Origin of the sequence: Micromonospora sp. LOL_024 (assembly GCF_048060415.1) — a bacterium.
Classification (GTDB): Bacteria; Actinomycetota; Actinomycetes; order Mycobacteriales; family Micromonosporaceae; genus Micromonospora.
Genome location: NZ_JBHMIS010000010.1, coordinates 114,678 through 158,193, shown reverse-complemented (window position 1 = coordinate 158,193; position 43,516 = coordinate 114,678). Strand labels below are relative to the sequence as shown.

Genomic DNA, 43,516 nt, shown 5'->3' with positions numbered 1-43,516 from the left:
TCCATCTCACCCATTACGAATACCGATACCTACCGGATTCTTGTTGAGATCACGTCAGTGGGTGCCAGACGCTCCGCCGCGGCGCGGAGGAGACGGATACTCGATTCGGGTGAGAGCACGGCGGCCTTGAGCCGGCTGTGCAGGCTCAAATAGGGACCCAGCTCGTCTGGATCGGTGTGGATCACGTCGTGGGTGAGGGTGTCGACCGCGACGGCCTGTGAGTTCTGCGGGTCGCGATAACGGTAGATCGAGTACGCGGACCGGGGAGCGCTGTGACCCCTGATCGACGCGTCGACCGGCAGCACCTGGACGGTCACGGATGGATGGTGCGCGCACACATCGACGACGTGCCGAAGCTGCTCGGCGACGACGACCGGGTCGGCGGCGCAACGTCGGATCGCGATCTCGTCGATGACGGCCTCGTACCGCGGCCCGCCAGCGGCGAGCACCAGGCTCTGGCGGCGAGCGCGGGCGGTGACTGCGGAGGCAGGATCGAATCTGTCACCGTGACGGGCGGGTTCGCTGCGCAGCCGGGCATCGGCGAACGCTGGCGTCTGAAGTAGGCCGGGGATCAGGGAAATGGCGTACTCGGCGATGGTCTTGGTGCCGCTTTCGAGGTCAGCGTAGATGGCCTGTCGGACGCCCATCCGTTCGGCCTCGGCGACCCACCATCCACGCGCCCAACCGTCAGCCGCCGCATCCATGATCGCGGTCCGTCGATTCACACCCACCGCAAGGTAGTCGCAGATCCCACTGACGAGATCGATATCAGGGCCGAGATGTCCGTTCTCCAATGCGCTTACTTGCTGTCGCGGAAATTGCAACGCACGGGCAATGGACTCTCCCGTCACACCATGCTCCTCCCGCAGGCGACGGATTTCGCGTCCGAGCCATCGTCGGCGGACGTACGGACTAGGACGATTCACCGGCAGCCTCCACGGACCACGCAAGCCCGGTCGACGGTACAGCCGGCCGGGTGATGTCACTGTAAACCCCCAATCGGTTGGGTGACTCCGATACGCCCGCCGGTCCGCCACTCGTTTTCCCAGGCCAAATGCTGGTCGGACCGCAAGTCGGTGCGCGAGGTCGGACCGAAGGTCGGTATTCCCAGCGGAACTCCCGGTCGGCATGATCTCCGTAAATGACTAATAGCTCAGCTTGAGCGCTCGATCCGATAGGAATTGACGGTCACTCAGACAGGCGGTGCCGCAGTGTTGCTACTAACGATTGCAGTTCTGGCCAGTCTGGCTATCGGCTGGTTGGCCGGAATGATCACCTACCGGTCGTCCCGAAGGTGGTGTGGCCGGTGCGGTGGCTCTCTTCGCTGCGCTGCCTGCGAACCGACTTTGGCGACGATCAGCTGATTCATGAGGTTCAGCAGCAACTTTGACCACCAGCAGAACCAGAGCAAAGGTGACGGGTTGAAAAGCGCTGCGAGACGAGGCATCGCCGCGAAGGTACGTCCGTTGGCGGACCTTCCCGTCCGGATCAAGGCGGCACTGATCGTAGTGCCGACCGTGCTGGCTGCGGTGCTCTCGACAGGATTCGGTCTCTTCGCCTCAGCTAGAGAGGCTGCAGCAGCCCAGCGAGCCGGCGACATGTTCATCGCGGGTGGGACCGCTGCGGAGGTGACGCAGCGGCTCCAGGTCGAGCGGAACGCTGCGGTGGGTCTGCTGCTGCCTGGCTCGACGGTCACTCCTGCGGATTTCGAGCGCGCGGTCCAGGACACGGATCGAGCAGCATCGCAGTTCCACGAGCGGCGTGACCGGCTCGAAGAGCCCCCGGAGTCCGTGCGGGTGGTGCTAACCAGGGTGGACGCCGGTTTGGCGGAGTTGGGAGCGCAACGGCAGCGGGTGCGTGGTGACGGTCCAGTGTCGCTGTCGGCGGTGGCCTTCGGTTACCGAGGGGTGATCGCTGATCTTGACGATCTGCTGCCCGCAGTGGCGCAGAGCGGGGTTACCCCTCAGCTCGCCGATGAGATGCGGGCGTCCGCGGCGTTGTCGCGTGCTCGGGAGTCGGTGGGTCAGCAGCAGGTGGCGGTGTTACAGGCGGTGGCGGCGCGGCGGTTGACTCCGGCGCTGCAAGCCGAGATTGTGGCCGCGCGCTCTGCGCAGGACGAGGCGTTGCGCGAGTTCGGCGCTCTAGCTCGGCCGTCGTGGCAGGCGATGTTGGGTCGGACGTTGACCGGCCCTGACGTGCTGGCCGCCGTGCGGTTGGACGGGGCGGTTTCAGGCACCGGCGTGTACGAGCCAGTACGGCTGCCGGGCGGTGCTGAGCAGTGGAGCCGGGTGATGACCACCCGGGCTGACCTGCTGGCCCAGGTGCAGGCGGCCGTGAACGGCGACATTGGGGCTGCCGCCGAGGACCTGTGGATGGAGCAGGTTCGCGCAGCGGTGGTGCAGGCCAGTGTGCTGACGGTGATGCTCGCCGTCGCCGTGCTGACCGCGTTGCGGGTGGCGCGGTCGTTGGTCGGCCAGCTGTCGATGTTGGAGCAGGGTGCGCGGCGGGTCGCGGATGTCGAGCTGCCGGGCTTGGTGGGACGGCTGCGGGCGACCTCGGACCCTGCGGAGGCGCAGCGGTTGGCCGAGGGTGCTGGCGGGGTGGCGGTGCCGGTGGTCGGCCGGGATGAGGTGGGCCGGGTCGGTATGGCCTTCAACCTGGTGCTGCGCTCTGCGGTGGACGCGACGGTGGATCAGGCGCGAGGCCGGGCCTTGGTGAGCGCGATGATCACGTCGATCGGGCGGCGGGTGCAGGCGCTGACGGAGCAGCTGCTGGGCAGTATCGACACGCTCGAACGCGACGAGGAGGACCCGGACCGGCTGGCCAGGGTGTTCGCCGCTGATCAGCAGGCGACTCGGCTGCGCCGCTACGGTGCGAACCTGCTGATCGTCGCTGGTGGCGGCCCGGGCCAATCGCAGCGGCAGCCGGTGGAGCTCGGCGACCTCGTCAATGCGGCGTTGTCGGAGACCGAGGGCTTCGCCCGGATCAGTGTAGAGCGGTTGGTCGAGGTCGAGGTCGACGCTCGCGCCGTTGACGCGGTCAAGTCGATCCTGGCGGAGCTGCTGGACAACGCGACCCGGTTCTCCGCCGACCAGGTTCGGGTGTTTGCGGTGTGGGCCGGGCGCGACGTGCAGATCCTCATCGTCGACTCGGGCCTCGGGTTGGCCCCCGAGCAGTTAGAACGCGCCAACGCCCTGCTGGGGAGTCCGGAGGTGGACGTCGCGGTCACCGACCAGATGGGCCTGGTTGTGATCTCCCGCCTCGCTGCCGAGTTCGGGGTGCGGGTGCGCCTGAACCAGACCCGGCCGACCGGTATCACGGCCGAGGTGACCGTGCCGGCCGAGTACGTGACCCGGGTGCACGTACGCGAGGTCGTCGTGCCCAGCCAGGTCCAGCGACAGGTCCGGCCGGCCCCTGCGCCGACGCCCGGACCGGCCCATCCGTCCCCTGCCGTGACGGCGGCGGCGGCGGACGCGACGATGGAGCTGCCGCTTGTGCGCCGCGAGCGACGGCCGCTGCCGTTGCCGGCGGGCAGCGCCCGGCCGGCGGACACGCCGGTGTTCCGAGAGATGGCGGCCCGGTCGCCGTGGCTGTGGCCGCAGAACGACGACCACCATCGCGGGTTCCGAACGGCGGCCGACGCGGGCTGGCAGGCCGCGGCGTCCACCGCTGAACCGGCCACTGACGGGCGTACCGCGTCCGGTCTGCCACGGCGCCGCCCGCAGGCGCACGTGGTGCCGGGTGGGCTGCCGACGCAGCGCCCCGGCCCCGAGCCGGCCGCGCCGATTGACGCTGCGGCGATCCGGGCCCAGGTCCACGGAACCTTGCGCGGTCTGCGGGCCGCGTCTGTCACCCCTCCCCTCTCGACAGGAGAACGCTGATGAGCGTCACCACTGCCACACCCCGCAATCCCCAGCTCTCGGCCGTGCTGAATGGCTTGGCACGGCACATTCCGGCCGTGGCGCACGTCGTCGCGGTGTCCGGTGACGGGCTGCTGCTGGCCAGCACCGCCGGTCTAGACGAGGACCGCGGTGACCAGCTCGCCGCGATCGTGTCCGGTCTGGTCAGTCTGGCCCGCGGCGCCACCGATCTGCTGGAGACCGGCGGCGTGCAGTTCCAGATGCTGATGATGAACGACGGCATCCTCGTGGTACAGCAGGTGCCCGACGGAACCTCCCTGGCGGCCCTAGCCCGCACCGAATGTGACCCGTCCCAGGTTGCCTACGAACTGGCGGCGCTCGCGGCGCGGATCGGTGAGCAGGTCAAGCCGGGACCGCGCACAGCCGGCTGACCTGTGTGCGGGCGGTGACGAGCGTGAACAGGGACACCGGCGCGACCGACGGCCGGGCCTCGGTGCTCAGGGTCCTGGTGACCGGCGGCCCGGGAGTGGGCAAGACCTGCTTTCTGCGGGCCGCCAGCCGAGGCCACGTGGTGCTGGCGGGGCGGCCGGGCAGCGTGTGGGAGATCGGCTACGCCACGCTGCCGGGCGGTGCCACCATCGCGCTGCGCACCACCCCCGATCAGCGGCGCTGGTGGTGGATGTGGGACCAACTCAGTGCTGGTGCCTTCGGCGCCGTGGTGTTGGTCGACACCACCCGGTTGCCCGCCTCGTATCCGGCGCTGGACTGGCTCGACGCCCGCGGGCTGCCGTACCTGGTCGCGATCAACCGGCCGCTCGGCGGTGCGCGCAATCGGCATGAGATCCGTGAGGCCCTGCGGGTCGCGTCGCACGTGCCGGTCTTGACCTGCGACGCCACCGAGCCCGCCTCCGTCCTGGCCGTCCTGGACCACCTCATCACCACTGAGCACTCCGGCCGCCATCCACAGGTGATGCCGCCGGTATCACCTGTGAGCGCGAGGAGCCACCTCATCGCCCCCGAACATGCCGGCCAGCTCCGGCGCACCCCCGAAGTGAACCCATCGACGAAAGGACTCCTGTGACCCCTCACCAGACCACCGGCCGGTCTCGATGGCGACTGGCGATCGCCACCGCCGTCGCCGCCCTGCTTCTCGCTGTTTCCGGATGCTCCGGGTCCAGCCTCGGCGGGTCGGACAGCGGCGGCGAGGAGATCCGTATCGGGTTGATCGTGCCGAAGTCCGGCCCCTACAAGGCGATCGGCGACGACCAGGCTGCCGGGTGGCGCCTGGCCCTGGACAAGCTCGGCGGGCGGCTGGGCGGCCGGCCTGTGCGGGTGATCGAGGCTGACGAGGGCGATGGCAAGGCCACCGCGCTCGCGGCGGCCCGCAAGCTGATCGAGCAAGACAAGGTCCTCGCCCTGGTCGGTGGGGCGACCGCGGACACGGTGCAGACCCTGTACCCGCTGTTGAACGAAGCGCAGGTGCCGCTGATCGGTATCGGCGGTCGCCCCTCTACCGTCGAGGATCCGACCTACCTGTGGTCGACGTCGTGGTTGAGCCAGGAGACCGGCGCGTCGATCGCCGGCTACCTGCGCGAGAAGGTGGGCGACGGCGGGGTGTGGGTGATCGGCCCGGACTACATCGGCGGCCACGACCAGATCAACGGGTTCGTCGACGCGTTCCGCAAGGCCGGCGGGAAGCTGGCAAACCCTGGCGGGGAGCCGACGTGGACGCCGTGGGCGCCGACCCCGACCACCGAGTTCTCCCCGTACCTGACCAAGATCAAGGATTCTGGTGCGGCGGCGGTCTACACCTTCTACGCCGGCACCAGCGCGGTCGAGTTCGTCAAGCAGTACCGGCAGTACGGCATCACCACGCCGCTGTACGCCTCGGGTTTCCTGACGGAGGGACCGGCGTTGACGGCGCTCGGGGAACAAGCCAAGGGCATCTACACCGCCCTGAACTACTCCACCACCCTGGACAACGCGGCCAACCGGGACTTCGTGCGCCGCTACACCTCGGCCAACGACGGCAAGCTGCCGAACCTCTACCACGTCTGCGCGTGGGACGCGGCGCTCGTGCTGGACAAAGCCATCGCCGAAGCGCTCGCCCACCCCCAAACCCCGGCGACCACACCAGCCACCACCGGGTCGCCGGAACCCAGCAGCTCCACGACGGCCAGCCCGGCCGCACCGACCACCGACACGGGCGGGTCGGGCGGTGACCTGACCTCGCGGTCGCTGACGGCGGCGCTGTCGCGGGTCGGAGCCATCGACTCGCCACGCGGGAGCTGGCAGTTCGGACCCAAGAACCACACCCCGGTGCAGGCGTACTACCTGCGCGAGGTCGCCCAGGACGGGCAGGTGTGGGTCAACCGCACCGTGCAGACCCTGACCACCCTCGGCTCCTGACCAACAGAGAGGCACCTGCGATGAGCACGACCACCGCTGGCGGGCAGACCGCCGGGTACATGTTCGACAACGCCACCGACGAGGCCGCGCACCAGCTTCGCCACCTGGGTGAGATCCTCGATCCGGGCACCCGACAGACCTTGCGGGAGATTGGTCTGGGACCGGGGTGCAGGGTCACCGACGTCGGCGCCGGGGCGGGCACCTTGACCGCCTGGCTGGCCGATCAGGTCGCCCCGGACGGGCGCGTCACCGCCGTGGACCTCGACCCCCGCCACATCACCGCCGGCCCCTCCGTCACCGTCCGGGCCGGTGATGTCCGGCGCATGGAGCTGGAGGGGTCGCAGCAGGTCATCGTGGCCCGGCTGGTCCTGATGCACCTGCCCGAACGCGAACAGGTCCTCGCCGAGCTGGTGCAGGCGTTGGCGCCGGGTGGGGTGCTGGTGGTGGCGGACTGGGACTGCACCTGGCGGGACATGATCCGCCGCAGCCCCAGTCCTCACGCCACCCAGTTGATCGAACGCTTCCAGGACGCCCTGCTGGCCTTCGGCGAGTCGCGGGGGGCGGACATGGGGTGGGCCAAGCGGGCACCGGAGGCGATGCTGCGCGCCGGCCTGGTCGACGTCAGCAGCCGCATCGAGTCCCGGTCCTGGCGCGGTGGCACCGGCATCTGCCTGCTGCACCGCTCCAACTCCATCCAGCGCGAGGCGCAGCTGCTCGACGCCGGGATGACCCGCGAGGACCTGACCGAACTGCGGCAGGTGCTGATGGACCCGGAGCTGATCCTGTCGGGCTACCTGATGCACACCACCACCGGACGCCGCCCCACCACGGCCTGACCGGGCAGACCCACAGCGAGGAAGGGAGGAGTGCCGTGGGCGGGTTCGTCAACCCCTACACGATCACCGCGTTAGATGGCGTCGCGTACGGGCTGCTGCTGTTCGTCATCGCCGCCGGGCTGACGTTGATCGTCGGCGTGGCCGGGGTGTTCTCCATGGCCCACGGCACCCTCTACCTCGCCGGCGCCTACCTCGCCTGGCACCTCGCCGACGGCGGGTGGACCGGCCTCGCCCTCGCCCTGGCCGCCGCCGTGGCGGTGGGCGGTCTCGGGGGTGCCGGGCTTGCCGCCGCCGTGCGCCCTCTCGCCGATCGGCCGCTGGATCAGGTGCTGGCCACCCTCGGCATCGCCTACATCGCCGCCGACCAGTTCAGCACCGTGTTCGGCGCCGAGCCGCGCTCGGTCGACCCACCCCAGGCCGTGGCCGGGTCGGTCAGCCTGGGCGACTACCAGTACCCGGTCTACCGGCTGGGGTTCATCGCCGTCGGCGTGCTGCTCGTGCTGGGGCTGTTCTGGTTCGTCGAGCGCTCCCGTACCGGGGCGGTCGTGCGCGCGGTGGTCGCCGATCCGGGCATGGCCGCCGCCACCGGCCTGCGCACCGGCATCGTCCGGGCCGGCGTGGTGGTCGGTGGGGCAGTCCTCGCCGTGACCGCCGGAGTGCTTGGGGCCCCGGTCATCGGCCCATCGCCGGGGGTCGACACCACGATACTGGTGTACTCGCTGATCGTCTGCGTCGTCGGCGGCCTCGGCAGCATCCGCGGCGCCCTGCTCGCCGCACTCGGCGTCGGGCAGACCCTCACCCTCGGCGTCGCCCTCGCCCCCGGCGCCGCCGCGTTCCTGCTCGCCGCCGCCATGCTCGCCGCGCTCACTATCCGCCAGCGCACCGCACTGCCGGGACGACCCGCATGACCACCGCCCTCACCCCAAGGCCCGACGCGACCGTCGCACACACGCCGACCCGCCGCTGCGGGTCCAGGTCGGCGTGGATGTTGCCCGCAGCGGGGGCCGGTGCTCTGGCCGTGGCCGTCGCGTTGCCGTGGCTGGTCAACGCCTACCTGGTTTCCCTCGCCGCCACCGCCCTGGTCATGGCCGTCCTCGCAATGAGCGCCCAACTCCTGGCCGGGTGGGCCGGGCTCGCGCCGCTGGGACAGGCCGCCTACCTGGTCGTCGGCGCGTACACCGCTGCGAGCATCGCCACGCTGACCAGCCTCGGCCCGATCCAGCTGCTCGCGGCTGCCGCCGCCGGGGCGCTCGCCGCTGCGGTCACCGGCCTGCTGGCGGTGCGCGCCCGGGGCACCACCTTCCTCATGGTCACCTTCGGCCTGGGCGAGCTTATCCACGTCGCCGCCAACCAGTGGGCACCGGGCGGCAGCGAAGGCGTCCACGCTCCGCCCGTCGTGGCGCTACCCGGCCTACCGGCGATGGTGCGGCCCGGCTGGGTGTACCTGTACGTGCTGGCCTGCACCCTGCTCATCGGCGCGGCCGTCGCCGTTGTCGTCCGGACCCGCGTCGCCGTGCTGTTACGCGGCATAGCCGCCTATGAACCTCGGGTGCAGGCGGCCGGGCAGCACACCGGTCGGCTGCTGCTCGCCGCGTACACGATCGCCGGGGGGATCGCCGGAGCGGCCGGAGCACTGGCCATCGCGGTCACCCGGTACGTATCGCCCGCCGACGCGGCGATGGGCGTCTCCGCCCTCGCCCTGGCCGCCGCGCTCATCGGCTCGGGCAGCATGAGCGGTGCCTGCGCCGGAGCCATCCTCCTGGTCGTGGCCCGGGACTGGGTCGGCGGCCTGCTCGGCGGTCACGGACCCACGCTGCTCGGACTGGCCTTCCTGCTGCTGGCCTACCTGCCCCGGCACCGCCTGGCCGGCCTCACCATCCAGGTCCCCGGGAGGCGGACATGAGCGCCCCGCTGCTGCGGCTGGAGGCTGTCACCCGCACCTATGGTGCCCGCCAGGCCGTCGACGAGGTCAGCCTCGACCTACACCCCGGTACCCGGCATGCGATCATCGGCCCCAACGGCGCCGGCAAGTCCACGCTGCTGCACCTCATCGCCGGCACCCTGCGCCCCACCTCCGGCCGCATCCACTACGCCGGACACGACATCGGCCGCTGGCCAGCCCACCGCCGGGCTCGCGCGGGAATCGCCCGCACCTGGCAACACCCGGCGCTGGCCCGCCCGCTCACCGCCGTGCAGAACGTGCTACTCGCCGCCCCCGGACAACGCCTCACCGCCCTGCGGCCCCAGTCGCGTGCCGTGGCCGCCGCCCACACCGCGCTGGCCCAAGTCGGACTCACCGAGCACGCCGAACGGACCGCCGGCCAGCTCGCCTACGGCGACCAACGTCGCCTGGAGATCGCCGTCGCGCTCGCCGCCCAGCCCCGGCTGCTCCTGCTCGACGAGCCCTCCGCCGGCCTCGCCGCCGACGAGATCACCCGCCTCACCGACCTGATCCGCGCGCTGCCGGCCGACATCAGCGTGCTGCTGGTCGACCACAACCTCGACTTCGTCGCCGCGGTCGCCGACACCGTCACCGTTCTGCACCACGGCCAGCACATCACTACCGGCACCCCCGCAGCAATCCGCGAACACCCCGACGTGCGGCGCGTCTACCTCGGCACCGATGCCCCCGCCAGCCCCGCACCCAACAGCCCGACCACCACGGCCGCCGTGGCCGGGACACCAGTCCTGCGCGTGCGCAACCTGAGCGCCGGCTACACCGGGGCGCCGGTACTCACCGACATCACCCTCGACGTGCGGGCCGGCCGGGTGACCGCGGTCGTCGGCCGCAACGGCGCCGGCAAAACCACTTTGATCAACACCATCGCCGGCCTACACCTCGCCGGACCCGGTACCGAAATCGTCCTGCACGGGCAGGCCCTGACGCGGTGCGACACCCGCCGTCGCGTCCGCGCCGGCCTCGGCATGGTCCCCCAAGGCCGTCGCTTGTTCGCTGGACTCACCGTCGACGAACACCTCGCCCTGCCTCGACCGCACCCCACCCGATCCAGGACCGTCGACGCCCGCCAGGCGCTCGACCTGTTCCCGGCCCTGGCCGAGCGGCGCCATCACCGACCCCACCAGCTCTCCGGCGGTGAGCAGCAGATGCTCGCCCTAGCCCGCGCGTTGATCGCCGCCCCGCATGTGCTCCTGCTCGATGAGCCATCCGAAGGACTTGCCCCCGCCGTTGTCGGGCAGCTCGCAGCGATCATCACCGGCCTCGCCGCCGCCGGCACCGCGATCCTGCTCGCCGAGCAGAACCTCGCCCTGGCCTGCCAGGTCGCGCACGACATCGCCGTCCTGGACCGGGCCCGCATCATCCGCCACGTCACTACATCCGACATGCGCGAGTACCCCACCGATCTGCACGACCTGCTCACCGTCCCGACCACCACACCGACACCGTCATGACTGCGACCCGCGATCATCACCGACCCGGCGAGGTCACCCCCGTGCCTCGCCACCGTCCATCCGGCGCGACGGCCCGGCCGCGCCCGGTGGACACCGTCACCCGCACCGCACACCCCGCTGCGGGTGGCGGCGGGTGGTTGGCGACGCTGACCCGGACACCGTCGCCAACCACCCCACCCACCACCATCCGGCCGGTGACGCCGTGACCGACGACGACACCAGCCTGTGGCTGCTCACCGACCTGGCCCGCTGCACCACCTGCTGGCAGACTCTCCAGCCCTACACCTGCGCACGCCGACGCTTCTACGCCTGCTTCTGCTTCACCCTCCACGACGCCGGGCATCTGGAGGCCCTTGTCGTGGGACACGCCGCAGCGCAGGACCGCCGCACCGCCGTCGAGCGGCCCCTCATCACCTACAGCCGGTGGCACCAGTCGACTCGGGCGGACCTGCGTCAGCACCTGCTGCGCATGGTCGACCAAGTCCTCGTCCACACACCACACACTGTCGAGCTGCGCTGGCACCCGCACGCTTCCCGCCGCCACCGCCGCCTACCAGCCATGACCGGGAAGACCATCACCACCACCGCCGCGCTGAAGCGACAAGCCGCAGCCCCGCAACCGCCACCCCAGCACCCGATGCCGCCGGCATCACCAACCACCGGAGGAACGCTATGACAGCCATGCTGCCGGCCCATTCCAGCCCGACACAACAACTGCTCAACCCGAGCATCCGCACGGTCCTTGGCCGACTCGACATCAGAACCAACCAGCGGGTGCTGGAGATCGGCGCCGGTGCCGGCGAGATCACCGCCCGCCTCGCCGAACTCGTCGGCCGTTACGGGTCCGTCACCGCCGTCGACGCCGACATCAGCCGTCTCACCGGCACCGCCGTCGTCGATGTCCAGCGGCGTGACCCGAACCGGGACCTCCTGCCCGGCCAGGCCGACAGGTACGACCACATCGTCGCCCGCTGGCCCCACGGCATCCTGCGCGACCCGGCAGACGTCATCGAGCAGATGATCGTCCGCCTACGCCCGGGCGGCTGGCTCGTCCTCGCCGACATCACACCCACCCCACCCCGCATTCTCCGGGCCCCCGACGAGGCCGGCACTCTGATCCACACCGTCATGCAGCAGGTCCACCACGCCCTCACCGGCCCGCACGGCGCGACCTGGACCGCCGCCCCCGAAACCCAGCTGATAAGCCACGGCCTGGCGGAGCACTGCATCCACCTCGGTACCGAGACCTGGACCGGCGGTCGCCCCGGCTGTCGGCTGCTGGCCGACATCGTCACCCACCTGCGTCCCAGCCTGGACATCACGGATGCGGACGCGGACCGATTCGCCCACCTCATGACCGACCCCGCCGTGCTGGTGGGCTCCTACGAATCCCGGGTCATCCACGCCCATCAGCGCACCTGAAGGCACGACAACCATGACTTACCTGACCCTCACGGCCCGCCGCCTGCTCACCGCGCTACTCGGCGGCATCCTCGTCCTGCTCACCGCATGCCAAACCGACGGCACTGCACCCTCAGGACCGGACACCACCCGGCCGGCGGCACAGCAGCCGGCCGCCACCGCCGCCGGGCTCACCGCCCAGCAGCGCTTGGACCTGCTCGCCAGCACCGTCACCGGGACACCCGCCGACACCACCGCCGGGCTGCCCTACACCTACCTGCACCTCCAGACGTGGGCACGAGCGAGCAACACAATCGTCCGCAGCGACGTTCGACGCTGGCGACATGAGGCGGACGGGTCCGGCCGAGAGGCTATCCGCCGGGCACCGAACCTGCGGGGCGTGAACCACCAGCCCACCTCCGAGGAACGTCACGATCTCCGCCGAGCCCCGCAGCAATCGCTCCAGTACCGGGCCGGTCAGCTGCACCCCTACCTCCCTGGGGGAATCCCGGCCGACTCGGGCGAGCTAGCCACACTGCTGGCGCCGCCCAAGCTGATCGACGAGCCCGCCTACCCGAGGCTCCTGGCCGGCGGCGTCGTCGCAGTCGCCACTAGCCATCACCTCGACCCGCAGCAGCGGGCGACGACCCTGCGCGTCCTGGCGACGGTCCCCCACATCACCTACCAGGGCACGACCACCGACCTCGCCGGCCGACCCGGACTCGCCTTCCAGATCACCGCCGACGGATCAACCTCGACGCTGCTCATCCACGCAGCCACCGGCGAACTACTTGCCGCGAAGGAGTGGATCGACGGCGGACGCCGGCCCGGCCTGTTCTCCTACACCCTCCTGCTGGATCGCGGCCGTACGAGCAGCACCGACAGCCCTCCATCACCCGCCACCGCCGCAGCCGCGACGCACCTGCGGTGACAAGCCGACCGGCCGCCGAACCTCAAGGGGAAAGGGCGGCGGCCGGTCCTCCCGGGCCGGCGGCAGCGGGCCCCCCGTCCCCTGCCGCCGGCCACCTATCCCCGGTGAGACGACAAGCAGCAAGAAAGGTAGAGCACAAGAGGTGACGCATCGAATCCGTGCCGCCCGATGGGTGGAGAGAGAGCATGTCGCCGCGGTGATCGCCGAGGCCCTTCAGCCCACTCCCATCGCCGCCTGGTTGGTACCCGACCAGGAGCAGCGCGGACCTGTCCTGACCGATGTCGCCGCCATCTGGGTCGAACACGCCATGTTCTACGGCGACGTCCACGTCACCAGCGACCTCACCGCCGCCACCGTCTGCTTCCGCCGATACCGGCCACTCCCGCCACCGGCCAGCTACACCACGCGCCTCGCCACCGCCGCAGGCCCGCACGCCGACAACTTCCTGGCCCTGGACGACATCATCGCCAACCGCCAGCCGACCAAGGCTCACTACCACCTCGCCTACCTTGCCGTGCGCCCCCCACACCAGCGGACCGGCCTCGGCCGGACGCTGATGCACCACCTACGCAGCCGGCTCGACCTCATCGACCTACCGTCCTGGACCCTCACCCTCCCCACCGGGGAACACCTCCTCGCTCAGACCGGCTACACAGCTGACCACCACGCGATCGTGCGCCCGGCCGACGGCGTGACCCTGCAACCGATGAGCCGTCGCTGCGGCCAGCGCGACGAACCCGCTACCACTGCCCTCCACCCGACCAGCGGCCGTCAAAACTCCCGGGCCTGACGACGGCGCACCGCGAACGGCGCCACTGCCGGCCCGGACCGGACGAAGAGACGATGAGGAACACGTGAGAACTCTCGGCCCCGCATCCCACTCAGGCCGGCCTGCCGCAGAGGCCCCTACCTCAGCGGACGTCGAGGCGCAGGGCTCCGTGACACCCGCAGGACTACCTCCCTTGCGGGACTATCAGCAGGAGGCGGTCGAGGCGATTGTCTCCGGCGCCGCTGACACCGGTCGAGGTCAGATGATCGCCGCGTGTGGGACCGGGAAGACGTTGATCGCAGTGCACGCCGCGGTGCGGCTGTCCCCCCGTGGTCTGGTGGTGATCGTCTGCCCCACTCTGACGCTGATCGCGCAGACCCTGCGGGTATGGCGGCCAGTCGACGCGGCCACGCTGGCGGTGTGCAGCGACGAGACCGTCGCAACGGTGGCCGGCTACACCGATGAGCTGAGCTGCCCGGTTACCGCAGAGGTGGGCGAACTCGTCGCGTGGCTGCGAGCCCCTCATTGCGGCCGGATGCGAGTGGTCGCGGTCACGGCCCTGTCCGCCGCCCGAGTCGGCGCGGCCCTGAAGGAGACTGGCATGGTTGCCGATTTCCTGATCATCGACGAAGCGCATCGCACCGCCGGCCGTCGGGACAAGACATTTGGGGCGGTCCACAGCGATGCGTGCCTGCCGGCCCGGGTACGGCTGAACATGACCGCCACACCACGAATCCTGATGGCTGGGCGCGGTGAGGCGAAGGCGTATGACGCGGTGCTGTCCATGGACGACCCTGCCGCGTTCGGGCCCGTGTGGTACCGCTACCCGTTCAGCCGCGCAATCGAGGAGGGCTGGCTCGACGACTACCGGGTGGTGGTTATCGGGGTTACCTCCCGCCAAGCGCTGGAAGTGCTCAACGCCGCCACGGACGACGACGTGTCCTCCGCGGATGGAGCCCCGCTACGCACCGCCGTGGTGCAGACGGCGCTGCTGCGCGCCGCCACCGAGTTCGGCCTACGTCGGGTACTGGTGTTCACCAGCCGGATCAGCGACAGCAGGGAGTTCGCCCGCACCCTGCCACGTACGGCCGCGCTACTGCCGGCCGAGCACAAGCCGAAAGGTCGCCTCACCACCGGCCACGTCGATGGCCGGCAGAGCATGGCCCAACGTCAGATCCACCTCGACCGGCTCGCCGACCCACCCGAGGACGGCTGGACGGTCATCTCCTCAGCGAAAGCCCTCACCGAGGGCGTCGACGTGCCCGCCGTCGACGCCGTCGTGCTCACCAGACCGACGGAATCAACCGTGCAGATGGTGCAGACTGTCGGCCGAGCGCTGCGCCGCAATCCCTTCGGCAGCGGCATCGCCACCATCCTGATTCCCGTCCTTCTGCCCGACGACCGTGAACAGTTGCCCGACACCGACGACGAATGGGCCACCGCCTGGCAGGTACTGCGGGCGATGCGCGCCCATGACGAGGACTTCGCCATCGACCTCGACACCCGTCGCCGCCACGCCACCACCGGTGACCAGGAACCCCGACTACCCGACCGGGTGCTCGTACGGCTACCTGACGGCTATCCCACCGAACGGCTGCTGCGGCACATCACCATCCGCATGCTCGACCACACGGCCACCGGACTCATCGTCAGACGCCCCTATATCAGCTGGGACGACGGAATCGCCGCCGCCCGGCTCTTCCGGCAACGGGAGGGTCACCTCAACGTCCCGCGCTACCACCAAGAAGGCGACGTCGACCTCGGCGGTTTCATCCACACCCAACGAGGCCGGCACCGCCGCCGCCAAGCCACCCCCGACCAGCTACGAACCTTGGAAGAACTCGGCATCACCTGGCAGGTTTACGAGGCCCGCTGGCAGCGGCACCTCGCCGCCTTCACCGCGTTCTACCGTCGCGAAGGACACCTGCAAGTACACCGCAACCACCGCGAAGACGGCATTAACCTCGGCACGGTCGCCCACAACCTCCGTAAGCAGCGCAAACTCGGCAAGGTCCCCGCCGACCGGATCGCCGCCATGGACGCCATGCGCTTCCCATGGTCACTCGCACCGACCCACCGTCGCGTCACCCGTCCCCGCAGCCGGGACACCACACCCGTAGATCCGTGACTTACCCGCGCTTTACGAAGCCGCCATTACGCAAACACCGGGATACGCGGCGCCTGCCGCACCAACCGCACTCCGTGCCAATCATGCCGCGACCGTACGCGCCACTCCCACCGCGATGCCCGCATGCCAAATAACCGCAGCAGACCGACAAAAGCGCACCTCTCGTCCCGACCTCAGCCTTCACCGCCCACCACTCCCGAAGGGGCCACCAATGACGCATCTGCTGATCGCGACCATCAACTACCAGGCCGGCGGCTACTACGGCGGCGGCTTCCACCTGCAACCCCTCCAACAGATATTCGCTGTCCTGGATGTTCCGCCCGCGATCATCCTGTTCTGTGAGGCCAAGCACTACCGGCGAAACCAGCACGAAGGGTTACGCCTGGCCGAGAAAGCCCTCACCGAAGTCCTCAACGCCCCCTACATCGGGCTGCTCGGCACCAGCCAGCACGGACCCATCCCGCCCGCCATCTTCTACGACGCCGACCAGGTAACCCACCAGCTCTGGCCCGGCGACGACCCGCACGACCCCGACATCTTCGCCGACAAACGCAATGTCGGACGGTTCCGCGTCAACGCCACCGGGACCGAGTTCGGCGCCTGGGTCGCCCACTTCAACGCCCGCAGCGGCACCGCCCGCCTGGAAGAGGCGAAACTGCTCGACCGCTACGGCAACGACCCGCTCCCATACATCGGGGGTGGCGACCTCAACTCCAGCGCAAGCGGCAGGCAGTTCCCGCAACGCGACTGGAGGGCCGCGAGCCACCGCATCCGCACCCACAAAGGCAAGTTGATCGACGACGGCACCCCCGACGGACGCTGGGAAGCCGACACCGACGCGCTCGACCACCTCATCGGCCGGTGGGACCCGATCAGCGGACGCCGGCTCACAGGCGCCGGCTACCACGCCATCGCCGAACTCTGCTGGCTCGACAACCCGGACTTTGTCATCCAGCCCACCGTCATCGACAAACCCGGTGAAGGCGGCCCCGACGTCATCGACTACCTGCTGGTCAACGCCGCCATGCGCCCGCACGTCATCGCCAACAGCTACCGGGTCCACGTCCCCGATGGGCCACCGTTCCCCTCCGACCACCACCTCGTCACCGCCGAGATCGATCTCTGATCCGCCGGCATCAATATTGGGGAAGACCTACCCCCGCACGGTTTCATTCGTGCGAGATCAGTCGCCCGCCGAGGGAGATTACGCATTGCTGCCCCGTCTATCGCGTCTGCCCGTACAAGCTAACCGCTCTGGATGCCTGCGCGTGGGCATGCTGTCTCGCGCGACCTACCGCCCACGCGCCAGCGGGATGGCCGCGCGTGCAGGGGACGGGGGTGGCCCGATACGCCCAGGCCGAACTCGGCCTGTCCCCACATCACGGTTGTCGGCGACAGGGATCTGACCGCAATGCGCATTGACTGCATATAACGACTCTTTGGCGTTGATTGATACCCATGCGCGGCGATACATTTCGCCTAGATGTAACTCGCGGAGGGAAGGGTGGCTATGCGTAAAGGCGTCGAGTGGGACTGAATACGTTGCGGGCTGCTACTGTGGACGGCTCTCTCGGGAGGGCTGGGGTTGATGATCACAGGGACTGATTGATGTCGCTCCGGTGCGGCCGGTGGGCGCTGGTTCTACTGACCGTGTCAGGTGTCGCGACGGCGCTGGCGTGCCTCACATGGGCGTTGCGCAATGTGGGGTCACCGACGCCCCACGATCATGTGTATCTGTGGATGGGTGTCGCGCTCATGGTTATGGGCGCGGCCTTTTCGGTGCCGTTGCGTCCGCGGATGTCGATGCGGGTCACATTAACGCCGACGGCGTGCCTGGTATGCGCGTCAGTGTTGCCGGTGCCGTGGGTGGTTGTCTGCGCGGCGGTCGGGGTCGGCTTGGCCCGGTTGTTGACGCAATATCGGCGCTCATCTGGCCTGTACAAGGCTGTGCACAACACCAGCATGGATGTCATCGCCGCAGCGCTGGCTGGTGCGGTGATGTTTGCCTTCGGCATCCGTCCGAGTCTTGGTGAGTCTGCGTCGGTGACTCCCCATTTCTCACGTCACCTGGTCGGGTTTCTCGTCGCGGCGGTCGCGGTGTTGGTGTTCGAGGAGCTGGTCACGGCGACGGCGGTGACGTTGGCGACTAGGCGTCCGTTCCTGGTCGTGCTGCGCAGCCTGTGGCTCACGCGGCTGGTCGTGGCTGTCGTGGAGATCAGCACGGCGGGCGTGGTCACGGTCGTTGCCGGACTGGACAAGCGAGCACTTGTAGCGCTGCCGGCGGTGATGCTCGTCCTGCACCTCGGGCTCACGTATCGGCTGCGGCTTCGCGAGGAGCGGCGGGCCTGGGAGCACCTGGCCGCGTTGAGCGACGCCCTGAGCGCGCGTGACCTCGATGTAGTGCTGCATACCGCAGCGGGCGGTGCGGTTGACCTCTTCGGCGCTCGGTCGGCGGACATCGAGATTACAGGCGGCCAGCGGTTGGTGCGCGCCAGCCAGCAGGACGGGGTCGCCCGTGTGGTCTACGACGGGCCCGCGGGTGAGGCCCCCGAACTCGGCGAGGTGCGGACGGCGGTGCGGCACGAGATCGGCGGCGATCCGAACGGAATGCACGGGGTGGTGCGGCTGCATCTCAGTGGACCGCGTGATGTGCTCTCGGTGCGGGAACGCGCGACCCTGCGGGCCTTCGCGGCAACCCTGTCATCGAGCCTGGACATCGCCCATGCCTACGGCTTGCTGGCGTTCAAGGCACGTCGACACGAGACAGCGGCGACCCATGACGAGGACACCGGCATGCCGAACCGCGCTGGTGTGCTGAACCACATCAGCAAGATGGCCGTCGGGCCCTGTCATGCCGTTGTCATCCGGCTGGAGAACTACCACTTCCTGGCCGACGCGGCCGGCGGAGACCGGGCCTTGGCGCTGCTGAACACTCTCGCCGGTCGGCTGCGCCGCCTGTCGGCGGGCACTACCTCGGTCGCAGGTCGTGTGGGTGACGTGACGTTCGCATTGATCATGTGGGACATCGAGGCGGACGTTGCCTATCAGCTAGCGTGCTCGGCGGTGGCGGCGCTGCGTCGCGAGGTCCGCATCGATGAAGGCCGGGTGATGGTGCGGGCCAGCGCGGGGATGGCATCCGGTGTGCCTGGACCCGAGTTGCTCGACGCGGCGGAGCGTGTGTTGTGGCGAGCTATGCGGCAGGGTCAGGACCGGCTGGTGTCGTATCAGCCAGGTCCGGTGCGCCAGTGGTCACTCGCCCGAGAGTTGTCGCGTGCGCGGACGTCGATCTCGTTCGAGCCGGTCGTGGACCTCGTCAGCGGGCGGATCGCCATGGTGCAGTCCGTGCCGCGCTGGCTGTATTCGCGGCATGACATGCTCACCGCCGACGAGTACGTCTACCAGCTCATCGGTGATCCCGACAGCCTGGAGAACCTGGCCGAGAAGGTGGTGGCGCGGTCGCTGTCGGCCGCGGCAACCTGGCGTGAGGCGCTGCCGGACACGGCGCTGGTCGTGCCGGTGCCGTCCGGCGCCCTCACGCCCGCCTTCGCCGACGCCATACGTGACCTTTTACGAGACCATGCCGTGGCGGGCTCGTCGCTGGTGCTGGCGCTCGGCCAGCCACTGGACGGGGACGCGCGGGGCGTGGCCGAGCGGATTAGGCAGTTCGGCGTGCGGCTGCTGCTGGACAACTATGGCAGTGGCCAGGTGGGGATCGAGTCGCTCAACGCCGCCACGTGGACCTACCTGCGCCTGCATCCGGCCTACGCCCTGGACGCGGGCTGGCGTCCGGCCCGGTCGGTCATCCGCGCGGCGGTGGACCTCGCCATCGACTTGGACCTCGCGGTCATCGCGCCAGGGATCACCACCGAGGAGGAAAGGCGCGAACTGGCCGGGCTCGGCTGTGTCCTGGGCAGCGGTCCACTGCTCGGCGGCGAGATGTTCCCCAGCCAGTTCCACGGCCATGCGCAGACATGGCAGCCCACCGCGCTGCACACGGGGGCGCAGGTGATACGGCTACACCGCGCTGGGCGAACGTCCCCGGCGCGTCGCGGCTAGTGAGATCACCGGAGCGCCGGCCACGACGGTCGTGGACGGTGCCGCGTCCGCGACGGGGGCGACCACCGGCACCCACCGGGCGATCTCCGCGGCGACCAGCGGGGACTCGTGCAACGCGCGGGCCATGCGGGCGAGGCGGCGGGCCTCGGCGCGCACGTCGTGCGGGTCATGGCGCTGGAGTGGCAGAGGCGAATCGTCGGCACCGGGAGGCAGCGAGGTGTGGCGGCGGCGCAGCGCGACAGCGACTGTGGCGGCCTCCGCGACGGCCGCCACGGCGGCGGCATCGAGCCGGTGACGTCGCGCGCGTCGAGTCGCACTGGCGTACACCTGTGGACTGCACCACGGGCGCAGCACGCGCAGCGCCTCGTGGATTTCGATGACCGTGCGGTAGCGCTGTCGCCTGCCACGGATCTCGACCGGAACCGGCGCGGACGTGCTGGTGCGGACGATCGCGACGTCGGGCATGCCGTCGCGCAGCGTCACCCACAGCTGCAGGAGATGCCAGTCGTGGCGCCGGTCGGCCCACCACGCCGGTGACCCGCCGGGCAGCCGTAGGCGGGACAAAGCCTCCGCACCATGCGCGCCAACCGTAGAGGACGCGGGGCGGATCAACCGCTGGTACAGCAGGTCAGCGGCCATCTCGGCTTCGGCCTCGACAGCGGGATCGACATCGCCGTGCAACACGTCACCGTCGTGTTCGAGGATGAGGTGCGCGAGTTCGTGCAACACGGTCTGCACCCGCGCGAGCGCGGGCAGCGCCGCGTCGACAAGGATGTAGTCGGCGTCGTCCCGCTTGACGAGCAACCCCGGCGGCAGGTCAGCGCCCAGCCGCACGTCACGGACCTGCAGGCGACGTCCGCGGGCTCGTCCGATCGCCTCGCACCAGGCGTCCACGGTGTACGGGGCGGGCGGCGGAGGCACGTTGGCCGCGCGCAGGCGCCGCGCGAGACGCGCCCGGGCCAAGAGCATCCAAACCTCCTGACACTACGATCAGTGCCGGACCAAAGATCAGAGTGTAGCCGCATTGGGGCCACCCGCGGGTATCTCGATGTTCGAGGGACCGACGTCGCCGGCGATCTCGACTAGGCTCCACAAGCGACAGCATCGGCGACAGGGGACACTGGTGACCGACCGGCAGAGCGCACAGAGCCCCGAGGGTGGCCAGGCCACCTACTCCCGCATCTATGACTACCTCCTCGGCGGGAAGCAGAACTTCGAGGCCGACCGCGAGGCCGCACGACAACTCCTGCGGGCCTTCCCGGAATCGGCGAACATGGCCCGATCGAACCGGTTGTTCATGGGGCGCGCGGTGCGCACGTTGGCCGAGGGTGGCATCCAGCAATTCCTCGATCTTGGCTCCGGCATCCCCACCCAGGGCAACGTGCACGAGATCGCCCAGGCCATCGACCCGGCCATCCGGGTGCTGTACGTCGACATCGACCCGGTGGCGGTCGTCGCCTCCAACCAGATCCTCATGGGCAACCCCACCTGCCGCGTGATCGAGGGCGACTTCACCCGTCCCGACCTGATTCTCGACGCGCTCGCTGGCGGTGACCTGGCCACCGTGATCGACCTCGACCAGCCGACCGCGCTGCTGTACTGCTCCGTCCTACAAGTGGTCTCTGACGACCGGATCCACGGCGTCGTCGCACCGATCCGCGACTGACTCGTCCCCGGCAGCGCCATGGTCATCTCGCACCCGAGCGCGACGCTGACCGAGCGGTACGACAAGTCGAACGTCTCCGAAGCGACAAGCGTGTACCGCACCCAGGCGGCCACCGACATCACCTTGCGCAACGACGCGCAGATCACCAAACTTTTCGGCGACCTCACCATGATCGAGCCAGGCCTGGTGCCGCTCGACGACTGGCGGCCCGAACTCGGCGAGCCCGACCCCTACGCCGCCCGGCCCGTGCCATCACCGATGAAGGGAGCAGTGGCCATCCGCCGCTGACCCGCCTCGACATCGGGCCGCGCCGCGCCGTAGCGGCCCGCAACAGCCATCGCGGCACGAAACGCGCACACCTGATTCCGAGGGGATGGGTGTGCCTGCCACCCCTGCGGTCCGCGTGCCCGAACCACAGCGACTTCCGGCCCAGGCAGCGCCAATACCCATCTCCCGGATACGAGCCCACCGACGCCGGTGGCTGACACACGCCCCGCACCGGTCACCGGGCAGCCTGGTGCGGATCGGAGAATTCGTCACCGCAGGCGATCATCCGCCGCGCGGAAACTGATTGTTCACCGACGTAGCGGGATCCTTACGCCCACACGCACATGCGTCGGTAACGCCGCCGTCGCCTCCGTTGCGCCGTCACCTGTGGCGGGTTTCCCAGGTTCCGCGACCGCCGTATCCGCAGGTCAGCCCGATGTGATCAGGTGGCCGGCGGCATGGCGATGCTGCTAGAGCTGGCAAGAAACATAGACACCGCACATGCTGGGGTGCTGAATTGAATCTGCTGCTGACACCCGCGACCGGCGGCATAGGGAAACAGTTCTGTAAGCCTGCCGCGCACTGCGGGCAGGATGACCGATCGCGTCCTGAGACAGGTTGACACAATGGTTGTTCTGCGCTTTTCATCGCGAATTCCGCCGCGTCTGCCCCGCCGGACGGCCGCAGTGAAGGCGGGCCGGTCGGCGGCGGCCATGGCTGTGCGGCCTCGGCGTCGAGGGACTGGCTGCGGCAGGATTCGCCGCGACCGCCGAAGCGTCCTCTCCCCTGCCGGTGCGGCTTCGCCCGTCGGGGCGGGCCACCCGACCGCGTCGGCCACCCGCCTGTCTCCCGCGGCCTCCTCCCGGCCAATCAGCGCGCTGTGCACCCGGCTCGATTTACGGGCGGTCGCCGACCTCGTCGGGCAGGTCAGCGCCCAGAAGGACATCTCCCGCACAGGCGGCAGCTTCGCCCGTCTGGCGTGTGCGGTCACCGTGGGGCGCCTGCCCCACGGGGTGACGGCCGGCGCCGACTTTGGCGCGCCCGACTCTGGCCGGCTGATGTACGAGGGGCTGCGGCAGGTACAGCAGGGCAGCGGCCGGGTCACGGATCCGACCGGTAGTGGGGCCGCAGCCTACGCCTACACCTACGCGGCGACCGGCCTCACGGTGGTGACCTATGAGGCGAACGCGTACCTGGCGGTCACCGCGGTGCCGCCGCGTCTCGGGGCTGACCTGCCCGAGGACCTGAACACGGGGCTGAGCGCCACCGCGTCCTCGGCGCTCGATGCGCACCGCACCTGAGGGATCCCCACCTCGCCGATCCACTCTTGTCTGGAGGTCTTACATGGTCGCGTCATCGCTACCCGCTGTGTTGCCCGGGGTCGGTGCCACCGACTACGCCCGCTACATGCGCACCAACGAGCTGCTGGCGCTACAGAAGGAGCCAACGCAGTGGGTGCACCCCGACGAACTGCTGTTTCAGATCGTGCACCAGAGCAGCGAACTGTGGCTCAAGCTCACCCGCTCCCTGCTGTCTCGCGCTCTGGCGCATGTGGGGGCGGGTCAGGTGGGCGCGGCGGAGCTGCTCGTCGACCGGGCGGCAGAGGCGCTGCGGCTGATCACCGAGCATCTGCGCATTCTGCGGTCCCTGCCCCCGGCGCACTTCGCGGTCATCCGCCGCGCGCTGGGCAACGGGTCCGGGTTCGAGTCCCCCGGGTGGCGGCTGCTGCGCTCAGCGACCACCGAGCTCGACATCGCGTTCAGCCGTCTGCTGTCCTCGTCTCGCCTCACCGCAGCGGACCTGTACCAGGGTCAGCCATCGGATCCGCTGTATCGGCTCGCTGAGGCGCTGGTGGAGTTCGATGAGCGGATCGCGCTGTGGCGCGCCGAGCACTACACCGTCGCCACGCGTGTCATCGGCCAGGGTGTTCTCGGCACCCGCCGCACACCGGTCGACAGCCTTTCCGCGCTCATCAACCACCGGCGATTCCCGACGCTGTGGGAAGCGCGCACCGCACTGACGCAAGCGTCCTCGCAATGCGTCTACCCGAGCAGGGGGCAGGCGTGAGCGCAACGACAGTTACCGAACCCGCGTCGCTGCGCCAGCGGTTGACCACACCCACGGTGGGCGCGCACCTGGCGGCGTGCAGCATCGCTCCGCGCACCCTCGACGTGGACCAAGCCCTTGCCCGGATGCTCGAAGACCTATCCCGGCCCGGCTTCTGGCAGGCGTGCGAGGAGCAAGTCACCAAAGCCCGCCGAGCGTTCGCGCGACTCGTCAGCGCCGACGTCGACCAGATCGCGATACTGCCCAACGCCAGCGTCGCCGCCCACCAGGCGGCCTCAGGCCGCCGCTGGCGGCGCGCACGCCACATCCTGACCACACCCGCGGAATTCCCCGGGATCGCGCACACCTGGTTGAGCCAGCCGGGAGCACGGGTCCGCTGGTGTGGCACGACCGGCGGTGAGCTGACCACCGGCGACTACCTGTCGCAGATCACACCCCGCACCGGGCTGGTGTCGGTGCCCGCCGTCACCTACCGCGACGCCATCGTCCTCGACGTGGCGCGCATCGCCGACGCCGCGCACGCCGCCGGCGCGGCGGTGTTCGTCGACGCCTACCAGGCCGCCGGCGTGATGCCCCTCGACGTCGACGCGCTGCGCTGCGACTACCTCGTGACCGGCACCGGCAAGTACCTGCTCGGACTGCCCGGCCTGGCCTTCCTCTACATCCGGCATCCGGACGGCCCGGCGCCGACGCTCACCGGCTGGCTCGGCCGCACCGATCCCCATGCCTTCCGCGCCACCGTCCTGGACTCCCCGCCCCACGCCCGCCGGTACGAGACCGGAACTCCCGCCGCCGCAGCCATCTACGCCGCCGTCGCCGGCCTGTCCCTGATCGGCGGCCTCGACCTGCGGCAGGTCCGCCACTGCACCCAGCGGCTGATCGCCGCAGCCACGCAGCGCCTTGCCGCCCAGGGAGAGATCGTGCGGCTGGCGAGCCACGCCGACGCCCAAGGCGCGCACCTGGCGCTCGTCGAGTCCCACGCGGACGCACTGGCGGCCTGGCTCGGGCAGCGCGGCATCATCGCCGCGCCTCGCAACGGGGTGCTGCGCCTGGCCATGCACGCCTACACCACCGCAGGCGACATCGACGCCGCGTGCGAGGCGATCGCCGCCTACCGGCACCGCAGCCGCACCCGCCCGGGAGGTGCCCGATGAACCCCGAACCGCTGCACCGGTGGCTGGCCCAGCGCCGGCCCACCACACATCGCTTCCCCTACGACCGCGTTGTCGACGCCTACCAGCACTACGGCAAGCACCTCATCCCCGAGGAATGGACCACGCTCCTGTGCACAACCCGCGACCGGCTGCGAGAGGTTTCCGGGCCACGGGGACAGTTGGCAGCGTTCCTGGACACCGCGCTCGACAAGGTCGATGACCGGTTCGGCTACCACACCTACCTCGCCCTGCCTCTGCTACCCATCCCCGATCCGGACCGCACCACCGAACCGGCGGACCGACTGCTGGCCGGACGGGACCGCTTCCATGTCCTGCTCTTGTCCGACCTCATCGCCTTCGAGCTGCGTGCACTCGACAGCACCAACAGGCCACTACCCCAGATGCGCCCTGACCCGGTGGTCGTACGCAAACGTCTGCGACACGCGGTACGGGCGACCGGCCCTGCACTGCGCCGGCTCAGCTTCGACGTCCGTGCCGTCGACGACCCGGTGGCACTGGCTCGCCGGATAGTCACGATGGTCTGCATAGACCGCACCTCAGCTGACCGGCTGACGCTGCGGACCACCGTGCTGCCGGTGTCGACCGTCCACGACGAGTATCTGTTCATCCGGGTCCTGCAGGCCTTCGAGCTGACCTTCGGGCTCCTCGCTGTCGACCTGACCGCCGTCGTCACCGCCGTCGGCGAGGACCGCCTGCCCGCGGCCGGCATCCGCCTGTGCCTCGCCGCCGCCCTCCTACGGGAGACCGCGCCACTGTGGTCGCTGCTGGCCACCATGCAACCCGAGGCGTTCCACCGCTTCCGGATTCACACCGACGGTGCCAGCGCCATCCAGTCCCGCGCCTACAAGCTGGTCGAGTCGCTGTGCCGCACACCAGACCCGCAGCGCCTGCACTCGGCGGCATACCAATCCGTGCCCGACGTGCACGCCCGCGTCCGAAACGGGCAGACCAGCATCAACGACGCCCTGACCGCCATCCGCGCCGACCACCTCGCCCTCGCCCAGGTCCCGATCCTCGCCGACGGGATGCGGCAGTTCACCGCCGCCGTACACCAGTGGCGACGCACCCACTACCGCCTCGCCGTGCGGATGCTCGGCACCGACCGTCCCGGCACCGGTGCCACACCCGGCACCCCCTACCTCCTGCACGGCCGCGACACCGCCGTCTTCAGCGACGGTGACCCCAGCGCATCCGGGGACGGCCGCCGATGACCGCCGCGACGATCCCACCGCGACCCGTCACCACCACCCACGACGTCGACACCACCAACGACGACCTGCTCATGCAGGCGTACGACTTTCTGCGCCAGTGGCACGACGAGACGGGCAAGCATGGGCTCGCCCAGCGGTGGCGGGACGTACGCGCCGACATCCGGTCGACCGGGACGTGGCGGCCAACCAATGACGAACTGGCCTACGGGGCGCGGGTAGCCTGGCGCAACGCCGCACGCTGCATCGGCCGGCTGCGCTGGCCCAGCCTCATCGTCCGCGACCGCCGCCACACCATCACGCTGGAAGCAGTACGGCGGGAGCTGACCGCTCACCTCGACGAAGCCACCAACGACGGACACATCCGCTCCGTGCTCACCGTCCTCGCCCCCGCCACCGGACCCACCCCGGCACCGGTGCGCGTCGTCAATCCCCAGCTGGCCCTCTACGCGGCCTGGCCCACCGACGGCGGCATCATCGGCGACCCCGCCAACCTGACCCTGACCGCGCTGGCCACCGACCTCGGCTGGCCCGGCCCCGCCCACCGCAGCGCGTTCGATCTCCTGCCCTGGATCGCCGCCACCGACGGGCGGCTCCACCTGCTCCCGACAGACCAGGCGCACATCCGCGAGGTGCCGATCCACCACCCCGACCATCCGTGGATCGCCGACCTCGGCTTGTGCTGGCCGGCCGTTCCCGTCATTAGCAACATGACGCTGCACGTCGGCGGACTGCGGTTCCCGGCACCGTTCAGCGGCACCTTCATGGCCAGCGAGATCGCCACCCGCAACCTCGCCGACCGTCACCGCTACCACCAGCTCCCCGCCGTCATCGCCGGCCTCGGCCTGCCCGACCGCGACCGGCTGCGCACCGACAAAGCCCTACTCGCCCTCCACGAAGCGGTATTGCACAGCTTCGAGACCGCAGGCGTGTCCATCACCGACCACCACCGGGAAAGCCGCGCCTTCGCCCGCTTCGTGCAGCACGAGGAGGCAGCCGGGCGCGTCGTGGCAGGCGACTGGAGCTGGCTCAACTGTTACCCCATGACGCCCCAGGATCCCTCCTGGGGCCGCTACTACGACAGCAGCCAATCCACTCCGGCCCTTCGTCCGGATCCGTACTGCCTCGCCCTCACCGCCGGTCACTCCAGGCCCGGCCACGAACCCTCAACGCGTCACCACGCCGACGTCCACCCGGCTGCTGGCGCCGCACCCAATCGAACCAGCAGGGAGGGCAGATGTCGGCACGCGCCTCAGCACGACTGCACCGGTGGCTGAACCGCCTGGCCGTGGGCGCTGTTATCGGCAGCAAGATGGTCGCGATCACCGGCAGCCCGTCCTGGCACCCCGGCGCGCTCGCGGCGGCCGGAACCGACGCCACGGTCGCCCCAGCCGCATCGCCGCCATCCCCGCCGGGGAGACCGAACCTCGCCGTACCCGGCGATGGCCTGTTTACGGCGCTACCCAACGGGCGGTACCCGATGAGGACCGGGAGCAGCGCCGCCACCGCGCTCGGCGCGGTTGCCCTGGTGAAGGTTGAGTACCCGAAGCTCAACTCGCATGGCCTGTCCAAGCGGATGCTGGAGACGACCCGGGACGGCGGCAAACCGGGCAAGGACCTCGACGACGGCTGGGGGCAGCTCGACCTGCGCCAGGCGTTGACCGGCGAGCCGGACGGACGAGCCCGCCGTACCCGGGCGGCTCAGAAGCCCGAGGTTGAACCCACCCTGGCCCGTGCGCGCGGAGAACTCAGGCTGCCTGGACAAGGTTCTCGAATGGGTGCTCGCGTTGGCGGTCGTACTCGTCCTCCTCGGACTCGTGGTAACGGCGGTGTTGCTTCTGCTGCGCCGCCGACGACGGACCGAAGCGCCGCAACCGGACCAGGGCAGCACCCACCGAACCGACCCCAACGAGCGGTGCCGGCTGGCGCCGCCCGGGAAACCTGACGACGAACGGAGGCAGTCCGTGACCTACTCGCCTGGCACCACTCCTCACACCGACACCGCTCCCTCGCCGCCTCCCGCGCCGGCTCGGCCGCCCGCGGCGGTGGTCACGGCGATCCTGTTAATGGCGCCCACGGCCCTCACCTGGCTCGTCGCGGGCGTCGCATTCTTCACAGCGATGGCCAGGTCTGACGGCGATGGCAAGATTTTCCTGATCATCATCGCCGTCCTGATCCTCGCGCTCTGTCTGCTGGCAACGGTTATAACGGTGGCTGGGATGGTCCTCGCCTGGCGTCGGGCCGGCGCCGAAGGGCTGCGGATACCGGCCGCCTTCACCTTCGGGCTCTTTGCCATCTCCCTGGTCTCCCTACTGGTGCAGGGCAAGCTCACCTTCCAACCGACGATGGTCACGCCGCTGGTCGTCGGCGGGCTTTCCGGGGTCGCACTTGCCCTGCTCAAGAGCCGACCGGCCAAGGACTGGTTCGCCGGCAACCGCCGCTGACCGGCGCTGCCGCCGCAACCCGGACACCGGGTTGCGGCGGCAGCTCTGCCCACTTACTCAACCGCAGTCCCGCCGCCATGCTGCGGTGATGCCGACAGCCGGCAGCACGGCGGTGACGGTGAGCGCGGTGATCGGCCCCCGGGTCTGCCACAGGGCTGCGCACAACGCGGCCACGCATCCGCCGCCGGCTGCCGTGGCGACGGCGGCGATCACAGGGGTCGAGGCGACGGCCTGCTGGGCGGCGGTCTGCACGGTGAGCAGCAGTCACGCCGCGACAGAACCGGCGGCCAGCCAGTCCACCCTCTTCCATAGAGGCGGGCGAGCGGTCAGCGGCCAGCGCATGCCGACAGCGGCGAGACAACACCGGCAACGCCAGCGCGGCCCGCCACGGCCCGTGCACCGCCACCACGCCGACCTGCGGGGCGATGGCAGAGAACCCGGTGAAGCAGGTGCCGAAGGCGGCCAGTTCCGCCGGGCGGCGGGCGGTCTGGCCGCACCGACAAGGGCGGTGCTGCGAGGCGCGTTAGCCGTGGTGGGCGGCAGTACCGCTTCTTCGGCCAAGTGGAGATGGTGCGGTGGTGGCCTATCGCGTCAGCTACATCGACGTGTCCCAGGTGCCGCATCTCATCGATGTCGCGCACAGCGTCGACGAGGCTCAGGCGGTCATAGACCATGTTGCGGCCTGCCTCGCCGAGCTGGAGGATCGTGCCGTGACCATTGAAGATCCAGTACTCGGGACAGCGTCGCGTTTGGTCCAGCCGCCCGAGAGCCTGAACTCGCCGGGCGGCCTGCCCGTGCTGCACCTCGGTGGATCAGGGTCCTCGCGTCGGAACTGGCAGGCGGAGGCAATCAGCGCCCGCCGCGCGGAACCGGCCGTGATCGCCAACCACTGTTCGTCGAGTGCGGCGACGAGGGCGCCGAGCCGGGCACCGAGTCCGAATCTATCCAGTGGCGCAGGCCGGTCGCCGGGCGGCAGCCGTCGTGCCGGCCCGCCTCCACAGGTTGGCCAGCCGGTCGTCGAAACCGGCCGGCGCCGTGCACGTCCAGCAGCGCCACGGCCCGGCCCAGCCAGCCGGCATCGCGAGGTCGGTCGCGGCCATCTGGTCGATCTGTAAGTCAGATACGCGGTGACGTGGCCAGTGGTGACGTGAACGTCGCCGTCGAATGCGCAGACTGGGCACAGCGGAAACTCATCGTCACCAGCGGCGGCGAGTAGGTGCGCTTGCGGGTAGACGTCCCCGCACACGGCACACTGTGCCTCGTTGGCGGCCTTCTCCACCGCGCGGGCACGTCCGCTTGCCAGCATCCGGTCCAGTTCCGCGATCATCTCGCCCATAGTGCGCTCGCCGCTGATCTTGAGTGTGCGCCTCGAATCCGGTCGGGGCCAGCGGAGCGGCCATCTCCACCGCCGGCGGCTGGGACAGGTCGAGCCTGCTGCCGTCGTCCGGGTCCGGGACGTCACCGCCGAACTCGGTGACCTGAGAAGCACGCCCCACCAACAACCGGGCCGGACCCGCAGAGCCCCGCTACTCCGCGTTCTCCGCGACAATCTCGTACTCTACGGGCCAACCCTTGGCGTGCAGGGCTCGCATCAGCTCGGTGCACGGCGGTGGCACTGACGCCTCCACGACGGGCGGCGAGTCGGGCGGGGGGCGGGGGCGTGCGACACCCCAGTCGCCGCCGCGCTGAAGGACCCCACTAGCGTCGGCGCACATCAACTAGATGAACGCCTATGTCGGCAGGTAGGCGGTCATTATTGTGGGCCGCCGGGGGCTCGAACCCCGAACCTACTGATTAAAAGTCAGCAGCTCTACCATTGAGCTAGCGGCCCGCCGAGCCATAAGGCTACCCGAGTCCTTGGCGGTGAGGCGCGCGGCTTTCCCAGCAGTCGGTCTCCCGGGGCCCATTCCTGCCGAGATTGGGGGCGCTGCCGCGGTTCGCGGCCTCGACCGGATACAGCCGGTGGCAGCGGCGCCGACTCGTCCTCGCACGGTGGTCGTGACAGCGGGCCGCGTGGTGCCGTTTACTGCCGCGGGCAATGAGTCAGAGACCGTGCCGGCCCTGGTCGCGACGGCCGACGCGAGCGGGCGGCCGACGCGTCCTCGCTGCGCTGGCCGTGGCATCGTCCCGACGGCACCGTTGCCATGGGCAGTGGCGAGCGGGGCGCGCGTCAGTGGCTGGCTGTCCGGTTCTGCGGGGCGCTGCTACCACACCACGCGCAGGAGCGGCGTGTGTGGCCCTAGCGTGGCGGCATCCCGCCCGCACCCTCGGGCGGCCCGACGCCGTCGGGCGTGGGGCCACACAGCCGCACGGTGGCGCGGTGCTAGCCCTAGGTGAATGCGGCGGTGACCGCGTCGCGGTGGGCGGTCCACCAGGTCAATAAGTCCGTCGCAGAGGCGAACAGTTGGTCGCAGGACGTGCCGGCGGTGTCGTAGGGCAACCACAGCCGCCACAGGTCGTTAGTGACGCGCTCCCGCCACAGACGGTGGACGGCATCGGCTAGTTCGACGCCGGCGTGGCCTCGGCCTTCTGTCCAGGTGGCGAGCCAGATGCGGTCGACCATGGGATGGGATCGCCCGCATCCGGCGCTTGCCACCGGACACACCCCGATGGCGCGGTGTGTCGGAGGGTCCCCGGGGCCAGCTGTGCGGGCATGCGCATCGGAGACCGGAAGGTTCGTCGGCGGATCGTGTCGGTCAGGCGGCCCGTGGGCGTCGGCGGCGGGGAATCAGCGCGGCGGCGGCCTCCGCCTTGTCCCGCTCGACCTGAAGTTCGACGATGACGGAGGTGTAGGTGTTGCTGGTGATGGTGATGGTGGAGTGGCCGAGTAGTTCCTTGACGTCGGTGAGATCGGCGCCGGAGGCTTTCAGGTACGTCGCGGCACAGTGCCGCAGGTCGTGCAGCCGGACCGGGGGCAGCCCAGCGTCGCGTACAAGGCTGTCGAAACGCTTGCTGACGGTGTCCGGGTGCCATTTCTCGCCGTTGGGCTGGACAAAAAAGAACCCGTGGTCCGGCCACTTGCTGCCGCAGGCCAGCTTCCAGCGGGCGCGGCGGGCGAGGTAGGTGCGCCACGCGGCGACGGTGAAGCTGTCCAGCGCGAAGGTCCGGTTACCGGACTCGGACTTGACCTTCTTGTCGACCGCCTCGTATCCGACCGTGGTGCGCTGCAGATCGACCGTCGCCAAGGCGTCGTCGAGGTCGACGGTGGTGTCACGCAGGCCGAGCGCTTCGCCGCGGCGCATTCCGCGGTGCATGATGCCCACGAACACCGGGTAGAGGGCGATGTCGTGATCCTGGGCGTAGTCCAGGAAGACTCCAGCTTGCTGCGGGGTCCACACCATGACTGGGCTGGGCTTCTGGCCGGTCTCGCGCCACCGGGCGACGGCTTTGTCCGTCCACACGCGCGGCTTGGGCTGCTTCGCCGAGGGCAGTTCGACGTGCTTGGCCGGGTTGAAGTCGATCAGCCGGTTGTTGGACCGGGCCATCGCGTCGTTGAGTGCCTTGCGCAGGGTGGCGCGGATACGTTGCATGGTAGCCGGGCCGGTGGTCCGGGTTCCCCGGACGGTGGCGCGGATCTGCGGGTCCTCGCTTTGCCGGGCGATCTCGATGGCGGTGTTTCGGTCGGTGATCGTGGTGAACATCGCCGAGATGTGCTCGACTCGCAGCTTGACCAGTGGGATGGCGCCGAGGTGCGGGATGAGGTGCATGCGGATGTGGCAGGCGTACTGGCGTTTGGTGCTCGGCTCGATGTTGCGTCGGGACTCGAGCCACTGCTGTAGGTATTCGCCGACGGTCATGTCGACGCTGGCCGGGAGGCCGGCGTTAACCCGCTTGGCGAGGGTGTCGCGGTCGGGTATCGGGGCGCCGGCCTTGACCTGTTGGAGCAGGTCGGCGATGTCGGTCGCGAGGGCGGTGTCGTCGCCGGCGAGCGCCAGCAGCGCGATGGCTTGGCCGCGGTCCTTGGCGGCGGCGTCACGGCTGTCGAAGGTGTAGCGGCGCAGCGGTGACCGGCGGGAGCCGTCGGCCCTTCTTGGTAGTTCGAGTTGGTATCCCCACTTGCCGTGGTGGGAGTTCCATGCCCCGCCGTTGCGGCGAAGCTGTGGGCATCTCTTGCCGAGTTTCTTACCGTCGGGGTCGCGGCAGGTGCAGATCTTGTGGATGGATCCTTCCGCCATGGTGCTGTGGCTCCTCGGGGTTGTGGGCAGCCGGTGGCTGCGGATTTCATACGGGGTGATCGACGCGTGCCTTCGGCGACCAGATCAAGTCGCCGGTGGTGGCGCCTCGGGTGGTTGCTCGTCGGCGGGCAGGTGCAGGGCGTGCAGGATCGCCGCGACCGGTACGCGGTAGCGGCTGCCGAAACGCAGCACGGCGACCGGGAACTGGTCGCGTTTGGCGAGTTCGTAGGCGGCGGCGCGGGACAGGCCGAAGATTTGCGCCGCGGTGGCGATGTCGGTGATCAGGCCGAGTGCGCGGATCCGGTCGACGGTCCAGGCGGTGTCGTCGGGTTGCCCGTTTTCTGGGCTGGTGTGGTTGGCGAAGTGGTGCTCGGGCGTGGTCATGGCAAGGCAGTCCTTTCGAGGACGTGAGGTGAGAGGAACCTGCCGGCCGCGCGGGGAGAGAGGCTGACGGCTTGGCACGGCGCGCTGCCGAGCGGCCGCGGCGCAGGCCCGCGTGGGGTCAGGGCCTGCCCGTGGGCGGTCGGGTGCCGCCGGGCTGGTTGACCTGGTCGAGCCAGGACAGCAGTCGCGGCAGGTTGTGGCGGGGCGCGTAGATGAGGCAGGTGCCGTCGGCCGAGTGGCAGCCGATCGCGGCGGCGTGCCGCAGCCGCCGCAGCGAGTTGACTCGCCCCATGTGGACGGTCAGGCCGCGTGCGCGGGCCTCGGCGGTCAGGTCGGCGGCGGCCGAGCCCAGTTTCCATCTGGTGGTGCCGCCCAGAAATAATCCGTCGGTCAGCTCCCATGGCACCGGAAGGCGTTCGAGGCCGTCCTGCGCGACGAGTGCGGCACGGAATCCGGCCGCGCGGATTCGGGGCAGCATCGGCACCGAGCGGGCCAGCGTGGCGGCGGCGTCGCCGACCACGTCGGGGGCGGTGGCGAACGCGCACCGCGCCGCGTGCGCGGCGTGGCGGGCCAGCCACGCGAGATACTTCTCGTCGCCGGGGTAGCGGCCCGGGTTGAAGCAGCTGTTGTCGGCGCACCAGTCCACGCCCTCGTGCACGGTGTTGCCTGCCGCGGGGGTGGCGATCATGCCGAGTCGGCCGGCGCGCATCGCGTCACGGACGATCGGACCGGAGGCGGTGGCGTAGTAGCGCACGGGCGGCCAGCACGGCGGCGACAGGGATGAGGGTGGCCCAGGCCTTGACCCACAGCTGGCCGGGCACCGCCGACCAGACCGGGAAGCCGGCCAAGGTGAGGAACACGATCGTGTCCAGCGGGGCGCCGACGGCGTTGGAGGCCAGCACCGCCCGCAGGAGTCCACGGCGGCGCAGCGGCTGGTACACCAGCAGGTCGGCCAGTTCCGACACCGCGAACGCGGCTGTGGAGGCGAGGGCGAGCGTGGGCGCGGCTAGGACGGCGCTGAGCACCGCCCCAGCGGCGATACAGGCCAGCACGGCGCGGCGGCCGGCGACCTCATGGACCCAGTCCCGGGCCAGCAGGGTGTACCCGGCGGCGACGGTGCCGGCGGTGGCGGTCATGCCGAAGCCGACCGGGACGAGCCCGTAGGTGGAGGTGAGCCAGTTCGCGGCGACGACGCCACCGGCGAAGGCCAGCATCGCCGCCACCGCCGCACCACAGTGCCGGTGTCGGCCCGGCCAGGTCGGCCGGCGGTGGCGGGCGCGGTGGGCCGGCACGCGCCGGGGTAGGGCGGATGAGGTGCGGTTGTGGGTTCCTGCCGGGTGGTGTGTGGCCGGCGTGGCGGGTTGCGTCAGTGGTGGGGTGGTGCGGGTCATGAGGGTGTCTCGTCTCGTGAAAGGGACGGACCCGCCGCAGGTGCGGCGGGTCCGTGTAGGGGTGTGGATGGCGGCTCAGGAGGGTTGTGCTCGCTGCCGCCCGTTCGTCGCCGCGCCCTTCTCCGGCTGCCTGGCGGGCCGCGGCGTGGACGCGCGCTGAGGTTGGGCGCGGCAGTGGTCGGGTGGGCGGGGCAGGCGTACGCGCGTGGTGCGTTGTCGGCGGCCCGCGCCACGTGGTTGGGCGTAGTCTGGCCCTTCGTCGGGCCTGGCCGGCCGCAAGATGTCAAAGGGGGGCCGCGCTGGGCCGACATCGATCGTTCGATGACGTCCTGGTGGATCTCGGTAGTGGGCTGCCGAGTCGCGCGGCAGGCTGTGTCGGCCTCATTGGTCGGGGTCGTACCAGCGGCCGGTTGCCACGTCGTATGTCCACAGTCGTCTGATGGCCGTGGTGTCGACGTTGATAAGGCGCAGCCGCGCCAGGTCGGCAAGCAGCCTCGGCCGCGCGGCCGGCCACGCTGAGGTGACCCGACTGTGGGTGACCTCGACGGCCACTTGAAGGATCGCCTTGACGCGGAACTGCGGGCGGCGGCTCGTGCCGTCCGACGCGACTGATTCGATCTTTGCGATGTCGATCGCGTTGCTTGCCGGGCCAAGGACGGCGCGCCCGGTTCGGGCGCGCAGCCGAGCGTCGCGCAGGCGGCGCATGTCGTCGAATATCAGCCGCCGCGCCCCTCGCTGGGCGTAATCACCGTCGGGGGAGCAGAGAACCAGGGAGACGGGAACGTCAGCGCCGACAATGAAGCGTCGGGGCAGCTTCTCGATGCGGAACATGGTAAGGATCTTGTCGGCGTCGGCGGGCCGAACCCAGTTGAGGCAGACGAGTTGGTGCAACTCACGGCGGATACCGTCGCGCAATGCGTCGTGCGCGGCGGTCAGCTCGCGCAGCTGTCGGTCGAGGTGGCTGATCTGTTCGTGCGCCTCGATCAGGCTGGCGGGAAGCCCCGCCTCGACGGCGGGGCTTCCAACGGCAGGCATGGAAACAGCCATGATTCACTCCAAGGTGAGAAGGGATTGATGTCGTGGCGCGGGTGCCCGCCGGCATGCGGTCGGGGATTACGTGGCTGGCTCCCACCGCAGCCGCGCGGTGTGCGCGTTACCGCGGTCGTGTCGGGGTCGGCTGGGCCGGGACCAGCCGGGTGCGGGTGGGCGGGCGGCGACGATGCGCCACCCGGCCGCGCGGAGACTGGCTCCGGACTCTCCGTGAACCAGGCTTGTCGTCAGTTCATGAGAGACCTCCTGTTCGTTCTTGACCTGCGGTCCTGGTGGGACGCCGTGCTAAGCGGCTGGCTGCGGGGTTGACGTTTGGTCGAGAATCCCGAACGATCTACGGGAATCGTTGGAAGATCGCTCCTGGGATGAACGCGGGGTATGGCGTGGCGCTGGCAGTGGTGCGCTCGATCCGTTCACCGCGTGAACTGGTGACCGTCCAAGAGGCGGAAGACTTCGAGCAGGAACTGCTTGATCAGTACGCGTTGGCGATGTCGGCCAGCGGCGTCGGTGATGAGCAGGTGGCGAGCCACCGGGCCACGCTGTTCGAGTTCATCCGGTTCCTGCAGCGACCGGTATGGACGGCGGAAGCATCGGACGCTGACCGGTATCTAGCGTGGCTGCGTTCGTCGAAAGACCAGGCAACCAGCACCCGATACGCCAAGTCGATCGCGCTGCGGCAGTTCTACGGCTTCCTAGTGATGCGGTACCAGGGTGACATCCGCGCACTGACCGGGCATGTCGTTGACCAGCCGATCGACGAGTTCAACCGGCCGACGAAGCCGTACCACGACGTGCCACGTGTGCCTCCGTCAGAACCGGAGGTGGAGGAGCTGTTCGCCCGGTGGCGGAACTGGCTGCCCGAGGCACGCAAGTTCCTGCCCGCCGCGCGCGACTACCTGGCAGCGTCGCTATGGCGTCGTGCCGGGCTGCGGATCAGCGAGTCCGTCATGCTGGACATCAGAGACTGGCGGCCGGACCTCGGCGAGCTCGGCAAGCTGCACGTGCGCTACGGCAAGGGCAGCCGCGGCCGCGGTCCCAAGACGCGACTGGTGCCCGGGATCAACGCGGTCGACGACCTGCTGACCTGGTGGCTACGCGATGTGCGGCACCAGTTCGGCGACGACTGGGACGACCCGGACGCGCCGCTACTGCCCAGCGAGCGCCGTGACCGGCTGACGGGCAGGTGCTTGCGGGCAGGGGCGAACGCGTTGCGGACCGGGCTGGCCGACGCGGTACGTCGATGGCTCCCGGCGTGGGACGGCCAGTTGACCCCGCATGGCCTGCGGCATTTCTGCGCGTCGTCTTTGTACGCCCGCGGCGTGGATCTCAAGGCCATCCAGGAACTGCTGGGTCACTCGTGGTTGTCGACGACGACCCGGTATATCCATGTGCACGAGTCACACATCGAGGGCGCTTGGGCGCAGGCGAACGAGCGGGTCGCCGCTCGGCTCGCCGGCGGGAGGGGGTGAGCCGATGCGGTGGAACCTGCGGCTGAAGGCGGCTGAACGCGGGATCTGGAAGTCCACGGAGATGCGCCGGTTGCTGGCCGAGCACGGGCTGGAGATCAGCGCGGGCAAGATGTCGGCCCTGTGGACGACGACGCCGACGTCGATCCGTCTGGACGACCTCGACGTTTTCTGCGCCGTGCTCGACTGCACCCCGGCGGAGCTGCTGTTGCATGACCCTGTGCAGGTGAAGGCACGCCGCGACAAGCTCAAACGCGCCGCCAGCGCCGACGTGGCGCCGACGGCCAGCCCGGTCGTACCGCGGCTGGGCCGTAACCGATCCCTGCCGCCGGCATGACGACAGCGCCGCCCAGCGTCCACGCGGCGCGTCTGACCCGTTGCACCGTCTGCCGGCAGCAGCCGGTGGCCATGCGCGGCGTGAAATTCTGCTTCACCTGCTGGCCCGGCGGGCCCGTGACACCGCCCCCGTGCGTGCGGTGCGGTGCCAAGACCGGCTACTTCACGTCTGGCCTGTGCCGGCGTTGCCATCGCTACGCGCCACCCGAGGTCGACGCCTGCCGGGATTGCTACGCGTGGGGCACCGTCCGCAACCAGAGCTGGCTTTGCTTCGGCTGTCAGCAGTGGCGCCGCGCCAGCGCGGGTATCGGTGCCTGCGTCTGCTGCGCACGCGTGGTGCACCTGGCGCCTACAGGGACCGGGGTATGCCGGCTCTGTTACCGGCAAGCGGTGCTGCACCGCAAGCCCAACGGCGACCTAGACTTCGCGGAGGCCAACCGGTACGAACAGCAGTTGTTCCTGGCCAACATGTTCCACCGCAACACGACCGGCACCCCGAGCGACGCGCCACAGCATCGGGCCGGGCTGCCCGACGACGCCCTCGTCTGGCCCGCCTGGCAACAGCTCGCCCTGTTGCCGGCCATGCCGAGAATCCTGACCGGCCGCGACCTGCAACACCGCGCCGACCCGCAGCAGGCTGCTGAACTCGACGAACATGCCGCGGTGATCGCGGCGCGACTCGGCTGGGCCGACCGGCTGCGGCGAGAGGTATGCATCGGCCTGCGCATCGTGATCGGGCTTAGGGACCACCGCGACGATCCGGTCCGGGCCAGCGACGTGACACTGCTCAGCACGATCAGACTGCCCGTCGACGCGGTGACCAGAGTCCTCGCCGACGCCGGCATGCTGGCCGATGACCGCGTGCGCGCCCTCGACGCATGGGCGGCAGCTCAGATCAGCCGTCTCCCGGACACGATGGCCGCAGAGCTGACCCTGTGGTTCGAGGTCATGAAGCACGGGAGCCTCACCCCGCCGCGGCGACGGCCACGCAGCGAGACCACCATCCAGCTGCACCTGCGCTGGGCACTGCCCACGCTGCTGCGGTGGGCGGCGGCGGGGCACTACAGCCTGCGCGAGATCACCCGCGACGACGTGGTCCGTGCGCTGCCGCCATCGGGCAACCCGCGGGCGCAGGTCGGGCAGGGGCTCAAGTCGATCTTTCGGCTGCTAAAGGCCCGGAAGATGGTCTTCACCGACCCGACCACCCGGATCGCCACCGGCCGACACGAGACTCGGCAGCCGCTCCCGGTCGACCTCCCCGCGCTCCGGCAGGCCCTGACCTCGAACAACCCCGCGCACGCCGCGGTCGCCGCGCTCATCGCTTTCCACGGCCTGCGCACCAGCCAGGTGCAGCTACTGCGGCTCATCGACGTCCGCGACCGAGTGCTGCACGTCGACGACCGGGCGATACCCCTGGCCGAGCCCGTCCAGCAGGCGCTGGCCGCCTGGCTCGACTACCGCCGAAGCCGGTGGCCACGCACCAACAACGCCTACCTGTTCGTGACCACCCGGACCGCCAACACCGACGCTCCCGTCAGCCGCACCTGGGTCTGGCAGGCCACCGGACCCCGGTTGTCCGCCACCGACATCCGACAAGACCGCATCCTCGACGAAGCCCAGGCCACCAACGGAGACGTCCGCCGACTGGCCGACCTGTTCGGCCTCAGCATCGCCGCTGGCAACCGCTACGCCGCCACCGTCGAACACCCCGACCTCACCGCACTTACCTAGCCGTGCAGAAGATCTAGGACCGCCAGACGCAGCGGTCCTTCCCATTCGGTGAATGGGTTGTCCACGACGATGTCCGGCGAGACGGACGTCAGAGTTTGCACCACGGCAGCGGCTTCGTGGTGCGGCAGCGCTCCTGCTTGCCGTAGGGCCAGGGCGAAGAGATAGGCCCGTTGCGCCGGCACCATATCTGGCCATTGCTGGGCGATGGGATCCGCCTCGATCTTGAACAGAGGAGTTTGCTGCGCGATACCCATCGGTTCGCGGACGGCGTTCTTGAAGGCGTCGAGCGCGATTGCGTCCCGGCGTAGGCGCCGCATCAGGGGGTTGAGCAGGGTGGGGAGGAGATGCGTCAGCCTGGAGTGGCGGAAGCGTTCATGAACACGGAGGAAGATCACAGGAAGGTCCTGCGAGGGAGCGAGCGCGAGCGCCAACGCCAACGTATCGTCCCATTCTCGAGGCGCGCGGCGGGCCTCGTCGTCACGGAACCAGGCTTCCAGGTTTCGGAATGCGGTGACGGATACGGCGTCGTTGGGGAAGAGTTCCACGTAGGCGGCGAGCTTGGCCCCGTTGTACCACCGATGGCCGGATGGGCTGGTGTGCGCGTCGTCGGTGAGCACCGCTTTGAAGGTGTCGTCGGGCACGGCCCAGCTTTCTCTGTCGAGCACCGCTTCAAGCACCTGGCTCGCCCAGCTCTGCCTGGTGGCACCGAGCTTGCCGGCCAGGGCGCGCAGAACGGTTTCGTCGCCGCGATTCTCCTGCTTGGCCCAGAGCAGGAAGTTCGGGTCTTCACGAAGTTTCGGATCGGTGTCGGCTTCGTGGCGCAGCATCTCGGCGATGGCCGGGAACCGGGCAGCCGTCGTCGCCAAGGCCGCCATGACGTCGTGCCTGTGGTCGTCGACGCTTTTGGCCCGGTCGCTGGCGGTTCGGTCAAGGCGCTGGTACAGGTCATCGCCGAAGTGTTCGCGTAGACGGTCCCAATGCTCGGCGATGAGGTCGATCAGGATTTGGTCGACGGCGCCTTCGGGTAGTTTGGTGAGCTTGACGGCGACAGGGCGGGATTTGCCGATCCACTCGGTGATGCCGTCGATGACTGTGATGTCGCCGAGCATCAGCATGCCGATCCATGCCAGCTGCCGCAGGTCTTCGAGGTCGGGGCCGTAGGCGCAGAGGTTGGCTTTAATCTTCTCTACCAGCCACTGCATGTGGCCGGTGATCACTTCGGAGCCGGCCGTCTGGTTGTGGGCCTTTTGGTGGCGCTTTATCGCTTGCACCAGCCCGATGAAGGCGATGCGGCGGACTTCGGAGTCGGGCTCCTTCTCCCACTCGGATAGCACCTCGACCAGCTGGTCAAGGGTGAGCGCGCTGCGGTTCAGCTCGAACGTCAGCACTTCGCGCAGTTCCGGTTCCAGGTTTCCGAGCTGGGCCCACACTTTGGCGCAGAGTTCTCGTGAACGTGCGTCGTCTCGGGTGCAGTAGCTGCGGAGGATGGCGACCGGGATGGTGTCCGGGAGGCCGGAGGTGAGCGTTCGGACGTCGTCGATGAGCTGTTCGGCAAAGTCCTGTACGGCGGGCTGGGACGGCCACGCGTTGATGACAGCGTCAACATGCCAGGTCAGCGAGTGGGCTTCGCCAGCTGTGCACAAGGCGGCCAGTTCGGCCGGGTCGTATTCGGCGAGAACAGACGGTGCTGCTCCGGCGCCCGGCTCGTCCGCGGCCGCCGTCAGAAGGATCCATGCCTCGGCGACCGCTTCGGCGACCACGACGCGTTCCTCGCTGCGTCCCTCCTCGGCCGACTGGCGCAGCAGCGAGACGAGGACAGCGAATCCTTCTTCGGGGCCGAGCACATCAAGGGCTACGCCGGCCAGGGGCGCCGCCTGCTGGTAGGGGCCGCGCAGCCGACCGGTCAGCGCCTCGCGGACGGTCTCGTCGTCGCCGTACTTGTCGGCCAGGACACGGGCCGCCCCGTACGGGCGCCAGGCGTCCAGGCCGCGCAGCAGCACCGTTATGGCCTGGTCGGGCGGAAGCGTGGTGGCCAGGCCAGCGCCGCCGGAGGAGGCAAGTTTCGCCAGGTCGTCTTGGATGCGCGGACGAAGGGCTTGGGCGAAAACCGGGTCGTCACGCCACTGCTGGGGGATCGCGCCGAGGTTGTAGAGGATGAGGCTGTGCTCGTCCTTGCTGGCCAGTTGCTCGGCGACCCAGTCTTTGAAACGGGCATCATCAGCGAAGGCCGTGCAGGCCAGATGCCACGCCAGGCCACGATCACCCCCGGTCGTCTGCCCATTAAACTTGAGGGTTTCTAGCGCGAAGTCGGCGGCCTCGGTGTTCGCAGCGGCGCATGCGGCGACCAGATCCGCGGCTGGCCAAGGCCCTGAACGGTAGTCCTCGTGGTACAGCATAGAGAGCAGCCAGGCACGCTCCTCCGTCCGGAACGCGGAGCTGGCACGTGGTTCAGCGGCCTTGAATACCGAGTTCAGCGCCACCAGCCGCAGCGCAGTGGACGGTTGGTGGCGGCCCCACTCGATCAGGCGCTTGGTGTCCGGCGCATCCGGCCATCCCTCACCCAGCGCGAATATCGCGGCGGCCTGGGTGGCCGAGCTGGGCCCGGTCTCAGTAAGTGCTACCAGAGGCGCGACAAGGTGCGGCTGTCCGCCAAGTCGCCGGGCGAGGGCACCGGCCGCGTTGGCCTTCACCTCGTCGCGGGGATGCCTTAAGCCCCAGAGGAGATGCTTGGCGGCTTCTTCGTCGGCGATGGGCAGTTCGCGTAGCGCCCACATGGTCGCGGATGGCTCGGGACGCGGCGCGGTGAGCCACCGCTTCATGATGGGCAACAGCTGGCTGCTGGCGGCGGGGCTCGCGAGTGTTGCGACCAGCGCGGTAATCAGGTTGGCTCGGTGCCGGGCGTACGGGTGATTCTCCACCCGATCCACCAGGTCCATGGTGTGGAGGACTTGAACGCGGGGGGTGAGTCGGACGCCGGCGGCCAGCGCGTCGGCCAGCAGCTCGTATCCATCGAGGTCTGCCCAGACGTAATCGCCCGCGTTCAGGGCCGCCGCGAGCAGGAGTTCGGTGGTGTGCGGGCTGACCTGGGCGCTGAGCAGGGCGAGTAACACGTCGCGCCAGGCAGGATCGTGAACGAACCGCCGGACGGCGCCGAGCTGTTCGTCGGGCGCCAGCATCGCCAGGTGCTGGCCGGCCAGGTGGTCGAGCACGACGCGATGCAGGAATCCGTAGGAGCCGGCGCCGTGCGAGACGATCAGACCGAACTCGTCTTCGGCCATCGCAAGGACCGCGTCGGCCAGGCGCCGGGCTTCGGGCTGCTGGTATCCGAGGACTTCGTCGTCGGTCATCGACTCGACGATGATCTTCCGCATGTCTTGCTTGGTGGCGACGCCGGCTGCGTCCTTGAGGCGCAGCCGATAGGCGACCGCAGCGAACAGCGTGCTGGCGTCAGCGGCGGGGAGCGGGCCGCCGCGAGCGTGCGAGGCCCGCTGCCGCATCTGTGGATGCTTCTCGATCAGCAGCTCGACGAGACGGGTGTAGATCTTGAATCGTTGGCGGGGTAACGGCTCGCCCTGCCAGGTCGTCGCGAGGAGCGTGAGGAACAGCGGCGACCGTGACAGCTGAGCGAGGTCGGCGGAAATCTCGAGCTGGGCTAGAAAGGCGTCCACGCCGGCGCCCCAGTGCAGCCGTGGTCCAGGGTCAACCCCCGCAGCCGTGCCTGGCTGCAGGATCCCCGCAGCGATGCTGCGGCGTTGCCCGTCGGTGAGCGGCGTGATCTGGGCGTGTGCCCACGGGCGCTGCCAGTTGAGCCGGTCGACGGCGTAAGGGCGGGTGGAGAGGACCGCGGCGGCGTTCGAGCGGCCCAGGAACGCCTCGAGGACGCCAAGGGCGAGTTCGGCTGAGCTGATGTCGCTCCACTCGTCGATGCCGTCGACGAACAGCATCAGCCGGTCGTCGCGCAGCGCCCGCTGGGCCAGCGGCCAGAGATCGGCGGCGCTTTGCGACAACAGCCAGGCTTCGACGGCGGAAACCAGCGAATTCTCCGTCGAGGCGTCGAGGTGCCGGCACAGGAACCCGAAGGGAAGCCAAACGGGAAGGTCACCGCCGTACTCGCGCTGCAGTGCGATCGACTGCGGCCGTTCGGCGAGTAGGTCGGCCGCCGCGAACCGCAGCAGGCTCGATTTGCCCACGCCGGGGCCGCCGATGACGAGCCGGTACTTGCCTGCGGCCAGCCATTCGTCGGCCGACACGGCACCTTGGGCACTCGGCCCGTCCGCCGTGGCGGCGGCGATGAGCTGCTGGGCGGATCTAAACGACTGGCGGCGAGCGCCCAGCCGCGAGGCGACGTAAGTGAA

Annotated in this window: 36 protein-coding genes, 1 tRNA gene and 2 pseudogenes (1 of these 39 running past the window's edge); 26 read left to right on the top strand and 13 right to left on the bottom strand. The window is 69.7% G+C overall.

All coding sequences use genetic code 11. From position 1 onward, the window contains the following. Positions 1-29: 29 nt before the first annotated feature. On the bottom strand, positions 30-926 hold the full coding sequence (locus ACFHWY_RS14085) for a helix-turn-helix domain-containing protein (protein ID WP_416580635.1): 897 nt from the start codon (positions 924-926) through the stop codon (positions 30-32). A gap of 441 nt (positions 927-1,367) precedes the next feature. Between ACFHWY_RS14085 and ACFHWY_RS14080 the strand changes: the two genes are divergently transcribed. The 14 genes from ACFHWY_RS14080 (at position 1,368) to ACFHWY_RS14015 (ending at position 16,871) form a co-directional block, all read left to right on the top strand. Further along, positions 1,368-3,881, top strand: coding sequence for a nitrate- and nitrite sensing domain-containing protein (locus tag ACFHWY_RS14080; protein WP_416580629.1), 2,514 nt, complete (start codon positions 1,368-1,370; stop codon positions 3,879-3,881). After that, positions 3,881-4,291 (top strand): roadblock/LC7 domain-containing protein, encoded by a 411-nt coding sequence (locus ACFHWY_RS14075; RefSeq protein WP_416580628.1) that lies wholly within the window; start codon positions 3,881-3,883, stop codon positions 4,289-4,291. Before ACFHWY_RS14080 ends, ACFHWY_RS14075 begins: the two co-directional genes overlap by 1 nt. Positions 4,292-4,314: 23 nt before the next feature. Then, positions 4,315-4,941, top strand: a complete 627-nt coding sequence (locus tag ACFHWY_RS14070; protein ID WP_416580627.1) for a hypothetical protein — start codon at positions 4,315-4,317, stop codon at positions 4,939-4,941. Beyond that, the gene (locus tag ACFHWY_RS14065) at positions 4,938-6,269 is read left to right on the top strand and encodes an ABC transporter substrate-binding protein (RefSeq protein WP_416580626.1); all 1,332 of its coding nucleotides are present in this window, start codon (positions 4,938-4,940) and stop codon (positions 6,267-6,269) included. Before ACFHWY_RS14070 ends, ACFHWY_RS14065 begins: the two co-directional genes overlap by 4 nt. A gap of 20 nt (positions 6,270-6,289) precedes the next feature. Further along, positions 6,290-7,105 carry a class I SAM-dependent methyltransferase gene (locus tag ACFHWY_RS14060; RefSeq protein WP_416580625.1) on the top strand — a complete coding sequence of 272 codons (816 nt, stop codon included), beginning with the start codon at positions 6,290-6,292 and terminating at the stop codon, positions 7,103-7,105. A 35-nt stretch (positions 7,106-7,140) separates the two neighbouring features. Then, on the top strand, positions 7,141-8,013 hold the full coding sequence (locus ACFHWY_RS14055; protein ID WP_416580624.1) for a branched-chain amino acid ABC transporter permease: 873 nt from the start codon (positions 7,141-7,143) through the stop codon (positions 8,011-8,013). 77 nt (positions 8,014-8,090) lie between these two features. Further along, positions 8,091-9,008: an ABC transporter permease subunit gene (locus tag ACFHWY_RS14050; protein ID WP_416580623.1), complete on the top strand. Its 918-nt coding sequence runs from the start codon at positions 8,091-8,093 to the stop codon at positions 9,006-9,008. Next, positions 9,005-10,516 (top strand): ATP-binding cassette domain-containing protein, encoded by a 1,512-nt coding sequence (locus ACFHWY_RS14045; RefSeq protein WP_416580622.1) that lies wholly within the window; start codon positions 9,005-9,007, stop codon positions 10,514-10,516. The genes ACFHWY_RS14050 and ACFHWY_RS14045 overlap by 4 nt, the downstream gene beginning before the upstream one ends. A gap of 133 nt (positions 10,517-10,649) precedes the next feature. Beyond that, positions 10,650-11,192 carry a hypothetical protein gene (locus ACFHWY_RS14040; RefSeq protein WP_416580621.1) on the top strand — a complete coding sequence of 181 codons (543 nt, stop codon included), beginning with the start codon at positions 10,650-10,652 and terminating at the stop codon, positions 11,190-11,192. Beyond that, a complete protein-coding gene (locus tag ACFHWY_RS14035; RefSeq protein WP_416580620.1) occupies positions 11,189-11,938 on the top strand; it encodes a class I SAM-dependent methyltransferase in 750 nt (249 codons plus the stop codon). The genes ACFHWY_RS14040 and ACFHWY_RS14035 overlap by 4 nt, the downstream gene beginning before the upstream one ends. Positions 11,939-11,951: 13 nt before the next feature. Beyond that, positions 11,952-12,848, top strand: coding sequence for a hypothetical protein (locus tag ACFHWY_RS14030; RefSeq protein WP_416580619.1), 897 nt, complete (start codon positions 11,952-11,954; stop codon positions 12,846-12,848). 142 nt (positions 12,849-12,990) lie between these two features. Beyond that, a complete protein-coding gene (locus ACFHWY_RS14025; RefSeq protein ID WP_416580618.1) occupies positions 12,991-13,638 on the top strand; it encodes a GNAT family N-acetyltransferase in 648 nt (215 codons plus the stop codon). A 172-nt stretch (positions 13,639-13,810) separates the two neighbouring features. After that, positions 13,811-15,745 (top strand): Helicase associated domain protein, encoded by a 1,935-nt coding sequence (locus ACFHWY_RS14020; protein ID WP_416580617.1) that lies wholly within the window; start codon positions 13,811-13,813, stop codon positions 15,743-15,745. Between the two features lie 211 nt (positions 15,746-15,956). Then, positions 15,957-16,871, top strand: coding sequence for a hypothetical protein (locus ACFHWY_RS14015; protein WP_416580616.1), 915 nt, complete (start codon positions 15,957-15,959; stop codon positions 16,869-16,871). Positions 16,872-17,469: 598 nt separating this feature from the next. Here the strand turns inward: ACFHWY_RS14015 and ACFHWY_RS14010 are convergent. Continuing rightward, complete coding sequence (locus tag ACFHWY_RS14010) at positions 17,470-17,760, bottom strand: hypothetical protein (protein ID WP_416580615.1); 291 nt, start codon at positions 17,758-17,760, stop codon at positions 17,470-17,472. A 28-nt stretch (positions 17,761-17,788) separates the two neighbouring features. Here ACFHWY_RS14010 and ACFHWY_RS14005 point away from each other — a divergent pair, with 28 nt between their 5' ends. Beyond that, complete coding sequence (locus ACFHWY_RS14005) at positions 17,789-19,801, top strand: EAL domain-containing protein (RefSeq protein WP_416580614.1); 2,013 nt, start codon at positions 17,789-17,791, stop codon at positions 19,799-19,801. On the opposite strand, the gene ACFHWY_RS14000 is transcribed toward ACFHWY_RS14005, so the two are convergent. Further along, positions 19,760-20,770, bottom strand: coding sequence for a DUF6545 domain-containing protein (locus ACFHWY_RS14000; RefSeq protein ID WP_416580613.1), 1,011 nt, complete (start codon positions 20,768-20,770; stop codon positions 19,760-19,762). The two genes, ACFHWY_RS14005 and ACFHWY_RS14000, sit on opposite strands and share 42 nt — an antisense overlap. A 79-nt stretch (positions 20,771-20,849) precedes the next feature. On the opposite strand from ACFHWY_RS14000, the pseudogene ACFHWY_RS13995 reads away from it, so the two are divergent. From ACFHWY_RS13995 to ACFHWY_RS13965, 7 genes and pseudogenes are all read left to right on the top strand, one after another. Further along, positions 20,850-21,755 (top strand): annotated as a pseudogene (locus ACFHWY_RS13995) (SAM-dependent methyltransferase). Between the two features lie 971 nt (positions 21,756-22,726). Then, positions 22,727-23,035: a hypothetical protein gene (locus ACFHWY_RS13990; protein WP_416580612.1), complete on the top strand. Its 309-nt coding sequence runs from the start codon at positions 22,727-22,729 to the stop codon at positions 23,033-23,035. Between the two features lie 43 nt (positions 23,036-23,078). Then, the gene (locus ACFHWY_RS13985; RefSeq protein ID WP_416580611.1) at positions 23,079-23,801 is read left to right on the top strand and encodes a tryptophan 2,3-dioxygenase family protein; all 723 of its coding nucleotides are present in this window, start codon (positions 23,079-23,081) and stop codon (positions 23,799-23,801) included. Beyond that, a complete protein-coding gene (locus ACFHWY_RS13980; RefSeq protein ID WP_416580610.1) occupies positions 23,798-24,955 on the top strand; it encodes an aminotransferase class V-fold PLP-dependent enzyme in 1,158 nt (385 codons plus the stop codon). The genes ACFHWY_RS13985 and ACFHWY_RS13980 overlap by 4 nt, the downstream gene beginning before the upstream one ends. Further along, the gene (locus ACFHWY_RS13975) at positions 24,952-26,187 is read left to right on the top strand and encodes a tryptophan 2,3-dioxygenase family protein (RefSeq protein ID WP_416580609.1); all 1,236 of its coding nucleotides are present in this window, start codon (positions 24,952-24,954) and stop codon (positions 26,185-26,187) included. Before ACFHWY_RS13980 ends, ACFHWY_RS13975 begins: the two co-directional genes overlap by 4 nt. Next, positions 26,184-27,461, top strand: a complete 1,278-nt coding sequence (locus ACFHWY_RS13970) for a nitric oxide synthase oxygenase (protein WP_416580608.1) — start codon at positions 26,184-26,186, stop codon at positions 27,459-27,461. The genes ACFHWY_RS13975 and ACFHWY_RS13970 overlap by 4 nt, the downstream gene beginning before the upstream one ends. After that, a pseudogene (locus ACFHWY_RS13965) lies at positions 27,422-27,808 on the top strand (S8/S53 family peptidase); the annotation flags it as partial. The gene ACFHWY_RS13970 and the pseudogene ACFHWY_RS13965, both read left to right, overlap by 40 nt. A 124-nt stretch (positions 27,809-27,932) precedes the next feature. On the opposite strand, the gene ACFHWY_RS13960 reads toward ACFHWY_RS13965, so the two are convergent. After that, a complete protein-coding gene (locus ACFHWY_RS13960; protein WP_416580636.1) occupies positions 27,933-28,079 on the bottom strand; it encodes a hypothetical protein in 147 nt (48 codons plus the stop codon). Between the two features lie 225 nt (positions 28,080-28,304). On the opposite strand from ACFHWY_RS13960, the gene ACFHWY_RS13955 reads away from it, so the two are divergent. Continuing rightward, complete coding sequence (locus ACFHWY_RS13955) at positions 28,305-28,628, top strand: hypothetical protein (protein WP_416580607.1); 324 nt, start codon at positions 28,305-28,307, stop codon at positions 28,626-28,628. A 57-nt stretch (positions 28,629-28,685) separates the two neighbouring features. Here the strand turns inward: ACFHWY_RS13955 and ACFHWY_RS13950 are convergent, their stop codons facing one another. The 8 genes from ACFHWY_RS13950 to ACFHWY_RS13915 form a co-directional block, all read right to left on the bottom strand. Beyond that, positions 28,686-28,880, bottom strand: a complete 195-nt coding sequence (locus ACFHWY_RS13950) for a hypothetical protein (RefSeq protein WP_416580606.1) — start codon at positions 28,878-28,880, stop codon at positions 28,686-28,688. A 1,507-nt stretch (positions 28,881-30,387) separates the two neighbouring features. Next, a tRNA-Lys gene (locus ACFHWY_RS13945) sits at positions 30,388-30,459 on the bottom strand. A gap of 498 nt (positions 30,460-30,957) precedes the next feature. Next, the gene (locus ACFHWY_RS13940; RefSeq protein ID WP_416580605.1) at positions 30,958-31,191 is read right to left on the bottom strand and encodes a hypothetical protein; all 234 of its coding nucleotides are present in this window, start codon (positions 31,189-31,191) and stop codon (positions 30,958-30,960) included. Positions 31,192-31,324: 133 nt separating this feature from the next. Beyond that, the gene (locus tag ACFHWY_RS13935; RefSeq protein WP_416580604.1) at positions 31,325-32,803 is read right to left on the bottom strand and encodes a site-specific integrase; all 1,479 of its coding nucleotides are present in this window, start codon (positions 32,801-32,803) and stop codon (positions 31,325-31,327) included. A gap of 84 nt (positions 32,804-32,887) precedes the next feature. Further along, positions 32,888-33,187, bottom strand: a complete 300-nt coding sequence (locus tag ACFHWY_RS13930) for a helix-turn-helix domain-containing protein (RefSeq protein WP_416580603.1) — start codon at positions 33,185-33,187, stop codon at positions 32,888-32,890. A 118-nt stretch (positions 33,188-33,305) separates the two neighbouring features. Next, positions 33,306-33,941: a hypothetical protein gene (locus ACFHWY_RS13925; RefSeq protein ID WP_416580602.1), complete on the bottom strand. Its 636-nt coding sequence runs from the start codon at positions 33,939-33,941 to the stop codon at positions 33,306-33,308. Next, positions 33,901-34,578 carry a VUT family protein gene (locus ACFHWY_RS13920; RefSeq protein ID WP_416580601.1) on the bottom strand — a complete coding sequence of 226 codons (678 nt, stop codon included), beginning with the start codon at positions 34,576-34,578 and terminating at the stop codon, positions 33,901-33,903. Before ACFHWY_RS13920 ends, ACFHWY_RS13925 begins: the two co-directional genes overlap by 41 nt. 381 nt (positions 34,579-34,959) lie before the next feature. Further along, on the bottom strand, positions 34,960-35,625 hold the full coding sequence (locus ACFHWY_RS13915) for a hypothetical protein (protein WP_416580600.1): 666 nt from the start codon (positions 35,623-35,625) through the stop codon (positions 34,960-34,962). A 386-nt stretch (positions 35,626-36,011) separates the two neighbouring features. Between ACFHWY_RS13915 and ACFHWY_RS13910 the strand changes: the two genes are divergently transcribed. The 3 genes from ACFHWY_RS13910 to ACFHWY_RS13900 all read left to right on the top strand — a co-directional run bounded on the left by ACFHWY_RS13910 (position 36,012) and on the right by ACFHWY_RS13900 (position 39,161). Beyond that, positions 36,012-37,097, top strand: coding sequence for a tyrosine-type recombinase/integrase (locus ACFHWY_RS13910; RefSeq protein WP_416580634.1), 1,086 nt, complete (start codon positions 36,012-36,014; stop codon positions 37,095-37,097). 4 nt (positions 37,098-37,101) lie between these two features. Beyond that, positions 37,102-37,431: a helix-turn-helix domain-containing protein gene (locus ACFHWY_RS13905; RefSeq protein WP_416580599.1), complete on the top strand. Its 330-nt coding sequence runs from the start codon at positions 37,102-37,104 to the stop codon at positions 37,429-37,431. A 389-nt stretch (positions 37,432-37,820) separates the two neighbouring features. Continuing rightward, positions 37,821-39,161: a hypothetical protein gene (locus ACFHWY_RS13900; protein ID WP_416580598.1), complete on the top strand. Its 1,341-nt coding sequence runs from the start codon at positions 37,821-37,823 to the stop codon at positions 39,159-39,161. Here the strand turns inward: ACFHWY_RS13900 and ACFHWY_RS13895 are convergent. After that, a protein-coding gene (locus ACFHWY_RS13895) for an NACHT domain-containing protein (protein WP_416580597.1) crosses the window boundary here: on the bottom strand, positions 39,158-43,516 show its 3' portion. 837 nt of this gene lie beyond the right edge of the window; only the last 4,359 of its 5,196 coding nucleotides appear in the window; its start codon lies off the right edge, out of view; its stop codon occupies positions 39,158-39,160. The genes ACFHWY_RS13900 and ACFHWY_RS13895 overlap by 4 nt on opposite strands.

What these genes read in the sequence shown, in the direction of transcription:
- ACFHWY_RS14080 (WP_416580629.1), top strand. Translation starts at nt 1,368, where the DNA reads ATGAGGTTCAGCAGCAACTTTGACCACCAGCAGAACCAGAGCAAAGGT.
- ACFHWY_RS14075 (WP_416580628.1), top strand. Translation starts at nt 3,881, where the DNA reads ATGAGCGTCACCACTGCCACACCCCGCAATCCCCAGCTCTCGGCCGTG.
- ACFHWY_RS14060 (WP_416580625.1), top strand. Translation starts at nt 6,290, where the DNA reads ATGAGCACGACCACCGCTGGCGGGCAGACCGCCGGGTACATGTTCGAC.
- ACFHWY_RS14050 (WP_416580623.1), top strand. Translation starts at nt 8,091, where the DNA reads ATGTTGCCCGCAGCGGGGGCCGGTGCTCTGGCCGTGGCCGTCGCGTTG.
- ACFHWY_RS14045 (WP_416580622.1), top strand. Translation starts at nt 9,005, where the DNA reads ATGAGCGCCCCGCTGCTGCGGCTGGAGGCTGTCACCCGCACCTATGGT.
- ACFHWY_RS14035 (WP_416580620.1), top strand. Translation starts at nt 11,189, where the DNA reads ATGACAGCCATGCTGCCGGCCCATTCCAGCCCGACACAACAACTGCTC.
- ACFHWY_RS14030 (WP_416580619.1), top strand. Translation starts at nt 11,952, where the DNA reads ATGACTTACCTGACCCTCACGGCCCGCCGCCTGCTCACCGCGCTACTC.
- ACFHWY_RS14015 (WP_416580616.1), top strand. Translation starts at nt 15,957, where the DNA reads ATGACGCATCTGCTGATCGCGACCATCAACTACCAGGCCGGCGGCTAC.
- ACFHWY_RS14010 (WP_416580615.1), bottom strand. Translation starts at nt 17,760, where the DNA reads ATGCCGAAGGCAAACATCACCGCACCAGCCAGCGCTGCGGCGATGACA.
- ACFHWY_RS14000 (WP_416580613.1), bottom strand. Translation starts at nt 20,770, where the DNA reads ATGCTCTTGGCCCGGGCGCGTCTCGCGCGGCGCCTGCGCGCGGCCAAC.
- ACFHWY_RS13985 (WP_416580611.1), top strand. Translation starts at nt 23,079, where the DNA reads ATGGTCGCGTCATCGCTACCCGCTGTGTTGCCCGGGGTCGGTGCCACC.
- ACFHWY_RS13975 (WP_416580609.1), top strand. Translation starts at nt 24,952, where the DNA reads ATGAACCCCGAACCGCTGCACCGGTGGCTGGCCCAGCGCCGGCCCACC.
- ACFHWY_RS13970 (WP_416580608.1), top strand. Translation starts at nt 26,184, where the DNA reads ATGACCGCCGCGACGATCCCACCGCGACCCGTCACCACCACCCACGAC.
- ACFHWY_RS13955 (WP_416580607.1), top strand. Translation starts at nt 28,305, where the DNA reads ATGGCCAGGTCTGACGGCGATGGCAAGATTTTCCTGATCATCATCGCC.
- ACFHWY_RS13940 (WP_416580605.1), bottom strand. Translation starts at nt 31,191, where the DNA reads ATGGTCGACCGCATCTGGCTCGCCACCTGGACAGAAGGCCGAGGCCAC.
- ACFHWY_RS13935 (WP_416580604.1), bottom strand. Translation starts at nt 32,803, where the DNA reads ATGGCGGAAGGATCCATCCACAAGATCTGCACCTGCCGCGACCCCGAC.
- ACFHWY_RS13930 (WP_416580603.1), bottom strand. Translation starts at nt 33,187, where the DNA reads ATGACCACGCCCGAGCACCACTTCGCCAACCACACCAGCCCAGAAAAC.
- ACFHWY_RS13920 (WP_416580601.1), bottom strand. Translation starts at nt 34,578, where the DNA reads ATGACCCGCACCACCCCACCACTGACGCAACCCGCCACGCCGGCCACA.
- ACFHWY_RS13915 (WP_416580600.1), bottom strand. Translation starts at nt 35,625, where the DNA reads ATGGCTGTTTCCATGCCTGCCGTTGGAAGCCCCGCCGTCGAGGCGGGG.
- ACFHWY_RS13905 (WP_416580599.1), top strand. Translation starts at nt 37,102, where the DNA reads ATGCGGTGGAACCTGCGGCTGAAGGCGGCTGAACGCGGGATCTGGAAG.